The sequence below is a fragment of the Ignatzschineria sp. PL_is040 genome, from assembly GCF_055813795.1.
Window position 1 is genome coordinate 691,790 of record NZ_JBVPGU010000001.1, and the last position, 57,671, is coordinate 749,460.

A 57,671-nucleotide genomic window follows, 5' to 3' on the forward strand; every position below is an offset into this window, starting at 1 on the left:
ACATCTATTTTGTATCTATGAGTCCGCTATGAGCCAATATCGTCAGCCACATAACTCTCGTTCTGAGCGTACCAATGAGCTTCCCTTTGAACGTCGTGCCGCACAAAAAGCAGCAACGAAACGAAGCTCCCTCAAAGAAGCTTCTCTTAAAGGGGCTTCTCTTAAAGAGCGATTTCGCTACGCCCAAGAACGAGCGATGGATCTCTCCCCCTCTCATCGAGAGAGCAGAAGGGAGGAGAAGCGTCACGCTACAAATCAAAATGCCCCATATGATCAGGAGATCTTCAATAGCCTCAATAGTGCTTTTAGCCGCGGTATTGAAGGCGCTAAAGCGACCTTTAATCGCCTAGTTGATCATACAAAAGCATTTATTGCCGGCATCGGTGTGGAGATTGCGCGCATCTTTATCCCTTCAAGTGATGGAATCACCCCGGGATTTGGTCTGCTCGGTAGCTATCTTGGACTGATTATGCTCTTCCCTTCCCGCCCTAATCGTTTTGCATTAGGGGTGGGAATCATTGCCGCAATCATTATGATCTTAAGTGGCTACTGGCCGATCTCTCTTCTGATCGGTGGGATTGTTGCGGCTATCTCCGGCATTCGTGATCGAGATATCAATAATCGTGCATTTTGGTTCACCATCCCCTTAGCGCTTCTCTTTTTAGCGGGGAGCTTAGCGGATCATCCAGCTGCTGCATTCTCGATCTTCCCTGGAATAACCTCTTCGGCACTAGCTGTAACCCTACTCTTTGGGCTATTAGCACCGAAAAAAATTCGCCGTAAATTTAGTTACTTCTTTATGAGCGAGCGGGAAAAACAAGCCTATATCGAGACAGAGCGAGAGATCGAAGCAGAGCTTGCAGCCCTTCGTCGTGCGGAGAAATTAGAGGCGGAAAAGGCGGCAAAATATGCGCTTTTTGGACGCCACATTGAGCTTCTTGAAAAGATTGAGTTGCTAGTGGACCGCCTTCCTCAAGATATTGCCGATCAAGTGGTCGAGATCGGCTATTCTGCCTCAAAAATCATTAAAGCAATGGAGCGAGATCCCCGCGATGTCTTAGTGGGCGGCCGCTTCTTAAATCGTTATCTTCCGCTGATTCAGGAGAATCTGCAGAAATATCTTACCGTGATGGAATATGCCTCACGCGATAAGCAGATCGAACTTCATCAGGAGATTCTCCGCTCTATGCAGACCTTGCAACAGGCATTTGACACCCTTTCAGATGAGTTGATCGAGAATGATCTCCATGATCTTAAAGTCGATACTACGGTGATTGATAAGTTATTACGAAGCCAAGGCTTTGAGGTTGATCGAGGTTAATTGAGATGAATGGAGATGGATAAGCTTTAACGTAACCAATTATTCTCCGGATCAATCCCTCTCTCCTTGCGCTCGAGCGCGGTCGGTTCAGCGCCCCCTTTCACAATGAATTCCTTAAAGTCAAAGAGATGGGGATCGGCCAGTTGTGAAGGTTTAACATTGGTGAGCGCACGAAAGATCGAATCAATTCTGCCCGGATATTCCGCTTCCCATGCAGCTAACATCTGCTTAGTACTCTGCCGTTGCAATCCATCTTGTGAACCGCAGAGATTACATGGAATAATGGGGAATTGGCGCAACTGCGCATACTTAATCAGATCGCTCTCACTACAGTAAGTCAGTGGACGAATCACAATATTCTCCCCATCATCACTCTCTAATTTAGGGGGCATCGCTTTTAAAACACCGCCAAAAAAGAGATTCATAAAGAGCGTTTCCACAATATCATCGCGGTGATGACCGAGCGCGATCTTATTAAAGCCCTTCTCTTTCGCATATTGATAGAGTACACCCCGGCGCAGCCGAGAGCAGAGGCTACAAGTGGTCTTCCCTTCAGGAATTAAACGTTGCACCACTGAATAGGTATCCTGCTCTAAAATTTCAAAAGGGACATTGATAGAGCGGAGATAATTGGGCAAAATCTCCTCCGGAAACCCTGGTTGCTTCTGATCGAGATTGACAGCAAAGAGCTCAAAGTTAACCGGTGCCTGCTTCTGTAGCTTTAAAAGAAGATCTAAGAGTGCATAAGAATCCTTTCCTCCAGAGAGGCAGACCATCACGCGATCACCCTCTTCAATCATCTGATAATCCATAATCGCGCGCCCCACATTACGACGGAGACGTTTTTCTAACTTTTTTTCAGAAACGGATAGATTCACCGGCTTCACCCTTTTACTATGATTTTAATCGCCCGTCATTGTATAGCCAATCCTCGATAATTTCCATTACTGATAATAGAGAGATCGCCCCTTGCCGGCATGAGATTAATAAAAGCATGCAGAGGTGCTCTCCAGCAATTCAACAACTTTTGTTTGTTAATGTATATTCTCTAAGATAGTTTTTGGAACCGCGGGAGAGAACGATTTCGTTCTTTTCACTCCTGCATGCCCGCAGGTCGGCATCCCTGATGCCGAGAAAGTTTTCTGGTAATCAGTGATTGCCAACTGCCGGCGCGCAGTTTATGGAAGAGCGCGATAGTGAGATCCGGCAGCGTTCAGCCTCTTTTGTTTAATAGATTCAACCCATAAGAAAATCTGTTGAGTCGCGGGAACCTACCATCTCGCTCTTATCACGACCGTATGCCCGCAGGCCGGCATCCTTGATGCCGAGAAATAGTATCGATATGGAGTAATATTTATCGGTGATTCAGATCGCCAACTTGCCGGCATGCAATTCGTGGAAGCGTGCAGAAGTAATCTCCGGCAACTCAACAAACTTTTTTCTATCAATAAATAGTCATAACAGATGATCGAAGATCGCCAACTGCCGGCGTGAGATTTCTGGAAAAGCGCGATAGTGAGATCCGGCAGCGTTCAGCTTCTGTTTTAATTGATATCTTCTAAGAATATCCTCTAAGACAATTTCTGGAGGGGCGGGAGAGAACGATTTCATTCTTATCACGACCGTATGCCCGCAGGCCGGCATCCTTGATGCCGAGAAAGTTTTCTGGTAATCAGTGATTGCCAACTGCCGGCACGCAGTTTATGGAAAAACGCGATAGTGAGGACCGGCAGCGTTCAGCCTCTTTTGTTTAATAGATTCAACCCATAAGAAAATCTGTTGAGTCGCGGGAACCTACCATCTCGCTCTTATCACGACCGTATGCCCGCAGGCCGGCATCCTTGATGCCGAGAAAGTTTTCTGGTAATCAGTGATTGCCAACTGCCGGCGCAAGATTTATGGAAGAGCGCAATAGTGAGATCCGGCAGCGTTCAGCCTCTTTTGTTTAATAGATTCAACCCATAAGAAAATCTGTTGAGTCGCGGGAACCTACCATCTCGCTCTTATCACGACCGTATGCCCGCAGGCCGGCATCCCTGATGCCGAGAAAGTAGTATCGATATGGAGTAATATTTATCGGTGATTGAGATCGCCAACTTTCCGGCATGCAATTCGTGGAAGCGTGCAGAAGTAATCTCCGGCAACTCAACAAACTTTTTTCTATCAATAAATAGTCATAACAGGTGATCGAAGATCGCCAACTGCCGGCGTGAGATTTCTGGAAAAGCGCGATAGTGAGGACCGGCAGCGTTCAGCTTCTTTTGTTATAAAGTTTTAACAAGTGGAAGAGTCATCTGCTCTTACTAGAGCGGCACCACATTTTTTACAATGGTATTGTGCTTCGCCTCGTAAGAGTCGATTATGCCGAATTGTAGTTAACTGATGAGTTTGACACCCACAATGATAAGAGAACTTTTGATATTGCCGCGTACGACTATTCTCTGTTGGGAATTGATGCGTTCTATTTGCCGGTACTGCCAAGATCTCCTCCATCATCCAGCGCCATTCAGCACCATGTGGAGCTACATCGCCGGCTAAAGCATAGACTAAGAGATGAGCATATTCATGAGGCACCACCTCATCAATAAAGGCTTGACCATTTTCAGCTAAAAGTATTGGATTAAAACGGAGCTCCCAACGCTGAAGATGCGCAGTTCCGGCACTTTTGCCACGAAGATGAAACGAGATTTTGGGATAGAGATCTTTAGTAGCGATTGCCGAACGAGGCGCAATCCGCGCACGAAAGGAGCTTGCCATACAGCGCGATTGAGAAGCGCTATGTAATTTGCCAATCCGTTTTTGTAACTGCTTAAACTCTTTGGGGGTCAATCGCTCCGAAAGAGCGGCCATTGCAGTTGCTTCGACCGATTCTACCTTCTCTAATAGAGAACGCAATAACGACTCTCCCTCTGAAGAAGCCTCAAATAGTAGGGATTGACCAACAACTTCTATCTTCTCTCTCATTATTTCTGCTATTGAATGATTCCTTCTCGACAAAGCTTAAGGATCGGTAAACTCTCGTGTTAAATCGAAGACCGTCAAATTCTCCTTCTCTGCACGGCTATACTCTTTACGGAACTTGCCATCTTTTAGAAGAATAGTACGATCACCATAACGGATCGCATGCTCCATATTGTGAGTAATCATAACACAGGTGAGCGATTGATCCCGCACTAACTTATCCGCTAATGCCATCACATTTTCTGCAATTTTAGGATCGAGCGCGGCTGTAATCTCATCGAGCAGTAAGATCTTAGAATCTGCCACAATCGACATCACTAAACTTAATGCTTGGCGCTGACCGCCGGAGAGATTGGTGACTGTCTCATTGAGACGATTTTCTAAATTCATATCAAGAAGCGCTAACTTCTCTTGAAAGAAATGGCGTCGCTCACGATTATTAAAGAGAGAGAAACCACGGCGTCCACCACGCTTATAGGAGAAAGCCATATTCTCTAAGATGGTCATATTCTCCATCGTCCCGACGCGAGGATCTTGCATCACAATAGAGACCCATTTTGCCCGCTCCTGCTGAGAACTCTTGGTAACATCAATACCATCGATTAAAATTTTGCCCTTCTCCGGCTTCATAAAACCAGAAATGGTATTGAAAACCGTCGATTTACCGGCACCATTTCCACCGATAATGACAACAAACTCCCCCTTTTTAACCTCAAGAGAGAGATCTTCTAAGATTGTTCGCTCAAGTTGTGTTCCCTTGCCCACAACGAGCTTAATACCTTCTAATTTTAGCATCGACGTTTTCCTCCCGGCATCGCCATAATGATAATAATCAGAAGGCCGGCGATCAGGTTAAAGTCGTAACTCTTCAAATTGAGGAATTCAGCATGGAGCGCAAGACCTGTGACAATACGGTAGACGATCGAACCGACAATGCAGCTCAATAATTTAATCCACATTGAACGAAAAGGAAGGATTCGCTCCCCAATGATTACGGCGGCAAACCCGGCGATAATGGTACCAATACCGGCAGAGATATCGGTAAATCCTTGTTGCTGACTAAAGAGCGCGCCTCCCATCGCAATGAGCGCATTTCCCATCGCAACGCCTAAAATCACCATCCATTTAACATTAACCCCACCATTGAGGCAGAGACGTTTATTTTGCCCAACAGCACGGATCGAGAGCCCTAAATCGGTATTGAGAAGATAACTAAAGAGCGCGATCAAAATAATCGCAATCCCACCTAAAACCACTAAATTATTGGTAATAAAGATGGTCGGTGACATCAATAGAGAGATATTAGGTGTGCCATTCATCACATGGAGATTGATAGAATAGAGCATAAATGCAACTAAGATTCCGGCGAGAAGATCGGTCACCTTAAAAAAGCTATTTAAGATCCCCGTTAATGCGCCGGCAAGTGCGCCACCAATCAAAGCAAAGACCAAAGAAAGAAAGGGATCGACCCCTGCTTTAATCAAAATAGAAGAGATGGCAGCTCCCAATACGAAGCTACCATCACAAGTTAGATCTGGAAAGTCGATAATTCTAAAAGTGAGGTAGATCCCCATCCCGACAATTCCATAAATGAGCCCGAGTTCCAGGCTCATAATCAATTCACTTAAACTCATCCTATATCCTAATTTTGTTGAACGGCTTCCGCTTTTCCATCTTTAATGATGACAGCTGCCGCCTCAACAACCTCTTTAGGAAGTGTTAAGCCAAGCTTATTAGCGGTATCCATATTAATAACGAGCTCCATCTTATCAGGAAATCCGACGGGAATTGTATTAATATCTTGACCATCTAAAATATCGGCAATCATCTCTGCGGTATCGACTCCTAACTGATATTGATTAGGACCTAACGCCGCTAAAGGACCTGAAAGAACAGCATCTGTATCCGCAACAAATACAGGTTTACCCGCTTTAATGCCGGCGATAACAATACTCTCTAAAGCTGCTAGCGCAGTATTATCACCATAGATAAAGATCGCATCTGTCTGATTTGCAAGACGCGTTGCCGCCTGAGGGACATCTGCCGTACGATTGACCGATTGTGTCACGACCTCTAAGCCAAAGTCTGGCGCTGCTTCTTCAAGATCTTTCAATTGGGTAATGGAATTCGCTTCACCGGGATTGTAGATAAAACCGATCTTCTTCATCTCGGGTAAAACTTCTTTAAACATCGCTAATTGCGGAGCGACTTCAACATAGTTCGACATGCCGGTCACATTATTGTTACCATTTTCGAGTGCCGGCACTAAGCTTGCACCGACAGGATCGGTAATCGAACTAAAGACCATCTTAGTCTTCCCTTCCATCGCTGGCTTTACCAAGCTCTGTGCTGAAGGGGTCCCAATTCCCACCGTAACATCAGCATTTTGGGCAACAAACTTTGTGGAAATCTGTGCCGCTAACGCCACGTTTGCTTGAGCAGATTCGACGATAAAGTCGAGATTCTCCCCTTCAATATATCCTCGCTCCTTAAGACCGTCACGAATTCCTTTTGCTGTCGCATCAAGTGCCGGATGTTCTACAATTTGATTGACATAGACCTTCTTCATCTCATCTGCAAATGAGATTCCCGTTGCCAATGTGGCACTTAATAGCACTGCAAGTAACTTTTTCATGATCGCTCCTAATGATTATTTTGCTTTCGCCTGTTTTACGCTGCTTTTCAGATCGTTTTTGAAGCTTATTGAGCTGCTTTGACAGTCCAGCTTCTCATCCTCTGTACTACTGTGGTGATACAGTATTACAATTCCGAAATGGTGTCAATCTTTTTCAATTTTATCGCTTGTTCTATTTCAAATAATCTTTGACCTAAATTCCTAGATCTAAATTCCTAGATCTAAATTTTCAATCTCTCATAATTTATTAAAAAATTTGAACAACATAAAAAAATGCCGAGACTAAGCTCGGCATCATTGACTGTTGATCTATTGATTCAACTATATCGATAATACAGATCAGTAATATAGATCAATAATAAATAGAGATCTCATCGAAGTTTCTGATCTTTTTGATCCCCTCTTAGATCTTCTCCTCTTCCTTCATTCGCCCTAATACAAGACGATAACCATCATTCTTCTCTTCATTAATAAAGCGCGCTACGCGACCAATCGTTGTTAAGCTAGCTGAAGTTAAGGCATGAATTTCTCGATAGGAGAGATCTTCTCGCTCAAGCAATTGACATACTTTCCATCTTTCAACCACTGAGGAGAGCTCTTTGGGGGTTAAGAGATCCTTTAAAAAACATAACATCTCATCGGTATCTTTTAACTTCAAAAAAGCGTCACATAACGATTTATCAAAATCGATCTCTTCTAGACGCCGCTCTAATACTGCAAGATGCTCTTTACTCATAACGCTCCCTCACTTCTTGTTATATCAGTACACTTATGGCTATCCTCTTGTTGATACCCCTAATTTGTACCTTAATTTGTTCTCTAAACATAGCCCTCGATAGGGCTTTTGTCAGATGCTTATTTTTATTCTTAAGTAGATAGTTTACAAGAATACTTTACGCGAATTACTGTTTTATGAATAATTTTATTATCGATGTTGCCAATATCCCTATTAAGAGCCCTATTAAGAATCATATTAAGATTCCCGCTGAGTTCCTATTGAGAACCTATTGAGACCCTATTAAGAATAGAAGGTATTACGACTATAAGGATTTCGCCTCATCCTCGCCCTTTTTCTGATCACTCATCTCTTCGATCACCGGTGCTGCCGCAAGCGATTGCTCTTTTTGTGTTAATTTAACAATTCGATCATCTTCCACCGGATGAGTTGCCTGATAGAGTGCCATCTCAAGCTCACTATTGTAATGCTTAATCTGCTCAATACTCCAGGAGAAATAACGCGCCATAAAACGCACCACCTCAACTTGATATTGCATCATTTGTGCGATATCAAAATAGAGCATTCCGGTTCGACGAATAAAGAAATCACTCGGTCTTAAAAGGGATTCAGACTCTAAAGCATAACGAAGTTGTAGATAGAGTGGTAGCGGTAACCCTTGCATCTCTTCAGGGGAAGCTGTTTTAGCTATATTGAAGAGTAGATCGATATTACTTCCATAGATCAGTGCTAATTGACGCGCCTCCTCTTCTGTTAAATTGGCAGCGATGCCTGCTTCAACTGCTTTTTCAATAAATTGCGCAAACCCTTCACTCCCTCCCACATCACCGCCGGAGATCGGTAGCGTCATCGTTTGGCATGCACCAAATGTTTTCCCCTTTTCGCTTCCCAATTTTGCCACAATCTCATCAACAACTGATTCCGCTAATTCCCGATATCCTGTCAATTTACCCGTTGTGACTGTCACTAATCCATCTCCCGTAATCTTCAGAAGACTCTTCTGCCCTTTCTTCCCAGTATTATGCTTATCGATCACAATCGAAGTGACACCTGCCCAGGAAGACTCGATCGATTCCGTTGTAAGATTGAGTGCCGGTAAAAATTGATTAATCAGCGTTAAAAGGCGTGCTTGATCCGTCGTTGAGACCGCCGGTGTTTCGCGCTTGCCTTCATAAAGGGAGCTACTGACCCCAACATAGGTCTTATCACCGCGCGGGATAGCACATACCATCTGCTTATTATCTTCGGTATCAAAAAAGAGAGCATCTTCAAGGGGGAAATCTTTCTGATCAAAGACAAGATGCGCGCCTTTGATATAACGTACTTCCATCCCATCAACAATCGCCTCTGGAGAGAAATCGTAAGCCCATGCGCCTGTGGCATTAAGAACAATATCCCCTTCAACAAGGTAGGTATTTTGGGTCATTCGATCTTTGACGACAACGGCTTCAACATAGCCATTAGGATCATAATTAAAGGATTGTGCTTCAAGATAATTGAAGCAATGAGCCCCCATCTCCACTGCTCTTTTGATAATCTCCAACGTTAAGCGCGCATCATCGGTACGATACTCAACATATTCAGCAGCGCCGCGTAAGCCTTCCGCTTTCAGTTGGGGAATCTTCTTTAAGACCTCATCACGACGATAGATCTGTCGGCGCTCATCTTTCTGCACGCCGGCAAGATAGTCATACACTTTCAATCCGATCGATGTTGTTAATCGCCCAAAGCTTCCGCCTCGATAAAACGGAATGAGCATCTTCTCTCGTCGAATCACATGTGGGGCATTCTCATAGAGTGTCGCGCGCTCTTTCCCCGTCTGCATCACATTCTTAATTTGGAACTTCTTCAGATAGCGTAAGCCACCATGAATCATCTTTGTCGAGCGACCACTTGCACCGGAGGCAAAATCTTCTCGCTCTAGCAGTGCAACCTTCATCCCTCTTGAAGCAGCATCAAGCGCAATACCGGCACCGGTAATCCCCCCTCCCATAATGACAAGATCATAATGCTCCTGTTTTAAAAGTTGAATATTTTGTCGTCGATCACGTGCGTTCAGCGTCATGAAGATTCCTTTCTCTTTGATCCTAAAATTGATAGGTTGATAGTAACTATCAGGACAATCTGTTAGATAACGTCCTATTAGATACAACCTATTTAGATAATGATATTCATCAGCAAACTCAAAATGAGTTTACTAACAGCTAGCTATTTTACACTGTATAAAGAACACTTTATAAGAAAATAGAGTCAATAAGATGATCTAACCGCAAATCTTTCTCAATTTAAGTACGATAAACAACAAAATCTCCCTTAAATTGGGTGGTTATGATACTAGCGCTCTCAAGATGGCTCTCTAATGTTATTCTTCCTTTGCCATAACGACGAAACATCTTAGCAAATCGTGCCCAAGCTTCATCGCTCGATGCTTTACAGATCGCAACAGCATCCTCTTTCATTGGTGCCGGATAATGAATATGGGCATCTTGAATAACGATATGGATCTTTTCGCTAATTCCTAGCTCTCTCAACTTGAGATGGAGCCAGCTCCAAGCGACTAGGAGTGATGCCGTATAGAGGCTTCCCCCAAAACCTGTTCCCATATGGTTTCGATTAGGACTCAATGGCACAGCAAAGGTCAATCGATTCTCCTCCCATGAAAGTGGCTCAAGCGCTAATGATTGGCTGATAGGAATTTCTCGTGCCAACCACGTTGTCAGATAATGACAAATATCTTCATCACCGCTTTCGCTCTTCTCTTTTAAATTAGTAGATTCGCTTGAGTCATTAGAATCTAACGCTACCAATAACGTCTTTTGCTCTTTTTCCATATTGAATCCTCCTCAATCTTAACGATTCATACCGATCATACTGATCGATAATCGATGTAATACACTTGCGCTAATTCAGCATGTTGAATTTTAACTTCAATCTCAATTTGAAACTTGAATTGAATTATAACAAACAGAAGCTGAACGTTGCCGGATCTTACTATCGTGTTCTTTCAAAAATCACGCGCCGGCAGTTTGATCTCCCATCACCGATAAATAGCATTATTTTAACAATATTCTTCACGGTATCATTGAGCTGATCTGCGGGCATGCAGTAGTAATAAGAATGAAATGGTCCGTTCCCGCCCCTCCAGAAATTGTCTTAGAGGATATTCTTAGAAGATATCAATTAAAACAGAAGCTGAACGCTGCCGGATCTTACTATCGCACAGTTCCAGAAACTGCATGCCGGCAGAGGGAAATCGCTCGATTACCAAAGACTTTCCTGGCATCAAGGATGCCAACCTGCGGGCATGCAGGAGTAATAAGAGTGAAATGGTCCGTTCCCGCCCCTCCAGAAATCGTCTTAGAGGATATTGTCTTAGAGGATGTTCTTAGAAGATATCAATTAAAACAGAAGCTGAACGCTGCCGGATCTCACCATCGTGTTCTTTCAAAAATTACGCGCCGGCAATAAATAATCTCTCAATTACCGATAATCATCATCTCAATCATGGGTTTAAGTAGTTCTGATTCCTCGGCATCATCGATGCCGACCTGCGGGCATGCAGTAGAGATAAGAGCGAAATAGTGCTCTCCCGCGGCTCCGCTGATCTTCTTAGAGGTTGATATATAGGTTCTGATAACTTCCTCTTATCAGACCCTTTTTAAGATTCTTTATCGTAGCTATTAATAAATACCATAAGATTTTACCCGTTATATATGTTTTAATATCTTCAGTCGCTCCAGAAGGCTCATAGATAAAGGACTTCAAACGGAGCAATCTTTAAATCTCACCAAAATTAAAGATTAAATAAATTAAAGATTAAATTAAAGATACAAAAGTTGAAGAATGTTTATTAGAGATAAGCTTTCAGATAAACAACCAACTGATTAAACTGATTAGATAATTAAGCAATATTTTAAATAGTAAGGAGATTGATTATGGCTATCGAAACCATTAAAGAGATGTTACCAGCGTATGCTAAAGATATGCGTCTTAACTTTTCAACTGTTTTAACAGAAGCAGGTGCGCCAGGTCTGACTGAGAAACAGATCGCTGCTGTTGCTGTTTCTGTAGCGCTAAGCACCAAATGTAAAGTGTTAATCGATGCAATGGAAAAATTTGCACAAGACTTCTTAACAGAAGAAGAGTTCCAAGGTGCGCAGATCGCAACAAGCATCATGAGCATGAATAACATCTACTATCGCTTTACCCATCTTGTATCAAACGATGAGTATACAAAATTACCAGCACGTCTTCGCATGAACCAAATGGCAAACCCAGGTCTTGATAAAGCAACTTTTGAACTTGCTTCTATCGCTGTATCAGCTGTCAATGGTTGTGGAATGTGTGTCGATTCACATGAGAAAAACTTACGTCAATTAGGCGTTTCTTCTCAAGGAATTCAGTCAGCGGTACGTATTGCAGCAGTTCTCTTCTCTGTAAGCGTTTCTTTGGCTGATAAGTAGATATCGATTCTCTCTGAATCCTTGGATCTGATTTCCTAAGTCGAGATCCAATATCTACTGAGCTCTTTGGTTCCCCTCCAAAGGGCTCTTTTTTTATCACTCAATTCCAACAGCTTCCCCGTTTTTTCTAACAAATCCTGTATACTAATCTGTGAATAATGAGAGCTAGATCCACTTTGTAGATCAACGACTACAGAATCATCTAGACTAAAAAATAGAGAACTCAATGAGGATATCAATATATGTTAAATTACTGGCAAAATGTGGGAGAGAATGCTCGTAGCGCCTCCGAAAAGCTCCGTATGGCGGACTCTGGAAAGAAGAATCAATTTTTAGAGAGACTCTATGAAGCAATTTTAGCGCATCGAGAGGAGATCAAGCTTGAAAATAGTAAAGATCTTACCAATGCAAAAGAGCAAAATTTTGATGCTGCCTTTATCGATCGTTTAGCACTTGATGATACACGTATTGAAGCGATGGCAAATGGTGTTAAGGAGATGATTCTCCTCCCTGATCCTATTGGTGAAATCAGCGATATTAAAGTTCGCCCCTCAGGAATTCAGGTCGGCAAGATGCGAATGCCACTCGGCGTTATCGCCATCATCTATGAATCACGCCCTAATGTTACGATTGATGCTGCAGCACTCTGCCTAAAATCGGGAAATGCAGCCGTTCTTCGCGGTGGGAGTGAAGCTTTTCATACCAATCAATACTTAGCAACACTACTCACGATTGCGCTCGAAAAGGCGGGACTGCCGAAAGATTCGATTCAAATTATCAATACAACCGATCGCGCGATTGTTGATCTGATGGTCACCTCACCACAATATATCGATGTGGTGATTCCTCGTGGCGGTAAAGCACTGGTGGAACGGATCAATCACCAAGCAACGGTTCCTGTTATTAAACATCTCGATGGTGTCTGTCATACCTATGTCGATAGTGAAGCGGATATCAACAAAGCTTATCACGTTGTCGATAATGCAAAGACTCAACGTTTTGCCCCCTGTAACACGATGGAGACGCTCTTAATTCATGAGGGAATCTTAAAGAAATTTTTACCCGAGATGGCAACGATCTTAGTTGAGAAAGGGGTAGAACTGAGAACTTGTGAAAAAGCTTTAGCACTTCTTAAAGCGGAGAATATTCCGGCAATTATTGCTGCAGAAGAGGATTGGCATGCTGAATATCTCGCCCCAATCTTGGCGGTAAAAGTGGTCAAAAGTATGGAGGAAGCTATTGAACATATTAGCCATTATGGCTCCCACCATACCGATGTGATCTTGACGGAGAACTACTCTAAAGCGATGCATTTCCTCCGCGCGGTTGATTCCGCTTGTGTCATGATCAACGCCTCATCCCGATTCTGTGATGGCTTTGAATTTGGTTTAGGCGCAGAGATTGGAATCTCTACCGATAAGCTCCATGTTCGCGGTCCTGTAGGGCTTGAGGGCTTAACCTCACAAAAATATATCGTGCTCGGCCATGGTGAAGGACGTCAATAGATCATCAATAGAGGGGCAATAGAGAATTAAACCGTTGATCCTCACTATAAGATGGTAGAAAATAGAGAAGTGTAAAAAGTGTCAAGATCGTAAAGATTGTAAAGAAACCAACGTCGATGCAAAGATATCGCTTAAAAATAATATCTTTGCCCCTTTTGTAGCTATAATATGCCACCTTCAGGGAATAACTGATAAAATAGAGTGGTATTTTGACTAGGAGTATAAAAAGATGACTGAACAAGCAACGCTCGAGAAGATCAAGAGCCAAGTAACTGAAAACCCTGTAGTAATCTACATGAAAGGAAGCCCACAATTCCCAATGTGTGGTTTCTCTAGTCGTGCAGCACAGGCACTTGCAGATACAGGTCTTCCCTTCTCATTTGTAAATGTGATGGATGATCCACAAATTTTTGAACATCTACCGAAATATGCAGATTGGCCAACCTTCCCACAAATCTATATTGGTGGGGAGTTGATCGGCGGATGTGACATCATTTTAGAGCTTGCAGAGCGTAATGATCTCAAGCAGATGATGAATGAAGCGATCGAAAACCAAAAGGCATGATTGGTCGATCACTGATATAAGCGCTTGAGATCAATCAGATGAGATTAATCAAATAAGATCACAAAATACTTATATCGGAACGATCCAGATTCGTACAACTTATGCTAGTACTGTTCACGACGAGTGACTACTAGCGCAATTCATTAATTACAAAAAACCCATGCCCAAAATGGGTTTTTTGCTAATTAATTTAAGGAGATAACTCATGAACGTTTTTGAGATTAAACACCCTCTTGTTGCCCATAAAATCGGAAAGATGCGCAAAAAAGAGATCTCAACAAAAGATTTTAGAGAATTAGCCTCTGAAATCGCGCAACTTCTCGCCTATGAAGCAACTAAAGATCTTGAAACTGAACCCCGCACCGTTGAAGGTTGGGCGGGTGATGTTGAGGTTGAGCAGATTAAAGGAAAGAAAGTTACCATCGTTCCGATTTTAAGAGCCGGCATCGGTATGCAACAGGGCGTTTTAGAGTTGATCCCCGGCGCACGTGTCTCTGTCGTTGGCTTTGAACGTGACCCTGAAACCCTCGAGGCGGTTGCTTACTATCAAAAGCTCACCACTCATCTTGAGGATCGTACAGCACTTATTATCGACCCGATGTTAGCAACCGGCGGCACAGCCATCGCGACTATCGATCTTCTCAAAAATGCCGGCTGTAAGAAGATTAAAGCGCTCTTTTTAGTCGCTGCGCCTGAAGGTATTGAGAAATTACACGCAAAACATCCAGATGTTGATATCTACACTGCATCGATCGATCAAGGCTTAAATGAAGATGCCTACATCCTTCCAGGCTTAGGCGATGCCGGTGATAAGATTTTCGGTACGGTTGAAGGCTAATAATTACCGATAGTTATGGTAGAATCGGGGCGTAATACTTGATCTAAATCAAGTAGAATATTAAGCGTAATCGATTGATAGATCGCCGATCTATTGACCGAATAGGACTAATGATCACTACTCGCTATCGATATTACGCTTCATCTATTATTTAGGAAATGAACTTGATATGACCCTATTGTTACGAAATAAGCGATCAATCTGTACGCTACTCTTCACCTCTCTGCTTGCCCTTCCTCTTTGGGGAAATGGAACAGAGATCACAGAGGAGCAAGCATTCATCAATGGAAAACAGGCAATTGTTAAGAAAGATTGGCAAGCCTATCAACAATATCGCGATCACCTTCAAAACTCCTCTCTTCTCCCCTACTTAGAGTTTTATTACTACCAAGAGCGGATCGATGAGAGCGATCCTCAAGAGGTTCTCGATTTTACCGATCGCTATGCAAAAGAACCCTTTGCCAATACCTTAAAGATCAATCTTTTCCAAAATCGAGAGAAGAAGGAGAATTACCAATTTATTCTCGATCATGCACAATTGGCAGATACATTGAGCTTACGATGCTACCTCTACAATGCGCAGCAGAAGAGTGCGCAATTTAATTTCGCTGAATTTCAGAAAGATTGGGAAAAGCAGCTACAGCTTCCTAATAGTTGCTTGCCAGCAGAGCGCTATTGGTTGCAAAATAACCAAAATGCCGAGCTTGTTGAAAATAAGATCGAGGCACTACTCCTAGCGGGAAGAGTCTCTAAAGCAGAGAGTCTTATTACAACGCTTCCTGAAGAGAAGCAGAACTATTTTCAATACTTTGCCGATCTTCTTAAAGACCCTAGCTCTATTATGGTCCAAAAGAGCTACTATCCCGATAGTCAGAAGCTCTATAACAGAGTATTACAGAAGTGGTCGAGTCAAGACTCCTTAAAAGCAGAAGCAGGATTACAGTTAGCGAAAGAGAAATCGCTCCTGACTGATGCTGACTATATCAAATTACGCAACCGTATCGCCGTCTTCCAAGCAGGGCGCGCTGATGCTGTAGCACCTCTTGATAAGATCCTTGCCATCCCTGTCGATGAGCGAGATGATCAATTGATTCAATGGGGTTTTCGTTTAGCGGCTAAAGAGGGGAATTATCCCATTGCACTTGCCCTTCTCTCCCATCTCTCTCCTGAAGCGCAAAAAGAGGATATCTGGCGCTACTGGTTAGGAAGAACCTACATGGAGATTGGCGATCATGAACAAGCTAAATATTATTATAAACTGATTCAGAATCAGCCCTCTTTCTACGGCTTTTTAGCCGCAGATGCTCTAGAACACAATTATGATGGCATCAATGCAATTGCTAAAAATAAGAAGGTAAAGAGCGATACGCCCCTTCCACAACGCTTTATAGTGGGATTACTGCTTGCTAAAGCCAATGAAGAGTACTTTAGTCGCGCTAAATGGCAAGAGGCACTACGCAATAGCACACAAGCAGAACAAGAGGCAGGAAGTATCGCCGCCTTTGATGCTGGTTTTTATAACTTAAGTCTCCAAGCGGCAACTAGAGCTCGTGCTGAAGGTGGCATCTACTACCGTTATCCAACTGCTTATCTCCCAATTATTGAGAAATATAGCGATCAACTGGTCACAGAGCCGATTGTCTTAGGTCTCATTCGTCAAGAGAGTCTCTTTCATGAGCGAGCAAAATCACCGGCGAGTGCCTATGGCTTGATGCAACTGCTGATTCCGACAGCTGAGCGTGTCTCCCTCTCTCTCAATGAAAAAGAGCGAGAATCCCTCTATGATCCTGAGGCGAATATCCGTTACGGCATCACCTATCTCCATCAATTGAAAGAGAATGTAGGAAGCTGTATTCCCTATATGTTAGCGAGCTATAATGCCGGACCTCACAATGTGAAAAAGTGGCTTCCTAACGAGGATGAGCAACTCGATATGGCGCTCTGGATCGAAACAATCCCCTTCTATGAGACTCGTGGATATGTGAAGAATGTCTTAAGCAATGCAGTGATCTACCATGCACTCAATCGTGATCCTAAGCGTCTTTCGGAATATCTTAGCTGTACCACCACAGAGGGTGAGCCTCCCACAACTCTAGAGAAAGGAAGTTAAGAAAAGATGCTCTATAAACTGCTCTTGATCATTCTGGTCATTTTAGGTTTTTTTCTCTTTCTGCGTTGGAAGATGATGCCCAAAAAGGTTGTGGAGGTCGATCGTCCTGTTCCCGCTTCATGGTATCAAGCGATTCCCAATCTCTTCACCCCGGCGGAGCAGCTCTTTCTCTCCTCTTTAGAAGTCGCCCTTTCCGGCGTACCGGTAAAGATCTTTGGTAAGGTGCGAATTGCCGATATTATCAAGGTGAGACCCGGGCTTGAACGGAGCGATTATGCCGGCGCATTTAGTAAAATTCGTTCAAAACATGTCGATTTTGTCTTAGTGCATCCTTTAACAACAGCGCCTCTTCTTGTAATTGAGCTTGATGATAGCACCCATGATCAATATGAGCGCAAAGTGCGTGATGCTTTTGTCGATGAAGCGCTCTATCAAGCACAGATTCCCATTCTGCATGTTCCCCTTCGTAAACGTTATATCGAGCATAATCTCCGCGCACAGATTATCGAGATCTTAAGACAGCATCACGATTATCGTTTTCAGGAGATGTAAAATCGAAAACGCCTTAACATTAGATTCACAAAAAAGGGAGTTACACTACTTCTATGTTCTCCATTGCCGGGATAATACCCTCTATGCCGGCTATACCAAAGATCTTACCAGAAGATTAGCAGAACATAATCTTGGGAAAGGGGCCAAATATACCCGCCCGATGTCGCGTCGTCCTGCCACAATGATCTTCGCGAAACGCTATCTTAGCCGAAGTGCGGCAATGAAAGCGGAGTATGCCTTTAAGCAACTTCCTCGTCGAGAAAAAGAGCTCTACCTTAAAACAGAACCACTGTCCTGCACCCTTCCTAATGTTCATATCGATTATTCTCAAGTAGATTAAGATTACATCCATCGCAAAAAATCTGGTACTATATCGCTGTATTTCTTCAATCCATCCTGTAAAATACTCTATTCCAACCGTGGTATCTCCCGGGACAAGGCAATAGAGGATTTTATTGATGAAAGCAGAGATTATAGTCAGTGGTTCAGAACTTCTTTTAGGTCAATCAATCGATACAAATGGCCCCTGGATTGCGCGTCAATTGAGTGAAATCGGGATCGATTGCCATTTTAAATCCACCGTAGGGGATAATCTTAACAATATGGCCACAACGATTGCACGAGCCTTTAGTCGTGCCGATATTATTCTCTGCACAGGCGGATTAGGACCCACGCAAGATGATATCACTCGTGAAGCTGTTGCTAAGGCGCTCGATCTTCCACTCATCTATGATGAGACACTTGCTGAAGTCATTCGGGAGAAGTTTCGCCAACGCAATAGAACAATGTCTGATAATAACTTACGCCAAGCTTTCTACCCTGAAGGTGCTGACATCTTAGAGGCCTTTCCCGGCACTGCCCCCGGCATCCATCTTCAATATGAAGGAAAACATCTCTTTCTAATGCCCGGCGTTCCTGCTGAGATGAAGGTGATGATGGAGCAAGATGTGATTCCCTATCTTTTAACGCTTCTACCTGATGTCGAACGGATCTACACAAAGACGCTTCGTTGTTGGGGGAAAGGGGAATCCGATATCTCTGCACTGTTATCGGAGATTAATGATGAGCTCGATCATCTCCCCAATCCTAAGCTCTCCTTTCTTGCCTCTGGTATTGAAGGCATTCAGGTTCGTTTCTCTGCTAAAACTCATTCCGAATCTGCGGCGATGGCTTTAATTGAGCCCTTTGCTCAACGTGCTAAAATGCTTCTTGGAGATCTCTGTTTTGGCGAAGATCAGATGAGTATGGAATCAGTTGTTGCCGATCTTCTTAATGAAAAACAGCTCACTTTAGGGTTATATGAATCTTTTAGTGAAGGGATGATCTCTAGTCGCCTCAATGAGAAGAGTGATCGAGAGCACTACTTCAAAGGCGCTTGGATCGAGAGTCGCTATCAAGATCTCTCTGTCGAGGCATATAAAACCAAGCTCTACTATATTCAATCCTTAAGTCACGCCGATTTGGTGGCGACCGTTCATGGTGAAAAAGTGGGACAAAATATGAAGTTAACGCTACTACTTCAACATCATGATCGACTTCATGAAAAAGAGATGGTAATCCCCTACTTCAATCATCAAGCAACTGTGAGTTTCTCAGTGATCAATCTCCTCAATATGGTACGGCTCTATCTTCTAGATGCTCTAGATCAACAGCAATAACCACGGCATCCAAGGTGCCAATCTGCGGGCATGCAGGAGTAATAAGAATGAAGTAGCCGGTTCCCGCAGTTCTACGAATTCTCTCAAGAATCATAAAAATGATTAATTGAAACAACAGAGGCTGTTGCGTTGCCGGATCTTACTATCGCGTTCTTCCCCAAATTGCGTGCCGGCAAAGGGCATCAGAGATACCGACCTGCGGGCATGCACCGGTTAAAAGAACGAAATAGTCGGCTCCCGCAGTTCCACGAATTCTCTTAAGAATCATAAAAATGATTAGTTGAAACAACAGAGGCTGTTGCGTTGCCGGGTCTTACTATCGCGTTCTTCCAGAAATCTTGCGCCGGCAATAGGCATCAGAGATACCAACCTGCGGGCATGCAGTAGTGATAAGAGCGAAATAGTCAGCTCCCGCAGTTCCACGAATTCTCTCAAGAATCATAAAAATGATTAGTTGAAACAACAGAGGCTGTTGCGTTGCCGGATCTTACTATCGCGTGCTTTCAGAAATCACGTGCCGGCAATGGGCATCAGAAATATCGACCTGCGGGCATGCACCGGTTAAAAGAACGAAATAGTCGGTTCCCGCGGCTCCATCAATTCTCTTAAGAATGACAGGTCAAAACAGAAGAGGTTGATGAGGTACCGGAGATCACCATCGCATTCTTCCGAAAATCACGCGCCGGCAATGGGCATCAGAGATACCGACCTGCGGGCATGCACCGGTTAAAAGAACGAAATAGTCGGCTCCCGCAGTTCCACGAATTCTCTTAAGAATCATAAAAATGATTAGTTGAAACAACAAAGGCTGTTGCATTGCCGGGTCTTACTATCTCATTCTTCCAGAAATCTTACGCCGGCAATAGGCATTAGAGATGCAGACCTGCGGGCATGCACCGGTTAAAAGAGCGAAATAGTCAGCTCCCGCAGTTCCACGAATTCTCTTAAGAATCATAAAAATGATTAATTGAAACAACAGAGGCTGTTGCGTTGCCGGGTCTTACTATCGCGTTCTTCCCCAAATTGCGTGCCGGCAATAGGCATCAGAGATACCGACCTGCGGGCATGCACCTGTTAAAAGAACGAAATGGTTGGCTCCCGCGGCTCCACGAACCTTCTTATTGAAAAGATTAAAACTAACTGAAGCTGAACGTTGCCGGAGATCACCATCGCATTCTTCCGAAAATCACGCGCCGGCAATGGGCATCAGAGATACCGACCTGCGGGCATGCACCGGTTAAAAGAGCGAAATAGTCGGTTCCCGCGGCTCCACGAACCTTCTTATTGAAAAGATTAAAACTAACTGAAGCTGAACGTTGCCGAAGATCACCATCGCATTCTTCCGAAAATCACGCGCCGGCAATGGGCGATCGCCTATCACCGGCAAATAGGATCAATCCCCTCGACTATTGAGAATTCGCTATAATAGAGATTCCTAATAAAAACCTCATTGAAAAGAGTGATAGATGAAGAAAAAGATTAGAGTGGTTGCCGCCATTATTTGGGATGAGCGAAGAGAGAGAATCCTTTTAAGTCGCCGAAAAGCAGAACAAGATTTTGCCGGTCTCTGGGAATTCCCCGGCGGAAAAGTCGAAGAGAGTGAACCGGATCAAGCCGCTTTAGTGCGAGAACTCAAAGAAGAGATCACGATTGAAGCAACACTTTTTGAGGAGGCGCTCTCCTTTCAATACCATTATCCCGATAAAACGATCGACTTTGTCATCTTTGAAGTCTTTAGCTTTACAGGGATACCTCAAGGCGCCGAATCACAAGAGATCGCTTGGGTTGAACAAGATCAATTGAGCGAACGACAATTTCCGGCCGCCAATAAAATGATGATCGACTATCTGCAAGAAAAATCAGACCATAAGCTCGAATAAAATGACGCAAAAAAATGCCGAGTATTATAACCTCGGCATTCTTGTTTCATGCTTTTCTCTTGATGATTGAGATGACAACCTTAAACAGTCATGATCATAATTTGAGCGCTAATGGGATAATCGCCTCTAATGTTAAACCTGGTTTTGCAATCTTATTGACGCGTTTTTTCGCTTCAGTTTGACTATAACCAAGACTCACTAACGCTTCAATCGCATCTGTGATAATCGCATCACCATCAGAGATTAACGTTCCACTGCTAGCAGCAATCAGATCATCGGTAATATCAAGTGGCGCTAAGGCTTTAATCTTATCCCGAAGCTCTACAATCAGTCGCTCTGCCGTCTTCTTACCCACTCCAGGAACCTTTGTTAAACTATTGAGATCCTCGGTCTGAATCACACGATAGAGCTCCTCTGCAGAGAGTCCAGAGAGAATAAGAATCGCACTCTTAGGACCAATACCCGAGACACGAATCAAGAGTCGAAATGCTTCTCGCTCTTTAGGGCTACTAAAACCATAAAGAAGAGAGGCATCTTCCCGCACAACATGATGAATCGTAAGCTGAACGTTCTCCCCTTCGCTCGGTAATTGTGCAAAGCTACTCATCGGTAGCTCCACTTCATAACCCACACCACCTACATCGATCAAAGCCTGATTTGGCAGACGCTTCTCTGCCAAAATACCGGTTAAACGACCAATCATACTAATCCCCCTAACTTTGAATGAAATGCATGTGTTAATGCTGCGGCCAAAGCATCTGCCGCATCTGCTTGTGGCTTGCGATTTAACTTTAAAAGGCTCTGAACCATATGTTGCACCTGCTCTTTAGCCGCATGCCCACGCCCCACAACCGTCTGCTTAATACGGGTTGCCGCATATTCCGCGACGATTAATTCTGCCATCGCCGCAGCACACATCACAACACCACGAGCTTGCCCTAATTTAAGGGCCGATTGTGGATTTTTGTGTAAAAAAACCTCTTCAATCGAGAGGACTTCAGGACGATAGAGCGCAATCAACTGATCGACACCTTGAAAAATCGTTAAGAGGCGATTGGCCATCGGTTCATCTGTCTTCATTCGAATACAGCCAGAATCCACATATTGTGGCCTTCTACCGCTAGCATCAATCACCCCATAACCGGTAATTCTAGAACCTGGATCGATTCCTAATATAATCATATAATCCTGTAAGAATTATGAGTAAGCAATCATTGGAAGAGTTGCTCTAAAATCTCATCAGAGATATCCGCATTAGAGTAGACCTTCTGAACATCATCGAGGTTTTCTAACGCTTCCACCATCGCCATCACTTTCTTCGCAGCTTCAAGATCGATCGTGACGTTATTATCAGCATATTGTGTGACTTCTGAATCTTCCGGCTCTAAACCTGCTTCAACCATCGCATTATGTACATCGACATAGCTCTGCGGTGTGGTTAAGACCTCAATAGAACCATCTTCATCAACAATCACATCTTCTGCACCGGCATTAATCGCCGCTTCCATAATCGCATCTTCATCTGAATTTTCAGGATAGGAGAGAACGCCCAATTCTCTAAACTGGAAAGCAACAGAACCATCCGTTCCTAAATTGCCACCATATTTCGTGAAAGCATGACGCACTTCCCCAGCGGTACGATTACGATTATTAGAGAGGCAATCGACCATCACGGCAACGCCGCCGGCACCATAACCTTCATAACGGATCTCTTCATCAGGAGGACCATCGGTAATACCAAGACCACGATTCACGGCCCGCTCAATCGTATCTTTTGGCATATTTGCAGCATAAGCGCGATCAATCGCAAGGCGGAGACGTGGATTACTCTCTGGATCGCCATTTCCTGATGTTCTGACTGCAATTGTGATCTCACGGATCAATTTGGTAAAAATTTTACCGCGTTTTTTATCTTGAGCACCTTTACGATGCTGTATATTTGCCCATTTACTGTGACCTGCCATATATCTACCTTATTGTGACAAGATTGATAAAAGAAAAGAGTAATAACGAATTCATAAAGAGAGCATTTTACCATAAAAGATGATAAACAAATGAACGATTAACAGATAGAGGATCAACTAACTTTCGATTAATCAATAGAAAAACAATAGAAAAGTAAATTAAAGAGCCGATAAAAACTCTTTGCATATCGCTTCTCGCAGCACTTCTCACATTGTTTCTAATAACGGTTTCTCTCTTATGATTTATTCTTATAAACTTCTCTTATAATCTCTGTGATCATCATAAAAGGAAAGATGAAAATCACTCTCTTCTCCCGCTATTATCTGTTAAGCTATAATGCGCAACAGTTAGCTCGCAATTGTCTGACAAGATTGCCGTAAATTGGTTAGGTTCTATCCTATTTCCCTTAGCTCTTACCGATAGCGTCTCTAAAATTATGCTCCAAACACTGACTTGGGTTCTCCTTCCGCTGCTCATTGGCTTTGCCATTCCCCTTAAGAAGCGCGCATTGATTAAGCTTGTCGATCATCTTCTGATCGCGCTGATCTACATTATTCTCTTTATCATGGGGTTAAATCTAGCAGCGATCCCCGATCTGTGGCAACAATTGCAATCGATCTTTGGTAAGACACTACTCTTTATTGTCTTAATCTTAGGGTTAAATATGATCACCCTAATCTTTCTCGATAAGCAGCTTCCCTTTCCACTGAAACCGAGTTCTGTCAAAAAAGAGTCGACCTGGAAGGCGCTTCTAGGCTCATCTAAGCTTATTGGTGCCATTATTTTAGGTCTTATTGTAGGTTTAATCGCCAACCAATATATCTATCTTCCCGAGCATTTAGCAGAGATTGCCCTCATGATACTGCTTGCCTGTGTGGGTCTACAGCTTCGAGCAAGTGGGGTTCATCTTAAAGCCGTGCTTTTAAACCGTTATGGACTTATTCTGAGCTTCTTCTTTATTCTCTCCTCCTTTGCCGGAGGGATAATTGCTGCACTCATTTTACAGATGCCGATCACACAAGGATTGGCCATTAGCTCTGGATTTGGTTGGTATTCACTCTCCACCATTATTCTCCAAGATGCCCATGGTCCGATCTTAGGATCAATCGCCTTCTTTAATGATCTTTTCCGCGAATTTTTCGCTTTTATGGTGATTCCGCTACTGATGGCACGCTATCCATTAACCGCTGTTGGATCGGGCGGCGCAACCTCTCTCGATTTTGTTTTACCGGTCATTCAAAGAACGGGAGGCGCACAAGTTGTCCCTATCGCGATTAGTTTCGGCTTTATCACCAATATCTTAGCGCCGATCTTTTTAGTCTTTTTTGCAAATCTCTAATCACTTATAAAAGGTTTTAACAGACCCTAAGACGATTTCTGGAATCGCGGGAACCAACTATTTCGCTCTTATCACTCCTGCATGCCCCGCTTGGTCGGCATCTCTAATGTCAGGAAAAATAGCGTTAAAATGATGATATTTGTTGGTGATAAGAGATCACCAACTGCCGGCGCGTGAGCTTTGAAAGAACGCGATGGTGAAATCCGGCAGCGTTCAGCTTTTGTTGTCTTAATAAATCATTCTTAAGAAAGTTCGTGGAGCCGCGGGAACTAACTATTTCATTCTTTTAACCACTGCATGCCCGCAGGTCGGCATCTCTGATGCCCTTTGCCGGCACGCAATTTGGGGAAGAATGAGATAGTAAGACCCGGCAACGCAACAGCCTCTATTGTTTCAACTAATCATTTTTATGATTCTTAAGAGAATTCGTGGAACTGCGGGAACCAACTATTTCGCTCTTATCACTCCTGCATGCCCGCAGGTCGGCATCAATGATGCCGAGAGAAATCAGATCTACCAAAAACCATGATCGAGATGATGATCGGTAATCGAGAGATTACCTCTTGCCGGCACAAGATTTCTGCAAGAACGCAATGGTGATCTCCGGCAGCGTTCAGCTTTTGTTGTCTTAATGAATCATTCTTAAGAAAGTTCGTGGAGCCGTGGGAGCCAACCATTTCGCTCTTATCACGCCTGCATGCCCGCTTGGTCGGCATCAATGATGCCGAGAGAAATCAGATCTACCAAAAACCATGATCGAGATGATGATCAGTAATCGAGAGATTACCTCTTGCCGGCACAAGATTTCTGCAAGAACGCGATGGTGAGATCCGGCAGCGTTCAGCCCTTTTATATCAATCAGATGAGTGTTAATCGATGAATTTAAGAACGGCGATTACGAATCAAATAATCAAGATCATTCGGGAGATTCTCTCGGCGTTGATCCTTCGATGAATCCTGCTCCTTAAATAGATGATCAATCTCTAGATGGTCAATCTCCTCTTTATCCGGCGCTGAGAACTCTTTAGATTTAAAAGAATTCTCTTCTCTCTTCTTGATTAACTGCTGCCGTAAAATAACGAACATTGATCCAAAGAATACTTTAATCATGATTAAGAAGAACAGATAGATCACCGCAACAACTATCACCGCTTCCGGCACAATAGGCATCGATAGATCGAGAACAAAAGCGACCAATCCCCCCATCTTTAATAATCCTAACGTTGCACTACCGGCAAGAAGTGCAATCAGTAGCGCTTCAATACTCTTTAAAACAGCTATCGGTAACGCCTCCTCCTCTTCAATAGCAGAGATTCGACTAAGAATCTGATAGGCAAAGAAAAAGACTCCCCAAATCGTTAAAATTAACTGCCCATTACTTGCCCCTTTTGTGCTTCCATAGAGCGATGATGACCAAGGAAGTAGGAGAAGTGCAAAGAGAATAAGAGGATAACTCCCAACGAGTGAAACAATCAGACGAAGCGGTAGAAAGAACGCTGCAAGCTTTCGATGTCGCGAGACACCAAAGAGAAGGAGCGATAAGAACGCGCCGGCAATCGCAGCAATAAAGGTAGATCCTAATACGATCTCAATCGTCGCCAGTGTCCCCTCATAAAGAGGGGATGACATCTGCTCGATCCATCTTTGCGTAGTGCCCAAACTAACCATCTTTTCTCTCCATTTACTTCCCCCTTAACCGCACTTTTAACTCCACAAGTCAAAGCCCGATCTCTGACCTAACAATCAAAAAAAGCAGTATCAACATCTCACGATACCGATACTGCTCTATTATGCCATGATCAAAAATGCATTAACTTATTTTGTGATCCTGATTCTAATCTTCTCTTAAACCTTACTCTGCGCCGGCAACCTCTGCACTAAGGGGTTTAGGAATTAAGAAGGAGACTAAAAGGGCCACAACCGTAATGATAAGACCTAATAACATCCCATTACCATATCCCTGTAGAAGATCACTACTCAATACCAACATTGCCGGTAAGAGCGCAAAACTTAAGCCTGCACCAATATGGAATGCCGCAGCATTCATCCCCGGCAAAAAGCCCGGATTATCTTCTGGTGAAAGAACAACGCCTAAACCATTGAGCATAATGTTCGCTGTTCCGGCATACATCACCCCGATCAGTAGCGTTCCTAAAATCAGAATGGTCAGAGAGCCTAAGCCAAAGAGCATCAAGATCAAAATTCCTATGATGCTCCCGATCAAACCGAAACGAAGAATGCGATTATAACCCCAAATAGGCGCTAATTTCCCCATGAAAGGTCCAACTAACCAACCGATTAAGGCGTAAGGTGCAAGAAGATAGATCGCTGTCTTATTCGCAGTAAAGTCAAAACCGATCTCTCCATTTTGCGCAAAAGAGACCACTAAGCCATTGACAACGGCAAAGATACCGGTCATCGTCAGAACCGTGGTTAAAAGCAGTGCCCAAGTTGAGCGCTCTTTAAGATGCTCCACCGTAACAAGTGGCTCACTAATACGCTTCTCAATCTGAATAAAGAAGAGAAAAGAGAGAATCGCAATAACAATAGAAATTGCGACAATCCACCAGTTGGCATGTGTGATCTTCCCTGCTTCATTAAAGGCAACTAAGAATCCAGCCAAGGTAATGACCAAAAAGAGAACGCCAAACCAATCCATCTTCTGCCCTGCGGAAGGTTTTGTCTCTCTCACACCTTTGAGAATAAAGGGGAGCGTGATAAGACCAACAGCAGCAATAAACCAGAATACCGGGCGGAAACCAAAGTGAGTGGCAATAAATCCACCTAAGAAAGCATCAATCCCGGCGATTCCACCATTGACAGCGGTAATAATCCCCATCAACATCCCGTAACGTTTTGGATCATTCACTTCAGCATGGAGCATCAACAGACAGAGCGGAACAACAGGTCCTGAAAAGCCTTGAATAATGCGTGATACGAAGTAGAGCTCGATATTAGGCGTAATGGCTGAAAGGACCCCACCGATCGTTGTCACAAAGATCAAAATAAAGAGGATCTTACGGCGACCGACAATATCACTTAAGCGTGGAATAAAGATAGAAAAGAGCGCCGCTGACATAAAGAAGGCTGTTTGTGAAAGGCCTATCGTTGCCTCTGATGTATCAAGCGCGCCGGCAATCGTCACTAATACCGGGTTGAGCATGGTTGCATTGAGCTGAAAAGCCATACAGGCCATCAAGAGCGCAACCATAAGAGGAACCACACTCCGTGGTTCCGTCACCTCGGCAGATTTTGTAATATCATTCTGCGTCATAATCCACCTCGCCGATATGCTCTAATGCTTCGACTATGAGATCCCAAAAGTAAGCGTGATTTAATTTCACTGCAACCTGCGTATGGCAATCTTCACTCGGTGGCATACGGAAATCAGCAACCGTCATCCCCAGAGTTAATGTTCCCGTTAACTCAATATCGACCGGCACCTTCTGTGTCGTCATCACCGCTGGATCGATCACATAAGCAACCGCACAGGGATCATGAACCGGTGGATAGATAAATCCTTGCGCTTTTTCATAAAGCACACCAAAGTGTTCCAATAGTTCCACCACAAATTTTGCCGGCTTTGTGCCAATCTGTGCAATTTTCTCAATCACATCGGGAGTTGCTAAAGCTTGATGCGTTAAATCGAGGCCTACCATCGTTAAAGGCCATTTTTCATTAAAGACAATATGGGCAGCTTCTGGGTCAATCTTGATATTAAATTCAGCAACGGCGCTCCAGTTTCCAACATGATAGCCACCGCCCATTAAAACAACCTCTTTCACAAGCGAGGCGATCTTGGGCTCTTTACGGACTGCCATCGCAATATTGGTCAAGCCACCAGTTGGAACTAATGTTACTGTCTTTGGTGGATGGCTGAGAATAGTCTCAATAATGAGGTCGACCGCATGACGCGAATCGAGTTCAAGATCAGGTTCTGGCAATGTTGGGCCATCTAAACCCGATTCCCCATGAACATCAGGAGCAATCTCAATTTCACGCACTAATGGTCTTGAACAACCTGCGGCAAATGGAACGCCGACAATATTAGCAACCTTTGCCAATCCTAAAGCATTACGGGTCACCTTCTCTAATGTCTGATTTCCCACAACGGTCGTGACCGCTAAGAGTTCGATATTGGGATTCCCATGCGCTAAAAGAAGTGCAATGGCATCATCATGCCCAGGATCACAATCTAAAATGATTTTCTTGACCATATTCATTACCTCATATTGTCCTATTCAAAAGTGACTACACTACTGACTACACTACAATTTTAGAGCGCTATGATGACATTGTCATTAAAGCTTCTCATTCAATTGCCAGCCCGACTGTGAAAAGAGTGCATTATACAGTGGTTAGCGCTCTCTTTACCTAAAGATATTGACTACATTTTGACCTTTCGCAAAGAATAACACAACACTTTCTCCCTCCACTTCTTAGATTTTAGCACTCAATGTTGCTGCAAATGCTACTCATCGTCGAGATACGCTAAAGATAAGTTAGAAGAGAAGTGGTATTAAAAGTTGTACTTCAGAGGAATACCATATAATATATAAATTCATATATTATTTACCCATTAGCCTATAAACCCAAATAAGAATCCAAATAACTCATCAGAAAAATCTGATAAATAGAGGAGCTTCATATGAAAAAGAATATTGGAACACTCGATGCAACTATTCGTATCATCGTTGGCATCATCATCTTAAGTTTAGTCTTTATTGGTCCTAAATCACTTTGGGGCTTAATCGGTTTAGTTCCACTTTTAACAGGAATTATCCGCTACTGCCCACTCTACCCTGTTCTAGGTATCAATACTTGTAAGAAATAACAGCTGTAAAAAGGAATAGTCGCTCTAATCCCCCATCAGAGCGACTATCTTTTATATAAAGTAAAGTATCACACCTCTTTAAAAGCCTTTGAGAGTTAGATCTACGTTCCCTTAAGCTATGCATTGCCAATCCCTATACTACTTTGCAACGCTCTAACTGATCCCTCTTATAAGGCTCTTTTTTATTTCTATTTTATTCTTATTTTATTATTTGCTTGTAGATCGCTTATTGCCGGCATGCAATTGATGGAAGTATGCAGTAGTGATCTCCGGCAATTCAACAGCTTCTGTTTTCATGCATACCCTCTAAGATGATTTCTGGAGCCGCGGGAACCGACTATTTCGCTCTTTTTACCCCCGCATGCCCGCAGAATGGCATCAATGATGCCAAGAGAAATCAGATCTACTGAAAACCATGATTGGGATGAGTATCGGTAATCGAGAGATTGCCGCTTGCCGGCGCGTGATTTTTGAAAGAACGCGATGGTGAGATCCGGCAGCGTTCAACCTCTTTTATTTCAATATCTTCAATCACTAAAGTAACGACATTTACCTTTAGTACCGATAATAAAAAATCGCACCTAATGTGCGATTTTAAAATACTTTATGCTTTCAATAATCTCTGGAGCATTACGCCTCTTTAAGTGCGCTCAAGGCTGCGTCTAAAATAGGGATCGTTGCATCGATCTCCTTCTCTGTCACAATAAGCGCTGGGAAATAACGAACAACATTCCCCCCTGCGGAGACTAAAAGTAGCTTACGTGCTAAAGCCTCTTTGACTAGATCCCCTGCTGATAGAGAATCATCGAGCTTAAACCCTAAAAGTAATCCTTTTCCACGAATCTCAACAATCTCTGGATGCTTCTTCTGTAATGATTCTAAAGCACTATGGGCATATTCTCCCATCGTTTTCACATGAGAGAGCATCTCTTCTGAAGTGATCTCATCTAATACCGTTGCGGCAACACTACAGACAAAAGGATTGCCACCATAAGTTGAGCCGTGATCGCCCGGTACTAAGATCTCATTTGCTTTCCCTTTTGTGATACAAGCTCCGATCGGCACTCCACCCCCTAATGCTTTTGCTAATGTCACAACATCTGCTTTTAAAGGAAGCTGATCAGAATAGAGAACTGTCCCGGTACGCGACATTCCACATTGAATCTCATCGAAGATCACTAATGCTTGATGCTCTTCTGCTAAACGCGCAATCTCTGCAATAAAAGATTCCGTTGCTGAGGTTAATCCCCCTTCCCCTTGGATCGGCTCCAAAATAATGGCACAGACATCACTATTAAAATGTGCTTTTAACATGTCTATATCATTAAACTCAATCTCTACCGTATTAGGAATCAAAGGGCGATAATCTGCTTGATACTTCTCCTGACCCGTAACGGCTAAAGTCCCTGTCGTACGCCCATGAAAGGAGTTTTTCATATAGAGAATCACATTTTTAGAAGGAGAGAGCTGCTTTCCATATTTTCGTGCAATTTTAAGTGCTAGCTCATTTGCTTCTGCACCACTATTGCAGAAGAAGACACGATCATAACCGGTTGCGGCAAGTAACTTTTCTGCTGCGCGATTTTGCGCCTCATTGTAGTAGAGGTTAGAGACATGAAGTAGCGTCTCCGCCTGCTTTTGAATTGTTTCAACCATTTTAGGGTGCGCATGACCTAACGCATTGACCGCAATACCGGAGACAAAATCGAGATATCGATCCCCCTTATCATCAATCAATGTTAACCCTTCACCCTTTACAAAATTGACCGGAAACCGATTATATACATTAAGTAGCATCTCTTATCCTTTTGGTTTTACGCTATTATATTTTACAGTTGATCGACCTCTCATCATCTCTTACTATCGCTCATAGATTGAGAGAGATCCTATCGACATATTCTATTGTTCACTATTATTGACGATTATTGACGATTATTGATTTTAAACTCTATTTATGACTCTGCTTATGACTCGCATATGACCTAAGGAGCGTTAATCTTTATAGATCATCGTTCCGCAACCCTCTTCTGTGAAGAGTTCTAATAAGATCGAATGACGAATCTGCCCATTTAAGATAATGACATGATGAACACCACGCTCAATCGCCTCAAGACAGGTATTGACCTTCGGAATCATCCCACCGCTGATAATCCCCTGATCAATATAAGATTTTGCTGTTGTGACCGACATATCGGCAATGAGAGAACTCTTATCTTCAAAGTCACGATAGACACCATTGACATCGGTTAAGAAGATTAAGCGATACGCTTCGACAGCGGCGGCAACTTCTCCGGCCACATAATCGGCATTGATATTGAAGGTCTCGCCGGCAGGGCCAATCCCGATCGATGAGATCACAGGAATATAATCTTGCTCTACCAAAATATCGATCAAGGCACGATCAACAGATTCGATCTCACCAACATAGCCGATATCGATCTTTTCACCCTCTTTCTCAATATATTTCTTACGCGCCGTTAACATCCCGCCATCTTTACCACTTAAGCCTACAGCTTTTGCACCTAAGCGATTAAGATCTGCCACAATGCCCTTATTGATCTTCGCCGATAGCACCATCTCCGCTATCTCAACCGTTTCAGCATCGCTAACGCGATTGCCCTCTACAAAATGGCTCTCTTTGTTGACCCGTTTTAGCATGGCATTAATTTCAGGACCACCACCATGAATAATGATGGGACGTAATCCGACATACTTCATCAGAACGATATCCTTCATAAACTCATCGCGCACCTTTTCATCCACCATGGCGGCACCCCCATACTTGATCACTACCGTTTTATCCGCATATTTACGAATAAATGGTAATGCCTCCACCAAGATATGGGCCTTATCGTGATTGGTAATCATCCTCTATCCTTATTACTTTCTTCTTGTTTTCTTCTTGCTTTCTTATAAACCTAGATCCCAATGACTACGAGCATGTTTACAAATAAGAAAGTGATCAATCTATAAACAGGCTCGTACTCCATTCATCCTACAACAGAGTTAAGTGCGATAATCGGCATTGATCTTGATGTAATCGTAGGAGAGATCGCATCCCCAAGCAGTTGCCGTACTCCCCCCATTCATCAGATCAACAAAGATGGTGATCGTCTCCTCTTTTAAGAGGGCATCAAGTTCAGACTCATCAAATTTTGCACCAAACCCATCTGCAACAATCTGCACCGATTTGCCAGCAGCTTCGATAAAGACCTGCACCTTTGAGATATCATATTCTGCCGTTGCATTTCCTACCGCACAGATAATTCTTCCCCAGTTGCCATCTTCACCAAAGATCGCTGTCTTCACAAGACTTGAGGTCACAACTGATTTGGCAACGCTCTGCGCATCTGCTAAAGAGCGAGCATGCTCAACACGAACTTCTAGAAGTTTAGTCGCCCCTTCCCCATCTCGTGCAATCTTCTTCGCTAATAACTGATTAACGGTATCTAATCCCCGCTTAAATTTGAGGTAGGCATCTCCGCTCGCTTCAATTTTGGTGTGATTAGCAAGGCCATTGGCAAAGATAAATGCAGAGTCATTCGTACTAGTATCGCCATCAACAGAGACCATATTGTAAGAGGTATTCACACTCGCGGAGAAAGCCTTTTGTAACATCTCTTTTGAGATATTAGCATCTGTTGTTAAGACGGCAATCATCGTCGCCATATTGGGATGAATCATACCCGAACCTTTCGCCATCCCCGAGATAGTGACGATCTCACCTTCTAACTCAAAGTAGACTGCCACCTCTTTAGAGACAAGATCAGTCGTCATGATCGCTTCTGCGGCTTCATTCCCTCCTTCACGACTAAGTGCCTTAGGAACTTCGACTAATCCTTTACGAATAATCTCCATCGGCAACTGTTGACCGATCACACCGGTAGAAGCGACAAAGATCGACTCGGTATCGACATCCATCTCTTTAGCAACTATTTCACACATCTCCAATGCATTTTCCACACCCTCTTCACCGGTACAAGCATTGGCATTTCCACTATTGATAATCAGACCGCGATGCGTCTCATTTGCTAAAAAGCCGGCACAAAGATCGACCGGTGCTGCACGAAACTTATTTTGGGTCAATGTTGCGGCTGCAACTGCCGGCGTTTCACTCCAGATAAAAGCGAGATCTTTCTTCCCACTCTCCTTAATTCCTGCCGTAATACCGGCGGCTTGAAATCCCGGGGTTGAGGTAATCGTCCCGTCTTTCAAAATTGTAATCATGATTCTTCACTCCTAATATTGAGAATCTTACTTCCCTAAAACTTCGACCTAATCTAAAACAAGGTCTAAAAGATAATTATTCAATCTATAAGCATCCAATGTTCACTCAATATTTATTCAATATTTATTCCATACTCATTCCATAAATATTAGAACCCTATCCTAAAACATTAAGTTACAAACAGCTCAATAGATTAGATTGATCTGACTATCGATCTTAAGGTCGATATAAAATAGCAACAACTATAACAAATATCGTTTTAAATACAGTATTTTAAATAGAGTGTTTTAAATATAGCTTCAAATATAGCTTCAAATATTGAATGATGCTTTCACTGACATCCTCTGACTTTCACTCTCTAAAGTGGCGTTAAATATACATAGAGAGTATCTTTAATCCCTCATCTTCTGGACGTTTAAACATAATATTCATACTCTGAACCGCCTGCCCTGCAGCGCCTTTGATAAGGTTATCAATAGCCGAGATCACGATCACTTTTCGTCGCTTTTCATCGACTCGCAGAGCAATATCACAAAAGTTGGTACCGCGTACATGGCTCAATTCTGGCAACCCTTTACGCACACGCATAAAAGGTTCATCGCGATAGAACGCTTCATAGAGTTTGTAAGCATCCGCCTCGCTAAAGCTTTTATCATCAGCAAAATCGAGATAGATCGTTGAAAGAATCCCTCGATTAAGTGGTAAAAGATGGGGAGTAAAGAGAACAGCAACGCCCTGAGGATCATCCTGCAACTTTGCTAACTCTTTCTCCATCTCTGGTGTATGGCGATGATTAAGAAGCCCATAAGGCTTGAAGTTCTCATTCACTTCACAAAAGAGAGAGGTTGTTTTAGCATCTCTGCCGGCACCTGTTGTTCCTGTTTTAGAATCGATAATAAGATCAGGCTTCACCCACTGATTGGCAATAAGGGGGGCAGCACCTAAAATCGCTGATGTTGGAAAACAGCCAGGAGAAGCGACAATCGGCGCATCAACAATTCTCTTTCGGTGTAACTCCGGCATTCCATAAACGGCAAGATGGCTAATATCTGTTGCCTGATGCGTCACCTTATACCAAGACTCATACTGCTTGATATCTTCAAAGCGGAAATCTGCACCAAGATCGATCACCTTAACACCAGCGGCATAGGCCTCTTTTGTTAATCCTTGCGATAAACCATGAGGCAAAGCCATAAAGAGAAGATCGATCTCATCTAGTCGCGCCATAAAATCACGATCTTTCAGAAGCGTATGATCTAAGCGCCCTTCATAGTTAGGATAGACTTCAGCAATATTCATATCAGCGTAAGATTTTGAAGAGAGAAGCCTTATCTCTACCTCGGGATGCTGCTCTAATAACCACAATAGCTGCTGGCCGGCATAACCCGTCACCCCGATAATTCCAACCCTGATCATTTCCTCTCCTAATTGATGTTGTCGATCCTTCGATCTGCTTTAACTTGATGCACATAACTTAAGGCATATAACTTGATGCCTATAATTTATACGATGATAGCTCTATAATTATTTTCATAGATGCTCATTTTTCATAGCCCTTTTTCATAGATCCTTTTCGTAGCATCATTAGACAGCTTCACTGAGCCTGAGCATTATTCTTCTTATCCTTCAATGTAGCAGGTGTTATTCTCTTTGAAAAGAGGCGATCTCTTTTAATTTTAGCCATCATCTCTTTTGACGATAACTTGATATAATCTCCCAAATAATGCGCCACTTCATGGTAAAATCACTCCCACTGTTGAATTAGGGATCGCGCTTGGGAGAATTCTCTCTTTAGGTCAATTATCGATCCCGTTATCGCTCAATTGCACAAAGGAATTAAAAAGCAATCGTATGAAGAAGCTACTCTTAGTGAAAACCTCCTCCATGGGAGATCTTATCCATACTTTTCCGGCATTAACCGATCTTTCAAGAGCGTGCCCCCATCAATATGAGATCACTTGGGTGGTAGAGGAGTCCTTTGTCGATATTGCCAAAATGCATCCTATGACAAAAGAGGTGATTGTTTTTGGCAGTCGCCGTTGGAAAAAGCATCCTTTAAAACGAGAAACATGGCAAGAGTTCACCGCATTCAAAAGTGCCTTACGCCAGTATCAGTGGGATCTAATCGTCGATTGCCAAGGTCTGATTAAGAGCGCTATTATCACCAAAATCGCCGCTCAAAAAGGGAGTATCCCCACTTACAGCTACGCAAAAGAATCAATCCGCGATCCTTTTGCTGCCCGTTTTTATCAACATGGGATTACCGTTGAGAAGGGATTAACAGCGATTGAACGGAATCGTCAACTCTTTGCGGGGATCTTCCATTACACAATCGATACACCAGTTGATTTTGGAATCCAACATTGGCAGACGCGATCACCATTAACGCCTGATCGTCCTTTTGCCGCACTCATTCATGGCACGAGCGCCGAAAATAAAGAGTGGTCAGAAGAACGTTGGATCTCCATTGGGAATTGGCTCGATGAGCAGGGGATTACCTCTATTCTCTTTTGGGGAAATGAGCGTGAAAAAGTACGCGCAGAACGATTAGCAGAGGAGATTCCGGGGGCCATCTTAATGCCTAAAGTCTCTATTGCAGAAGCGGGATTAATCCTCTCACAGGCAATGCTCATTATCGCGGTAGATACCGGTTTTGCACATCTTGCCAATACGCAAGATCGCCCACTGATTGGATTATTTTTAGGAAGTGACGCTCACTATGCCGGCGTTATTCCCACCGCAAATAATCCCCATGCCATCAATTTAGGGGGAAAAGGGGAAAATCCAGAAGTGCTAGAGGTGATCCGCGCGATTGAATCATTCCAAATTTTGCCAGAGTACCCGACAGAATAGCGATACGCTTAGATCAGCGAAAAGAGATAGAGAAATCCATTGAGCGCCGCCACACCCACAATCACGCTCAAAAAGACATTGCGCCAACGACCATAACTTGCCAATACCAGCAGGAGCGCTAATATTTTGGCGATAATAGCAGAGAGATCAGGTGCGAAAAAATCGATCTCCATACTATGGATAATTAAGACCGCCATAACACTCAACGGAAGAGCGTAATTGAGATAACGCAATAGATGGGAATCGAGAATACGCTTAGGAACAAATGTTGGAAATGCGCGTAAAATGAAGGTGATCACCCCCATCGCAATAATCGCGACTATCAGGGCGCTTATCGTCATATTTCCCATTAGAGAGCCTCCCTTTTTGATTGAAGTGCTGCACGTAGAAGAATGAAGAGAACCGCAAAGAGTAGTGTTAAGATCAAGACATATTTAGGAGCAACCACCAACATCACAAGGTAGAGACCCACAGCAATCAATGAGGGCCACCAGATCCGTTTACTTCGCATCTGTTCAAACCATAAAATGACAAAGAGTGCCGGCAATGCAAATTCTAAATTAGGAACCCATTGCGCTAACTCTTCACCTGCAATAATTCCCACGATGGTCGCGGCAACCCAATAGCCGTGAACTAAAAGAGAAATTTTTGGAAAGAGCTCTCGTTGCTCCTCTTTTGTGAGACTCGTCATAACCGAAAAACACTCATCTGTTAAACAGAAGAGGCAGTATGCGCGTTTTAGAGGATTTTTAGGGAGAATATCCACTAAGGGGAGTGCATAGAAAACATGACGTAAATTGATCACCAAAGTATTGGCGCTCATATTGAGAAGCCCGGCACCCGTGGAGATCAAAGGAATTGCCGCATATTGTGCAGCCCCAGAGAAGACGACAATAGAGATCAGGATCGACATCCACCAAGGAATCCCGGCAACACTCGCTAAAACACCAAATGCCATCCCTGCCGGCGCATATCCCATCGCAACAGGTGAGGTCACCTTTAATGCTCGCTTCCAGCTAAAAGCTTGCGAGTCTCTCTCTTCAACCACCAATTTTTAAACTCCTTCCTTATCCTGAAAAATAGCTCTAGAGATCATGAAACTCACAGAGCTCATAGAGAGGGATCGCTTCCCTCTTTTATAGTTTTTCTAAATTGTTTTTCGAGATCATTGCTAGATTGTTTCTAGATCGTTTCTATATTATTTTTCTAACTATATTTCTAAATTATTTCTAAATTGTTTTTTAAGGTTTTCCCCTTCAATGACTCTCTACGATCTCTGCTGATGAGCGCTCTGCTGCAACTGCAACGGATCGAGATAGTACTCTAGATGGCCTACCAGATGCTCTGTGACCTCTGACAACGAAATTGTAGGAACAAAATCGATCATCTGAATCACCTCAAGCCCCTGATATCCACACGGATTGATCCCGGAAAATGGTGTCAAATCCATCGCGACATTAAGGCTCAATCCATGATAGACCGAGCCCTTTCGAATACGTAATCCTAATGCGGCAATCTTTTTTCCATCCACATAGACGCCTGGCGCTGAGACATCTCCGCTCCCTTCAATCCCATAATCAGCTAAAGTTGCGATCACGGCATTCTCTAGCGCACGGATCAATGAGCGAACACCACAACCTCGCTTCTTAAAGTCGATCAAAGTATAGACTACAAGCTGCCCGGGACCATGATAGGTGACCTGCCCACCACGATCGACCTGAACAATAGGAATCATCGCCGGATTTAAAATATGTTCCGGCTTTCCATTTTGCCCTTGTGTATAGACAGGAGGATGCTCCACAACCCATAATTCATCGGGGGTCTCCTCCACTCTATTCTCTGTAAATTGCTTCATCTCCTCATAGACATTTTGATAAGGAGCAAGCCCTAAATAGCGCACAATCATTAAATAACCATCTTCTCACTGATGACAAATAAATTTATTGTACCTGAAATTGGGGCATCTGCGCAGATTCTCTTTTTCTCCCACCAATAAAGAGATAGATCACCGGCACGACAATTAAAGTTAGGAGTGTTCCAATACTCATCCCCCCAACGATAACCCAACCGATCGCTGATCTCGACTCAGCGCCTGCCCCGACAGAGAGCGCAAGTGGCACTGAACCCAAAACCATCGCGCCAGTTGTCATTAAGATCGGACGAAGTCGTAACGTTGCCGCTTCAACAATCGCTTCTCTCTTTGAGATACCGGTTGCTCGAATCTGATTGGCAAACTCAACAATTAAAATCCCATGCTTTGTAATCAAGCCAACCAGTGTGACAAGACCGATCTGACTATAGATATTGATCGATCCACCGGAGAGATAGAGCGCACCTAAAGCTCCAAATCCCGCTAAAGGAACAGAGAGAAGAATAATAAAAGGGTCGATCCATGACTCAAATTGTGCCGCTAGCACAAGATAGATAAAGAGTAGTGCCATAACGAAGATAAAGATCATCGAAGAACCTGACTCTAAAAATTCTCTTGATGAACCTTGATAATCGAGCATAGCATCAGGGATCACTTCACGGATAATCTCTTCTACGAGTGCAATGCCCTCTCCTTGCGATACTCCTGATTGCAAGTTGGCAGAGATCGTCACAGAACGGAGCTTATTAAAGTGACGTAAATTTTGGGGCGCGATAGTCTCTGTTACTGTCACTATATTGGACAATGGCACCATCTCCCCATATTTTGAACGGACATAGATCCCTTCTAAATCTTTAGGCTGACTCCGTTTTTGTGGATCAACCTGTACCATCACATCGTACTGCTCAGAGCCCTCTTTAAAACGTGTTACATTGCGCCCCCCTAAAGCAGATTCTAACGTTCTTCCAACAACAGAGACATCAATCCCTAGAAGCGCTAACTTCTCACGATCAACTGCTACCTCTAATTGTGGAGTATTCATTCGAAGATCATTATCAGGAGAGATCAAGAGATCATTTTCGCGCATGCGCTCCATAATCTCTGTGACCTGCTGATCGAGCTTTTTAAAACTCTCATTAGAGCGAATGACAATCTGTACATCTTTAGAATCGCCTCGCTGTCCTAAAGATTGGGGATTACTGGCAAAAACGCGCAAACCGAGAGCAATATCTTGAAAACCTCGATTGAGTCGCGAGGTGATCTCCATCTGTGATTCCTCTCGATCATCCCAATCCGGTAGAGTGACAAAGCCTAAAGCCCCCATTGAGATTCCTGAGATCGCATAGACCACCGTCCCATCATCTAAGTTATCGAGAAGATACTCCTCCACTTCAGAGAAGTAACGATCGGTAAAATCGACTGTTGCGCCTTCCGGCGTAATCGCTGCCACACGAATCATCCCTCGATCTTCTGTCGGCGAAAGTTCCTGCGGTAACATTTGATAGAAGAGATAAGCGCCCCCTAAGCAGGCCACCATTCCCACTAAAACAAGATAGCGAAATTGCAGGCAGAGACGGAGAATACGCCCATAAAATTGGGTCATCCCCTCTAATAGAGACTCGATCCATTGTGAGATGGATGCAAAAAAGCGCCCAATAACCCCCTTCTTCTGACTACTACTTTCTGGTTTGAGAAGACGGGAACACATCATCGGGGAGAGGGTTAACGCCGTAAACCCTGAAATTAAGACGGTAATGGAGAGCGTTACGGCAAACTCCACAAAAAGTTGCCCGATACGTCCTTGAGTAAAGGTCAGTGGCAAGAAGACCGCCGCAAGTGTAATCGTCATTGCAATAATGGCAAAACCGATCTCATTTGATCCTTTAAAAGCAGCCTCGATGGGTGATAATCCTTCGGCAATATGGCGATGAATATTTTCTAACATCACAATAGCATCATCGACGACCAGCCCGATCGCTAGAACAAAGGCTAGGAGCGTTAAGGTGTTGATCGAATAGTTAAGAAGATACATCGCAAAGAGCGTTCCGATCAGAGAGATCGGTACCGTTACCATCGGTATCAGTGTTGCACGCCAATCTCGCAAAAAGAGGAAGATAATCACACCAACGAATAGAAGTGCCTCTACAATCGTATTGTAAACGGAGCTTAATGACTTATTGATAAAGACCGATGAGTCAGAGGTAATAGCGATAGAGACATCTCCCGGGAGAGATTCTTCAAGTTGGGGCAAAAGAGCACGGATATCGGCTGATAATGTTAAAGGATTGGCAACTGACTGCTTAATAACCGCAACCCCTACCCCTGGCTTTCCATTAAGGCGCGGACGAGAAGTTTCATCAACACCACCTAACTCCACTAATGCCACATCACTTAACCGGACAATCGGACGATTCTCCTCTGCGGCATTATCGGCAACTTTTATAATGATATTACGAAACTCTTCTACTTGGTTAAGATCAGTTCGGGCAACAATTGAGAACTCTTGGGTCGAACTCTTAATGGTTCCTGCCGGAATCTCCACATTCTGCGCGCGAAGTGCAGCTTCCACATCACTAACAGTCACATCGAGAATCGCTAATTTTTGTGGATCGATCCAGACACGCATCACCGGTTCTCGCCCACCCCAAAGTGTTACATTGGCAACCCCTTCCAATAACTCAATCTGCGGTTGGACAATCGTTTCGATCATCTTTGTCAATTCAATCGCATTATATTGATCGCTTGAGAGCGCTAAAATCACTACCGGATCGGCATCAGAATCACTCTTTTGAATAATAGGGTCATCCACCTCATCGGGTAGCCCTCGCTTTGCACGAGCAACACGATCTCGCACATCATTGGCCGCTTCCTCAATATTTTTAGTGGGATTGAAGGTAATATTGATCGAGGAGAATCCTCGGCGGGAATCAGATTGAATAAAGTCGATACCATCAATACTAGTGACCGCATCCTCAATCACTTTTGTGACCTGAGTTTCAACAATCTCAGGACTTGCTCCCTGATAACTCGTTCGAATACTAATTACCGGCACATCAATATCGGGATACTCTCGAATCGAGATGCGATCTAAGCCGATCAAACCTAATAGAATTAAGAGGATGTTGATAACAATCGCAAAAACAGGACGTTTAATGGAGGTATCAGATAACTTCATTCTCTTACTCTCCTGCTGTTGCCGGCTGAACGGATCTTGTTTCGGGTGCTGTTTCGGATGATTTTTCCACCCCAAACTCGTCGACTTCTGAGACCTTAAGCTCTGCATCACCTAACTGCTGAAAAGTCGCTCCCGAGGCATCCTTCATCTTTGCGCCCTCTTTTAGACGAATCTGCCCCGCTTTAACAACAACATCATCCGGCTGCAATCCTGAAAGAATCTCTACATTAAAAGCGGAACGTTCACCAATCTCTACTGGTACCAATTCAGCGATATAGACTCCCGCCTCATCGCTTGCTTTCGCGCGATAGACAAATTGAGAGCCTTCAGAGGCAAAGATCGACTCTTCCGGAATAATAATCACTTTGTAATTGAGAGGAACGAGAAGATTGAGTCGCGCAAAGGAACCGGCAATCAAGGTTTGATCTTCATTATGAAAGCTCGCTAATACCGTTAAAGAACGGCCTTTCTGCTCAATTTCTGGGCTTACGGCATAGACTTCCCCTGTAAAGAGTCGGTTGGGATAATTATCCACCGTAAAATGAACATTTTGTCCCTTCTCTACCACATGGGCGACACGCTCAGGAATATTAAACTCGAGACGAAGTAGATCAATATTTAAAAGTCGGACAAGATCGGCCCCCGCTTGGACATAATCCCCTACCTCAACACTCTTTAAGCCCACCGTACCACTAAAGGGGGCATAGATAAAACGGCGTTCATATTTAGCTCGTGAGATCTCCTCATTAGCGACCGCTTGCTCATACTCTGCTTGCGCAATATCTCGAGCTTGAGCAGTCGACCCACCGCGAGCGGCCAGTAATCGATCTAAATTCTGTTTAGCCAATTGACGTTTCGCTTCTCGCTCCTTCAGTTCAGCAGCTTCAATCGCTGAATCAAGCTCAATAAGAAGATCACCCTCTTCAACATTCTCTCCCTCTTTAAAAGCGATTTTAACAATACGCCCTGCGGCTTCAGGGCGAATCATTGCTTCTTGATAAGGATAGAGAACACCCACTGCGTAGATCTCTTCATACTTATCTTCTAATAAAACCTCAGTTAACTCGACATGAGTCACTTTTGCCCATGCAGAAGTAGGTAATATGAGTAAGAGAGTACTCCATAATAATGCAACGACAACCGATCTATATGCGCTTAACATCTACAAGTTCCCATCTAATTAAGTGGTATTGAATTGGTTCATCTTAAAATTGATCCTATAAGAATCCAGGATTCATCTAGATCAATAATATTTGTAATATTTTTAAGATTTTTAAGATTTATAAAATTTATAAGATTTGATAATGATGATTTCTAACTTAGTATAAACTCATCTAAACCAGAAGTAGACACAATGAACCTTAAGAGAATCTTAAACTCCTCTCTTTAAGAGCATTCTTTATCCAATAAAAAAGGTTGAGGAAGGGAGAAAGATATTGATCAATAACCTGACCTAATAATTTTACCCAAAAAATCTTAACCAACAATCTTAACCAATAGGATAAACAGGATAATTACTGACTTGCGATTGCGCCTCTTACAATGTTTCCCTTACGATTACTGCCCTCGCGATTACTGATCTTGCGATTACTTATTCTGCGATTGCTGATGTCACGATTATTAATCTTATAATGGCTAGTCTGATGATTGATGATCTTGAATATTTTGGCTTATTAAGGTCTCTTCATGCACCCATTCGCGCCAAAGGGCAACAAGTAATGCCATCACAACAGGCCCAATAAAGAGTCCGATAATCCCCATTGTCTTGACACCCCCTACTAACCCTAAAATCGTTGGTAAGAAAGGAAGCTTAACGGATCCACCCACTAATCGAGGACGAATCGTCTTATCGACAATAAAGAGCTGCATTCCCCCCCAACAGAAGAGGATAATTCCATGTGTATACTCTCCGGTTCCGGCTAAATAGAGGGAGACCATCGTCATCGAGAGAGGAGCACCTCCTGGAATGAGAGCGAAAATACCAGTAATAATTCCCAATGTGACCGGCATAGGTGCGCCAACAAAGTAGTAGACAATACCAAAAACAATCCCCTCTCCGATAGCAATAATCACCATTCCAGAAACAGTTGAACTCACTAAAGTGGGGACAATTCGAGAAATTCTTTTCCATCTACCGGGGAAAACACGCTCTCCTACCTTATCAAGCTGCCGGCTAAAACGTCGACCATCTTTATAGCAGAAGAAGAGAATAATCATCATAAATAAGATCGTAAAGCCTAAAGCACTAAAGCTCTTTGTAACAGACCGGGTAACGGTTGCGAGATACCCTAATTTGGCCAAACCGATCTCAGCAAAGAAATCATGAATTCCATTAGGCGTTCCGAGATAAGTCATCCAGTAGGTATTGATCTGATCACCATAAGGAAGATTTAAGACCCAATTGGGCGTTGGAATGCCAAAAGTATTCGCTTCAATTAACCAAGCGCGCAGAAGGATCACCTCACCGTAGAGATAATGGACCAGCCAAAAGAAGGGAATGATGATCACTAAAACAATAAAAGCGGTCGCAAGGGAGGCCGAGATCATCGTATTTCCCCTGCAAAACCGCACTAAATCTGAGTAAGGACGCCATGTCACAAAAGTGATAATCATCGCGCCCAATGCTGGAACTAAAAAGCCATGGAAGAAGACAACACCCAGCACTAAAATTAAGATAATAATCCACTTCGCCACTGGGTTTGCTGTCAATGCTTGCATAATTCTTCTTCCTGCTATCTATTGATGAGTATTGATAGAATTCGCCTAGACACTACGCCTTATCGGCACAACGATTTAAGCGCTCTATTAAGCTCTTCGATGAAGCTCATATAACTCATATAACTCATATAACTCATATAACTCATATAACTCATATAACTCATATAAAAATATATGAACTCTCTTAAAACTCTCTTAATTAAATATGCTCAACGCTGATCACTTCATATTCGCGATCACCGCCAGGTGTTTTAATCACAATCAGATCATCAACCTCTTTTCCGATCAATGCTCTTGCAATAGGGGAGGCGATCGAAAGCTTATTCTTCTTCACATCTGCTTCATGTTCACCTACGATCTGGTAAGTCACCTCTTTATCTTCTGAAAGATCGAAAAGCGTTACCGTCACACCGAAGATTATTTTACCACTATTAGGGATCTCTGTAATATCAATTACCTGTGCATTTGCCAATCTTGCTTCAAAATCGGCAATACGCCCTTCGATAAAACTCTGCTCTTCTCTTGCTGCATGGTATTCCGCATTCTCTTTGAGGTCACCATGCTCTCTTGCTGTTGCAATCGCTTCAATAACTCGAGGTCTTTGCACTTGTTTAAGTTCATCTAATTCACGACGAAGCGCTTCTGCGCCCGCTTTAGTCATGGGGTATTTATTCATTCAGTAACATCCTTTATTTTTTATTCTTATCTAAATAATTCCAAATCCAATTGATAGCTCATGTTCAGCTATCAATTGAACTATGAACTATTTTGGGATTAACTTACCACCAGCCTACATTCTCCATATCTTTCCAAGGAGCCGCCGGTGCTTTTGGCTCACCTTTTTGAAGTAACTCGATCGAGATATCATCTGGCGTTCTAAAGAAAGCCATCCAACCATCTCTTGGAGGAACATTGATTTCGATGCCGGCATCCATAGCACGCTGACACACTTCATAGATATCATCAACCTCAAAGGCTAAGTGTCCAAAAGCACGACCAATGCCATACTCCTCTTTAGAATCCCAGTTGTAGGTCAATTCAATCTCAACATCCTGCCCTTCACAAGCTAAGTAAACGAGTGTGCATTCCCACTGCGGATACTCTTTTCGACGAGTCTCTTTCAACCCTAAAATTTCAGTGAAAAACTTGATCGACTGCTCTAGATCCGTTACTCGAATCATTGTGTGTAAAAATCGCATAATATTTTCTCCTAAAAAAGATAACGGGTATGATCTATAGTCTCATACCCGTCCATTACAACATACTATTATGACATATGTGGTACGGGATTTCTCCTATCCACATATCTCTGCGATAGAAGTTTACTCTTTTTTCTCTGCAGCTTCACTCTCTACAGCTTCTTGTTCAATCGCTTCTTTTTCCACAAGCTCTGCATCTTCTGTTTCAACAGCCTTCACTTCTGGCTCTCCTACTTCTGCATCAGTTGCGCTCTCTTCAGCGACGATATCTTCAGCGGGATCATTAGCAGCAACTTCGATACCGCTCTTCGCTAACATGAAGTCTACAGTGTTGATCACCTCTTCATCTGTTAAACGTGGGTCGCCCCCTTTCGCTGGCATCAAGTTACGACCTTTAATCGCACTTGTGTGAAGTCCATCAAGACCTCTTTCACTAAATCTTGATGCCCAAGCAGAGTTATCCCCTGTTAACGGTGCATCATTAAGCCCTGTATCATGACAGCTTGCACAGAGTGCGGCATATACATCTTGAGGAGCTTTAGCCTTTACGACATCCGATACTAAATTCCCTGTATTGACACGCCCATAGGGTGTTAAACGCTCCGCTACGAGCTCTCTATCATTAAATGGTTTACCGTTAATATCAGTATTGTTACTAATAAATTTTACAAATGAGATCACTAATACCACGACAATTGTCAATAATGATAGCGATGCTAATATAGTTAGTAACGAAAATGTAAACTTATCTGACTGCTGATTTTGCACGATCTGCTCCTAGAAAATACAAGCCATTTTTATAATTTGAATGATTCAATACCCGTCAATGATAAATCAACTTGTTATCTTTTACTAGTGTACTAAATCAAAGAAACGCGCTTTTTATTTTGCAACAATTACTTGCGCGGCTCTAATGAGTCGGTCATTTAATAGATAACCATTTTGTGCGACCGTAATGATCTGATTACTCTCATATCCATCATGAGGAATCATTGAGATTGCCTGATGAAGTTCTGGATTGAGTTTCTCCCCTTCTGGTCTGATCTGTTTGACACCATATTTTTCACAAACCCCAAGGAGCATCTTATACATCAATTGTGATCCCTCTCTGAAACGTTTCAACTCTTCAGATGAGTTCTCATCAACCGCCTTCATCTCTAATTCCATCGCATCAATAATAGGAAGAAGGTCTTTTACAAACTTATCGAGTGCATATTTATGTGCATTAGCGACATCAATCTCTGCACGTCTTGTAATATTTTGTGCTTCGGCTACCGCACGGATATATTGATCATATAGCGCTTCTTTTTCCGCTTTTAATGTCTCAATCTCATCAGCGACATCAGTCGCATTTTCATCTTGAGCCTCTTCGAGGATCTCATCTTCTACAATCATCTCTTCTCTATTTTCTTGAGCTTCTGTCTCAGTTAATTTCTCTTTTGTCATGACTATCTCCCATTTATCTATTGAATAATGTACAACATTATACAATGAAAATGTTGCGAATATTGCTCTCTCGTCCCAAACATCTCAACTAAAGTGATTTACAACACCTAAAGTTCAAACCCTAACATCTAAAAAACCTAACGTTTTAAAATCTTAATAAAAACTAATTAGAACCATTAAGGCTCACTAAAGCTTATTAAAGCTTATTAAAGTTCATCGAGATCATCATCGAGAAGTAGATCATCGAAACTGTCGAGATCAAACTCTTTAGCAAGCTTCTTCTGAAGCGCTCGCTCTTCTCGAATCGCCTCAATACTTCTCCACGCTTGGGATTTACTACCCTTTACATCACTTACATCAGGAACATCTTCTTCAATGATATCCTCATCATCTAATAAATCATCATCATAATCGTTAGACATCGCTAAACTCCTTCTTAAACAGCAAATATTATTTTCTCTGCATGCTTATATAATATTTAAAAATAAATGCAAGACTTTTCTAATAATTTTCTTCTCTACCGACCCAACGACTCCCATCTTTCCGATCGAGTCGACCAATATCAACCACGATTCAAGCAAGGTGAGATTGCATAAAACACTCCCTCTAAATGACTTCCCATCTCCATCTACAACCTATCAACAAGATCGGCTCACAACATCATTTTGCAGCATTTTTACTGAATATGATCCCACTGCAATCTTAAGGCGAGAGAGATGAAAGAGATCTTTTAGAGTCTCTCTTTAAAATGTAAAAATTAGATGCTCAACTCATACTCATTAAACTGTCCCTAATATGAGGATTCTATCCTCAAAGACAAGCATCTGAATAAAAAAGAGTCACTACAATAAAAGAAGATACGAGATTAACAAAATGAAGTTCTTAAAAAGCAAGCATCAGCACATCGCTATAAAACTATAAAGAATCGTCAATTCCAGATACAATGCATTCACTTTCCCCTTTTAATTATCGCTAGATTCTCTCTAGAAGCCTCTTTAAATGAGATTCAAACGAGCTTTAAACGCCACCTAAATGCGATTTACTTCAAGAGTGGCTCTATTAAAAACATAAAAGAGCCTTCCAATGACCTATCGACCACTCTATCGAGTCGTCACCAATTATTTATCGATGATATCGCTGACTAAAAAGGGGTTATTGCATTAAGTTCACAAATTAAATTTACACTCAAATCAAACAGCAGAAAGGAGCTATTTAGATATGATTTCAGGATTTGTTCTCACAGAGAATCGCTTGCACCAAATCTCAATCCAGGGTCAAGATGACTTTAGAGACGAGATGATCTGGATCGATCTCGTCGATCCCACAGAGGAGGAGCGCACCCTTGTTGAGGAACATTTTAAACTTGAACTTCCAGAGAAAGCTGAAATCAAAGATATCGAGGCTTCCGCTCGTTTCTATGAGGATGAAGATGGGCTACATGTTCACAGCTTCTTTCTGAATGATTTTGATAATAGTGCGCGCAACATCACGGTGGCATTCTCAATTAAGAACAATCGCCTCTTTACAATCCATGAAGAGGATCTCTCCGCATTTAGACTCTATCGCCTTCGCGCAAGACAGGTTCAACTAGAGCTAACAAATGGCAGAGTTGATGTGATGAATATCCTCATTGGACTACATGAAACAGCAATTGAGCATGTTGCCGATGTTTTAGAGCGAATCTATGCCGAACTTGAAAATACAAGCCCTTATGTTTTAGCGCTCGATGAGAAAGATGATAATAAAAAAGAGAAGAAGGGAGAAAAACGTCGCCGCCTAGAATCTCAAGATGATGAGAGCGATAAAGAGCCAACAATGGAAGAGGTTCTTCAAAATATTGCCCTTCAAGAAGATATGAATGGTAAAGCACGCCTCTCTCTGATGGATACGCGTCGCTCATTCTCCTTCCTAATGAGGACCCAACTACTCAGCGAACAACAAAAAAATGATGTCAGGGAGATTTTACAGGATCTCGAGTCATTAACAGGACACACCACCTTCCTCTTCGACAAAGTGAACTTCCTGCTCGATGCAGCTACCGGAAAGATCTCTCTTGAACAGAGTCGAATTATCAAGATCTTCTCAATTGCATCTGTTGTCTTTCTCCCACCAACACTTATTGCAAGTATCTACGGAATGAACTTCCCGATGCCGGAACTCAATTACGCGATTAGCTACCCCCTCTCTATCGGTGCAATGATTCTCTCTGGGATCGCCCCCTACCTTCTCTTTAAACGCAAAGGTTGGCTCTAACGGAAAAAAAGAGAGAGAATTACCAGAATCTAAAAACTGCTGGGAATCTCTCTCTTTCTATTGACTTAAAAAACCACTATTGCTGAGTGTTAGAGCCATCTTCTGATGGGTGACCAACGGGAACCACTTCTCCTTGCTCTACAATCATATCTAAGACATGCTTTGCAGCGCCATCCTCTGATTGATACTCTTTTAAGCGAAGACGATACTCATAATTCTCAACCGGCGTAAATCCTTCAATCTCCCCAGTATATATCTCCCACTCACTATTTTTATCTTCTCTTACCTGCAAACACCCTGCTTCTTGTTCTTCACAAGGCGTACGTTCTGCAGAGATATAGTAGAAAACTCGCTCGTAAGGCTTTGCTTTAATATCAAGATACTCACCTTGATCTAATTCAACAGGAAGATAGTGAGAGCTCTTTTCACCCGGCACCGTTCCCACTAAATAGAGAGAATCTCCCTCTCTGACCATTTTGGGTGTAGAGATCATAAATTGTGAGATCCGTTCATCAAGCTTTTGTAGTTCAGGATCACACGCCATCATCGTTGAAGCTAAAGCGGCCCCTGCTCGCCCCTCTTTCACTCTAAAGGCACCATTATCTTTAAGATAAACCTGCCCCATCAATGTATTGCAACCACCGTGTACTGAGAAGTGATGCGCCTCTTGATCTAACACCACCTTTACATCATGCTCTTTCGATAGTGGTGTAATATTCAATGTCTCTGTTGCCATCCCCACCATTGCAATACTACTTCCTAGTAATCCAGCAACGGCGATTTGACTCCATCTCTCTCTCCATCTACTCAATTTCATTACCTTTCCTCTTATTTAATAAAAGAATTAAAAGATCACTCCAACATCGAAGGGATGTAAAAAGCACCATTATTCGATTGTATCATGATTGTCTGACCATCAATCAAGTGATCAAATAAGATTAAAACCCTCTATCCTGCGCTATTATTAAACAAACGCTAAAATAAAGATGACAAATGAATTTTATTTCGTATAATAGCAATCCTTGTTTAAGAGGAAGCTCAAAGACAAGTATAGCGGAGTGGTAGTTCAGCTGGTTAGAATACCTGCCTGTCACGCAGGGGGTCGCGGGTTCGAATCCCGTCCATTCCGCCACTAATTTAAAATATGAAGTTATTAATTTTATGTTTTACAATTCATTATTTACAACTCAAACTGCAATAAATTATTGTAAAGAGTTGCATCTTTCTTAAAGAGTGATTAGAATAATCCTTTGTGAAAGAAGTTATAAATAGATTTGTAAAAATAGCGGTTAAGATCACACGACTAAATCGTATCACTAAAAGAGTAACTTTATATCACAATCTATCTAGTTACAATAGGTAACTAAATAGATACAATCTAACACGGAGTGGTAGTTCAGCTGGTTAGAATACCTGCCTGTCACGCAGGGGGTCGCGGGTTCGAATCCCGTCCATTCCGCCATATTTTAAGTTGTTAAATATGATCTATATTCTCTTTGAATCTGATCTATTTAACAAAGCTATTAAGAGTAGCAATTCTAATCTCGGAGTGGTAGTTCAGCTGGTTAGAATACCTGCCTGTCACGCAGGGGGTCGCGGGTTCGAATCCCGTCCATTCCGCCATTATTAGAGAGCCTAGATCGAAAAATCTAGGCTTTTTTATTATCTGCGATAAACTTGATACTGATCTGATGATATTCTTAAATCTTATTCCCGCTCAAGAGGAGAAGTTTTATGAAGCCCTTCCCTGCTTCTCTTACCGTAGAGACCTTATGCCTATCGATACAAAATCGACAGTACCAACAACAGATGCCTCTATTTCTTAAAATATCTAAAATATCTAAAATTTCATCTAAAACTTTATCTAAAGTTATTTTGGTCGCAGCATTTCTACTCATCAGCCACTCCATTGCTCATGCATGGCATACGATCGCCTCTCCTAGCAATAATGAACAGACGGTCATTTTTGGGAGCTATGCCAATGGATGTATCGATGGCGCAATCATGATTCCCACCACAGGATTGAGCTATCAACAGGTAAGACCTAGTCGTAATCGGCACTATGGTGCGCCAGAAATGGCAGATTTTATCGCAAAAATCGATCGCTGGGCATTGAGCGAGAATCAGATTCTCATCTTTGGCGATATCTCTCAGCCAAGAGGCGGTCCTGCTAACTTTGGTCATGCAAGCCATCAAACTGGGCTAGATATTGATATCTGGTTTGAAGATCGTAATGAACCGCTTCCAGAATCGCTAATTGAAAAGCTGGTAACACCCTCCGTCGTCAACCCTAAAAAAGGGGAGCTCAATCAACATTGGCGCCCCTTCTATCGCGATCTACTCTACTACAGTGCAACCAACCCCCAAACAGAACGAATCTTTATCAATCCCGTTATTAAAGTGGCGCTCTGCCAAAGTGAAGAAGATCGAAGTTGGCTACAAAAATTACGTCCTTGGTTTGGCCATGACTCTCACTTTCATATCCGCCTACAATGCCCTAAAGACAGCGAACATTGTATTCCTCAAGCACCGATACCTGTAGGTGATGGCTGTAATCAAGATCTACAAAACTGGGTCAATGATCAGATCAACTGGCATCTTAATCCACCTAAAAAGTCAGCACCTATCGATAAGCCACCCAAAGTTTTGCCGATCGAATGCCAAGTGATCAAAAACAAGTAGAAGAAGCGTAGCAAAAGACTTCGCCTCTTTTAAGAAGGAATCGGCTTAATCCTGCTTCAGAGCATTCATAGTAGTTGCTTTATAGCCTTATTTTCGGTAACTTTACCCTTCTCAACGCTCTTTCAATGAGTTTATCAAATAAGGACATGGTAGATTGTGACTAATAAAAAAGCTTCTATTATCGCTATTATTGCGGTTGTAATTATCTTTATGATCTATGATCGCTTCAAACCTCTTTCAGAAGAGAAGATTATTGCAAAACAGGGTGTTGCTACACTCTATCTTGATAATAGCTATAAAAATATCGACTCTACCCAAGCACCCGCCGGCACACTTTTAGCACAATACTCTAATCGCCATGATCTCACCGTCATAGTAACAGGAAGTCACCTCACAGCTGAGGAGGCGAAGGATTCGTTAGAGAATTATAGCGAAAAGTTGATTAAGGGAGCGCCAGAGGGAACATCGGTCGAGCTACTTGAAGTTATTCCCCAATTAGATGAGATCTATTACACCATCACTGCCCCAGAGAAACTCTATACCTGGCAGCGTTTAAAACGGGATGGCGATCAACTCACCGTTATAGCTGTTACCGCTGAAGAGGAGAACCCTAAGGTTGATCCTTTAGTGATTCTCAAAGAAGCACAATTTGGAGCTCATTAAACTCAATCATGAGTGAGCTTTAGATAGCAAATATCAATTATGCTCACATCAGATTCAATAGAGAGATTCATATCACCATTCAAATATCATGCAAATATCATTCAAATGTATAAGGGGGAGCTTCTATTAGCTCCCCTTTTCTGCTGATCATATCTGAGGCTTAATAATCACCAAGAGTTACCAAGCTATCAAGAACCATCAATAAAAATAGCAATAACTCATAAGCCTCATTCGCACTGATCACTCAACCATTAATATCCCCAAGCGCCCCAAGCGAAAGGTCCATCAAAGAACATACCATTATCCCATGCTGCATCGGCATTTGCCCAAGCGGCCATCTGCTCTGCCTGCATCTGATTCTCTTCACGATAATCTTTCCATGCCATGTTATAACACGATTGGAAGAGTGGATTATTAACAGCCGCAACATATTTTGCTTCAAAAACTTTACGCTCAGCGGCAGTTAAATGAGCGGCATTAGGCATCTCTTTCATCAGCTCTGCTGCTTGTGGGCTACATTGGGAAGCTAATGCGACCTGGGTATCTAACATCTGTGCTGCTTGCTCCTTTGCTTCCGCCGCCTTCTCTGCTGGCGTTACGGCACATGCCGCAAGAAACATCACTGCACAAGATAACAGAGCGACTCTCATCATCGATTTCATATCTAATATCCTTCTATTTCCAGTTATTATAAAAGAGCCTAAAAAAAGCTCGCTTCACTCATCTAGAGACTTAAGTGTAAAGGCTTAAGTACCTAAGTTATTAACTATTAATTGTGAATTGTTACTTTGTTAGTTGTTAGTTGTTAGTTGTTAATTGTTAACTATCAATACCTCAACCACTTATCATTTAAGTAGAAGTGGATCAATCCTTTAACTTTCTCCTTAACTTTAACATTATTTTACCATCACAACGAGAGGGAAATAGGATTGAGAAAAAATAGTAACCACTCAAACAAAAAGGCAGCTCTCTTTAAAAGAGCTGCCCTCTCTTTTGAATTATCAACCGATCGCTATAAGACCGGTTACTTCATTAATTCAAAAAATAGCGTGGAGAGTATCTATTGATCGATCTCAACGAGAAGATCATCAGCTTCAACCACGTCACCTTTTGTCACGAGCACACGTTCGATCGCACCTGATGCTTCTGCGCGAATGGTTGTCTCCATCTTCATCGCTTCTAGCGTTACAATCGCATCTCCCTCCTTAACAATATCACCTACCTTAACGTGAACCGTGCCAACAACGCCCGGCATCATCGCCGCAACATGGTAAGGATTTCCCTTCTCACGCTTCTCTCGTAAAGGTAGATCAGACGTTAACTCATTTTTAGGAATCGAGAATGCTCTAATCTCACCATTGAGTTCGAAGAAGACATTGCAATGACCCGTAGCATCCGGAAGAGAGATCGCTAATAACTTGATTAAGAGATCCTTTCCTTGCTCTAGAGAAACGGTGTGATAGGTATCCTTCTCAGGTCCATAGAAGAAGATCTTAGAAGGGATATTAGAGACATTGCCATACTTCTCTTGATGTGCTTTAAACTCCTTAAATACCGCAGGATACATAAGGTAAGAAGCTAAATCAGTCTCTGAAACTTCATAACCTAAAGCAGCTTCTAAGTTCTCTTTTTCAGCCACAAGATCAACCGGCGGAAGATGCGCACCCGGACGCCCCTCAATCGGTTTCTCATCTTTTAAGACTTTCTTTGTAATATCTTCTGGGAAGCCCCCCTCAGGGATTCCTAATTCCCCCTTCAAAAGCCCTACCACAGATTGAGGGAATGCAATCTCACGTTGCGGATCTAAGACATCTTCAGCTTTAATATCTTGAGTGACCATCATTAGTGCCATATCACCCACAACTTTAGAGCTAGGCGTTACCTTCACAATATCCCCTAAGAGCTGATTAACTTCGGCATAAGCTTTAGAGACCTCATTCCAACGTGGCTCTAGCCCCATTGATCGCGCCTGCTCTCTTAAGTTAGTATATTGTCCACCCGGCATCTCATGGTTATAAACATCTGAAGTACCAGATCGTAGCGTCGATTCAAAAGGCGCATAGATTGAACGTACACCTTCCCAATAGGTAGAGATCTGATGCATCGCATCAACATCAATTCTTGATTCGCGCTCACTCCCTTTTAATGCATGGATAATCGATCCCATCGGAGGCTGACTCGTTAAACCTGAAAGGCTATCCATCGCCGTATCAACAGCATCCACTCCCGCTTCAACAGCAGCTAAAACAGAAGCTGCTGACATCCCTGATGTATCATGCGTATGGAAATGAATTGGTAGTTCAATCTCCTCTTTCAATGCTTTAACTAATGCTTTCGCCGCTTCAGGACGACAAACACCCGCCATATCTTTAATACCGATAATATGCGCACCCGCTTTCTCTAACGCTTTTGCTAACTTCACATAATAGTTGAGATGATATTTAGGTCGTTTTGCATCGAAGAGATCCGCCGTGTAACAGATCGTTCCCTCAACTAACTTTCCTGACTCTAAGACGCTATCGATCGAAACGCGCATATTATCCACAATATTGAGTGAGTCGAAGATACGGAAGAGATCAATCCCTTTCTCAGCCGCTTGCTTCACAAAATATTGAATGACATTATCGGGATAACTGGTATAACCAACACCATTGACACCCCTTAAGAGCATCTGGAAGAGCGTTCCTGGAATCATCTCTCTTAGACGAACTAATCGCTCCCAAGGATCTTCATTTAAAAAGCGCATCGACACATCAAATGTTGCGCCACCCCAACACTCTAAAGAGAAGAGTTCGGGCATTAACTCGGCATAGTAAGGGGCAATATCCCAAAGATCTTGAGAACGCATTCTTGTGGCAAAGAGCGATTGATGCGCATCACGCATTGTTGTGTCGGTAATTAGAACCTCTTTCTGCTCACGCATCCAATCAGAAAATCCTTTAGGTCCCAACTCTAAAAGAAGATCACGTGAGCCTTTAACAGGTGCGCGCTCTCCTCGCTCTAACTGCGGTAATATCGGCTTGATAAAATGTTTAGGGATTGCTCTTCCTTCCAATTCAGGATGACCATTAACTGCCACATCTCCTAAGAATTTCAGAATAGAGTTTGATCGATCTTGACGCTCTTTCAGATCAAAAAGCTCTGGATTTTGATCAATAAATTTCGTTGTATAATCACCCGCAATAAATTTTGGGTGATTGATCACATTTTCAACAAAGGAGAGGTTAGTAGAGACGCCTCTAATGCGGAATTCACGCAATGCTCGATCCATACGCTCAATCGCTTCAAGATCATTATTCCCCCAAGTGGTCACCTTCACTAAGAGCGAATCATAGTAGGGTGAAATAACGGCACCCGAGTAAGCTGTTCCCCCATCAAGACGAATACCAAACCCAGCAGGAGAGCGATAAGCAATAATCGTTCCTGTTCCTGGGAGAAAGTTATTTGCGGGATCTTCCGTTGTAACACGACATTGTAAAGCACTTCCCTTTAACTTAATCTCCGCTTGTGGCGGAACGACCATCTCTGATGAGCCGATTCTCGCCCCTTCTGCGACCTGAATTTGCGCTTTTACAAGATCAACCCCCGTCACCTCTTCTGTAACGGTGTGCTCTACCTGAATACGGGGATTAACCTCAATAAAGTAGAATTGCTCGGTATCGGCATCCATCAAGAACTCAACTGTTCCGGCATTACTATATTGAACAGCGCGCCCCAATTTCAATGCGCTCTCACAGATCTCCTCTCGCTTCTCTTGCGAGAGATAAGGTGCCGGCGCACGCTCAACAACCTTCTGATGACGTCTCTGTACAGAACAATCTCGCTCCCAAAGGTGGACAATATTGCCATGCTGATCCCCAAGAAGCTGAACTTCAACGTGGCGCGCGCGTTCAATTAACTTCTCAAAATAGACCTCATCATTGCCGAAAGCGGCTAAAGACTCCCCTCTTGCTTCACGCACAGAATCCATCAGTGTCGATTCATCATAGATTGCACGCATACCACGACCGCCACCGCCCCAGCTCGCTTTGAGCATGACCGGATAACCAATCTCTTTTGCTATACGCTTGATCGACTCTTCATCTCGAGGGAGTGCTTCAGACGCCGGCATTACCGGAACACCTGCTGAAATCGCGGCATTTCGCGCAGCAACTTTATTACCTAAAGTATTTAATACATCATATGAAGGACCTATAAAGATAATTCCATTTTCCCGGCAAGCTTTCGCAAAGTCAGGATTCTCCGCTAAGAAGCCATAACCAGGATGGATTGCATCGGTATTGGTCTCTTTTGCGATACGGATAATATCATCAATATCAAGATAAGCCTCTAAGGGTAATTTCCCACGGCCTACTACGTAACTCTCATCAGCATTAAATCGATGTGCAGATCGACGATCCTGCTCCGCATAAATTCCAACGGTCTTAATCCCTAACTCCGCAGCAGCACGAATAATACGAATAGCTATCTCGGAACGGTTCGCGACTAGAATCTTTTTAATCTTTCTATCTGATGATGATTCGACAGACATAGGTCTTCCTCCATTTTTAGTACGTCACTTTAATATTTTTATATCGCCTCTTTTAGGCGAGCGTTATTTCGTTTCATCTTTTAAACTACACAAACACTACAACAATACATCAAACATTACCGCTTTCATAATATTTTATCCCGATTGATAAATAAATTAACGGAGAGATAAGGATAAAGTGAATCAATTATTAATTAAAATTAGATAATTTTATAAGATTATATTGCAATATAGCCTCCAAAAAAGTCGAGATATATCAAAAATAGAGGATCTGCCGAATAATCCCTTCTTTTAGTTCTAAAGAGCATTGACCACCTCTTTAGAGGACAATATAGATACCTATAAAGATATCTATAAAGATGCAATAAGGTCATCATGCCGGAAGAGAGATAACACTACTCATTAAATTACTGATTAAAACTATTTAATTAAAGCGATTAATCATCAATAGTTATCAGGAGTCATCAATAATCACATCATAGAGGCGCTATTTTGGTAAATATTTCCCATCATTTATCACTTCGTGTAAAATTTTATATTGGAGCTTTGAGTGGAGCTTTAAGTTTACATTCGACATTTAGGCTCAATATTTAGGTTCAATATTTATATATTGAGAGGCTTATTATTGAGATAGAAGTCTAAATAGTCGATACTCACTCTATATTTATAGATAGATTTATAGATTAAATAA

At 42.7% G+C, this 57,671-nt stretch carries 54 protein-coding genes and 3 tRNA genes; 21 read left to right on the forward strand and 36 right to left on the reverse strand.

Features of this window, described 5'->3' with window-relative positions:
• Positions 1-28 precede the first annotated feature (28 nt).
• On the forward strand, positions 29-1,321 hold the full coding sequence (locus AC0SAP_RS02885; protein ID WP_473382846.1) for a 5-bromo-4-chloroindolyl phosphate hydrolysis family protein: 1,293 nt from the start codon (positions 29-31) through the stop codon (positions 1,319-1,321).
• Positions 1,322-1,347: 26 nt separating this feature from the next.
• On the opposite strand, the gene ttcA is transcribed toward AC0SAP_RS02885, so the two are convergent.
• The 8 genes from ttcA to AC0SAP_RS02925 all read right to left on the reverse strand — a co-directional run bounded on the left by ttcA (position 1,348) and on the right by AC0SAP_RS02925 (position 10,484).
• Positions 1,348-2,199 (reverse strand): tRNA 2-thiocytidine(32) synthetase TtcA, encoded by an 852-nt coding sequence (ttcA, locus tag AC0SAP_RS02890; protein ID WP_286480347.1) that lies wholly within the window; start codon positions 2,197-2,199, stop codon positions 1,348-1,350.
• A 1,396-nt stretch (positions 2,200-3,595) separates the two neighbouring features.
• On the reverse strand, positions 3,596-4,078 hold the full coding sequence (locus AC0SAP_RS02895) for a SprT family zinc-dependent metalloprotease (RefSeq protein WP_473382998.1): 483 nt from the start codon (positions 4,076-4,078) through the stop codon (positions 3,596-3,598).
• Positions 4,079-4,321: 243 nt separating this feature from the next.
• Positions 4,322-5,077 carry an ABC transporter ATP-binding protein gene (locus tag AC0SAP_RS02900; RefSeq protein WP_286480359.1) on the reverse strand — a complete coding sequence of 252 codons (756 nt, stop codon included), beginning with the start codon at positions 5,075-5,077 and terminating at the stop codon, positions 4,322-4,324.
• Positions 5,071-5,895 carry an ABC transporter permease gene (locus tag AC0SAP_RS02905; protein ID WP_286480363.1) on the reverse strand — a complete coding sequence of 275 codons (825 nt, stop codon included), beginning with the start codon at positions 5,893-5,895 and terminating at the stop codon, positions 5,071-5,073. The genes AC0SAP_RS02900 and AC0SAP_RS02905 overlap by 7 nt, the downstream gene beginning before the upstream one ends.
• Before the next feature lie 29 nt (positions 5,896-5,924).
• Complete coding sequence (locus AC0SAP_RS02910) at positions 5,925-6,917, reverse strand: ABC transporter substrate-binding protein (RefSeq protein ID WP_473382848.1); 993 nt, start codon at positions 6,915-6,917, stop codon at positions 5,925-5,927.
• A gap of 403 nt (positions 6,918-7,320) precedes the next feature.
• Positions 7,321-7,653, reverse strand: a complete 333-nt coding sequence (locus AC0SAP_RS02915; RefSeq protein ID WP_473382850.1) for a YerC/YecD family TrpR-related protein — start codon at positions 7,651-7,653, stop codon at positions 7,321-7,323.
• Positions 7,654-7,957: 304 nt separating this feature from the next.
• Positions 7,958-9,718, reverse strand: a complete 1,761-nt coding sequence (locus AC0SAP_RS02920; RefSeq protein ID WP_473382851.1) for a glycerol-3-phosphate dehydrogenase/oxidase — start codon at positions 9,716-9,718, stop codon at positions 7,958-7,960.
• A 220-nt stretch (positions 9,719-9,938) separates the two neighbouring features.
• The gene (locus tag AC0SAP_RS02925; protein WP_473382853.1) at positions 9,939-10,484 is read right to left on the reverse strand and encodes a YiiD C-terminal domain-containing protein; all 546 of its coding nucleotides are present in this window, start codon (positions 10,482-10,484) and stop codon (positions 9,939-9,941) included.
• Between the two features lie 286 nt (positions 10,485-10,770).
• Between AC0SAP_RS02925 and AC0SAP_RS02930 the strand changes: the two genes are divergently transcribed.
• The 9 genes from AC0SAP_RS02930 to AC0SAP_RS02970 all read left to right on the forward strand — a co-directional run bounded on the left by AC0SAP_RS02930 (position 10,771) and on the right by AC0SAP_RS02970 (position 19,344).
• Complete coding sequence (locus AC0SAP_RS02930) at positions 10,771-11,121, forward strand: hypothetical protein (RefSeq protein ID WP_473382854.1); 351 nt, start codon at positions 10,771-10,773, stop codon at positions 11,119-11,121.
• A 467-nt stretch (positions 11,122-11,588) separates the two neighbouring features.
• Positions 11,589-12,116 (forward strand): carboxymuconolactone decarboxylase family protein, encoded by a 528-nt coding sequence (locus tag AC0SAP_RS02935; protein WP_473382855.1) that lies wholly within the window; start codon positions 11,589-11,591, stop codon positions 12,114-12,116.
• A gap of 242 nt (positions 12,117-12,358) precedes the next feature.
• Positions 12,359-13,621, forward strand: a complete 1,263-nt coding sequence (locus AC0SAP_RS02940; protein WP_473382857.1) for a glutamate-5-semialdehyde dehydrogenase — start codon at positions 12,359-12,361, stop codon at positions 13,619-13,621.
• Between the two features lie 229 nt (positions 13,622-13,850).
• Positions 13,851-14,186 carry a Grx4 family monothiol glutaredoxin gene (grxD, locus tag AC0SAP_RS02945; protein WP_094567008.1) on the forward strand — a complete coding sequence of 112 codons (336 nt, stop codon included), beginning with the start codon at positions 13,851-13,853 and terminating at the stop codon, positions 14,184-14,186.
• Positions 14,187-14,391: 205 nt separating this feature from the next.
• A complete protein-coding gene (gene upp / locus AC0SAP_RS02950; RefSeq protein ID WP_109202384.1) occupies positions 14,392-15,024 on the forward strand; it encodes a uracil phosphoribosyltransferase in 633 nt (210 codons plus the stop codon).
• 169 nt (positions 15,025-15,193) lie between these two features.
• Positions 15,194-17,134: a lytic transglycosylase domain-containing protein gene (locus tag AC0SAP_RS02955; protein ID WP_473382858.1), complete on the forward strand. Its 1,941-nt coding sequence runs from the start codon at positions 15,194-15,196 to the stop codon at positions 17,132-17,134.
• A gap of 6 nt (positions 17,135-17,140) precedes the next feature.
• Positions 17,141-17,686: a DUF2726 domain-containing protein gene (locus AC0SAP_RS02960; RefSeq protein ID WP_473382859.1), complete on the forward strand. Its 546-nt coding sequence runs from the start codon at positions 17,141-17,143 to the stop codon at positions 17,684-17,686.
• A gap of 1 nt (position 17,687) precedes the next feature.
• A complete protein-coding gene (locus AC0SAP_RS02965; RefSeq protein ID WP_473383000.1) occupies positions 17,688-18,026 on the forward strand; it encodes a GIY-YIG nuclease family protein in 339 nt (112 codons plus the stop codon).
• A 118-nt stretch (positions 18,027-18,144) separates the two neighbouring features.
• On the forward strand, positions 18,145-19,344 hold the full coding sequence (locus tag AC0SAP_RS02970; protein WP_473382861.1) for a CinA family nicotinamide mononucleotide deamidase-related protein: 1,200 nt from the start codon (positions 18,145-18,147) through the stop codon (positions 19,342-19,344).
• 142 nt (positions 19,345-19,486) lie between these two features.
• Here AC0SAP_RS02970 and AC0SAP_RS02975 read toward each other — a convergent pair whose 3' ends face one another.
• The 4 genes from AC0SAP_RS02975 to AC0SAP_RS02990 all read right to left on the reverse strand — a co-directional run bounded on the left by AC0SAP_RS02975 (position 19,487) and on the right by AC0SAP_RS02990 (position 20,299).
• The gene (locus AC0SAP_RS02975) at positions 19,487-19,612 is read right to left on the reverse strand and encodes a hypothetical protein (protein ID WP_473382862.1); all 126 of its coding nucleotides are present in this window, start codon (positions 19,610-19,612) and stop codon (positions 19,487-19,489) included.
• Between the two features lie 48 nt (positions 19,613-19,660).
• On the reverse strand, positions 19,661-19,786 hold the full coding sequence (locus tag AC0SAP_RS02980; RefSeq protein ID WP_473382863.1) for a hypothetical protein: 126 nt from the start codon (positions 19,784-19,786) through the stop codon (positions 19,661-19,663).
• 210 nt (positions 19,787-19,996) lie between these two features.
• Positions 19,997-20,125 (reverse strand): hypothetical protein, encoded by a 129-nt coding sequence (locus AC0SAP_RS02985; protein WP_473382865.1) that lies wholly within the window; start codon positions 20,123-20,125, stop codon positions 19,997-19,999.
• A gap of 48 nt (positions 20,126-20,173) precedes the next feature.
• Positions 20,174-20,299: a hypothetical protein gene (locus AC0SAP_RS02990; RefSeq protein ID WP_473382866.1), complete on the reverse strand. Its 126-nt coding sequence runs from the start codon at positions 20,297-20,299 to the stop codon at positions 20,174-20,176.
• Positions 20,300-20,810: 511 nt separating this feature from the next.
• Between AC0SAP_RS02990 and mutT the strand changes: the two genes are divergently transcribed.
• Complete coding sequence (gene mutT / locus AC0SAP_RS02995) at positions 20,811-21,224, forward strand: 8-oxo-dGTP diphosphatase MutT (protein ID WP_473382868.1); 414 nt, start codon at positions 20,811-20,813, stop codon at positions 21,222-21,224.
• A 94-nt stretch (positions 21,225-21,318) separates the two neighbouring features.
• On the opposite strand, the gene ruvA is transcribed toward mutT, so the two are convergent.
• From ruvA to AC0SAP_RS03010, 3 genes are read right to left on the reverse strand one after another with little or no spacing between them, the layout of a single operon-like run.
• A complete protein-coding gene (gene ruvA, locus AC0SAP_RS03000; protein WP_473382869.1) occupies positions 21,319-21,927 on the reverse strand; it encodes a Holliday junction branch migration protein RuvA in 609 nt (202 codons plus the stop codon).
• Positions 21,924-22,406, reverse strand: a complete 483-nt coding sequence (gene ruvC / locus AC0SAP_RS03005) for a crossover junction endodeoxyribonuclease RuvC (RefSeq protein ID WP_109235804.1) — start codon at positions 22,404-22,406, stop codon at positions 21,924-21,926. The genes ruvA and ruvC overlap by 4 nt, the downstream gene beginning before the upstream one ends.
• 29 nt (positions 22,407-22,435) lie before the next feature.
• A complete protein-coding gene (locus tag AC0SAP_RS03010) occupies positions 22,436-23,188 on the reverse strand; it encodes a YebC/PmpR family DNA-binding transcriptional regulator (protein ID WP_286480452.1) in 753 nt (250 codons plus the stop codon).
• Positions 23,189-23,625: 437 nt separating this feature from the next.
• Here AC0SAP_RS03010 and AC0SAP_RS03015 point away from each other — a divergent pair, with 437 nt between their 5' ends.
• Positions 23,626-24,528, forward strand: coding sequence for a LysO family transporter (locus AC0SAP_RS03015; protein ID WP_473382871.1), 903 nt, complete (start codon positions 23,626-23,628; stop codon positions 24,526-24,528).
• A gap of 882 nt (positions 24,529-25,410) precedes the next feature.
• Here the strand turns inward: AC0SAP_RS03015 and AC0SAP_RS03020 are convergent.
• The 3 genes from AC0SAP_RS03020 to uriH form a co-directional block, all read right to left on the reverse strand.
• On the reverse strand, positions 25,411-26,196 hold the full coding sequence (locus tag AC0SAP_RS03020; protein ID WP_473382873.1) for a large conductance mechanosensitive channel protein MscL: 786 nt from the start codon (positions 26,194-26,196) through the stop codon (positions 25,411-25,413).
• 184 nt (positions 26,197-26,380) lie between these two features.
• Positions 26,381-27,802 (reverse strand): uridine transporter UriT, encoded by a 1,422-nt coding sequence (gene uriT, locus AC0SAP_RS03025; RefSeq protein WP_473382874.1) that lies wholly within the window; start codon positions 27,800-27,802, stop codon positions 26,381-26,383.
• Positions 27,789-28,745 carry a uridine-preferring nucleoside hydrolase UriH gene (uriH, locus tag AC0SAP_RS03030; RefSeq protein ID WP_473382876.1) on the reverse strand — a complete coding sequence of 319 codons (957 nt, stop codon included), beginning with the start codon at positions 28,743-28,745 and terminating at the stop codon, positions 27,789-27,791. Before uriH ends, uriT begins: the two co-directional genes overlap by 14 nt.
• Positions 28,746-29,176: 431 nt before the next feature.
• Between uriH and AC0SAP_RS03035 the strand changes: the two genes are divergently transcribed.
• Positions 29,177-29,362 carry a YgaP family membrane protein gene (locus AC0SAP_RS03035; RefSeq protein ID WP_094566995.1) on the forward strand — a complete coding sequence of 62 codons (186 nt, stop codon included), beginning with the start codon at positions 29,177-29,179 and terminating at the stop codon, positions 29,360-29,362.
• 630 nt (positions 29,363-29,992) lie between these two features.
• On the opposite strand, the gene AC0SAP_RS03040 is transcribed toward AC0SAP_RS03035, so the two are convergent.
• From AC0SAP_RS03040 to argC, 4 genes are all read right to left on the reverse strand, one after another.
• On the reverse strand, positions 29,993-31,159 hold the full coding sequence (locus AC0SAP_RS03040; RefSeq protein WP_473382878.1) for an aspartate aminotransferase family protein: 1,167 nt from the start codon (positions 31,157-31,159) through the stop codon (positions 29,993-29,995).
• Between the two features lie 195 nt (positions 31,160-31,354).
• Positions 31,355-32,230: an acetylglutamate kinase gene (gene argB / locus AC0SAP_RS03045; protein WP_473382879.1), complete on the reverse strand. Its 876-nt coding sequence runs from the start codon at positions 32,228-32,230 to the stop codon at positions 31,355-31,357.
• A gap of 138 nt (positions 32,231-32,368) precedes the next feature.
• Positions 32,369-33,589, reverse strand: coding sequence for a bifunctional glutamate N-acetyltransferase/amino-acid acetyltransferase ArgJ (argJ, locus tag AC0SAP_RS03050; RefSeq protein ID WP_473382881.1), 1,221 nt, complete (start codon positions 33,587-33,589; stop codon positions 32,369-32,371).
• 370 nt (positions 33,590-33,959) lie between these two features.
• Positions 33,960-35,006 carry an N-acetyl-gamma-glutamyl-phosphate reductase gene (gene argC / locus AC0SAP_RS03055; protein WP_473382882.1) on the reverse strand — a complete coding sequence of 349 codons (1,047 nt, stop codon included), beginning with the start codon at positions 35,004-35,006 and terminating at the stop codon, positions 33,960-33,962.
• A gap of 435 nt (positions 35,007-35,441) precedes the next feature.
• Here argC and waaC point away from each other — a divergent pair, with 435 nt between their 5' ends.
• Complete coding sequence (waaC, locus tag AC0SAP_RS03060) at positions 35,442-36,443, forward strand: lipopolysaccharide heptosyltransferase I (RefSeq protein ID WP_473382883.1); 1,002 nt, start codon at positions 35,442-35,444, stop codon at positions 36,441-36,443.
• 8 nt (positions 36,444-36,451) lie between these two features.
• On the opposite strand, the gene AC0SAP_RS03065 is transcribed toward waaC, so the two are convergent.
• The 11 genes from AC0SAP_RS03065 to AC0SAP_RS03115 form a co-directional block, all read right to left on the reverse strand.
• Positions 36,452-36,793: an AzlD domain-containing protein gene (locus AC0SAP_RS03065; protein WP_286480494.1), complete on the reverse strand. Its 342-nt coding sequence runs from the start codon at positions 36,791-36,793 to the stop codon at positions 36,452-36,454.
• Positions 36,793-37,491: an AzlC family ABC transporter permease gene (locus AC0SAP_RS03070; RefSeq protein ID WP_286480496.1), complete on the reverse strand. Its 699-nt coding sequence runs from the start codon at positions 37,489-37,491 to the stop codon at positions 36,793-36,795. Before AC0SAP_RS03070 ends, AC0SAP_RS03065 begins: the two co-directional genes overlap by 1 nt.
• 219 nt (positions 37,492-37,710) lie before the next feature.
• Positions 37,711-38,349 (reverse strand): lipoyl(octanoyl) transferase LipB, encoded by a 639-nt coding sequence (gene lipB, locus AC0SAP_RS03075; protein ID WP_094566989.1) that lies wholly within the window; start codon positions 38,347-38,349, stop codon positions 37,711-37,713.
• A gap of 34 nt (positions 38,350-38,383) precedes the next feature.
• Positions 38,384-41,488, reverse strand: a complete 3,105-nt coding sequence (locus AC0SAP_RS03080) for an efflux RND transporter permease subunit (protein ID WP_286480499.1) — start codon at positions 41,486-41,488, stop codon at positions 38,384-38,386.
• Between the two features lie 4 nt (positions 41,489-41,492).
• A complete protein-coding gene (locus AC0SAP_RS03085) occupies positions 41,493-42,650 on the reverse strand; it encodes an efflux RND transporter periplasmic adaptor subunit (RefSeq protein WP_473382885.1) in 1,158 nt (385 codons plus the stop codon).
• A gap of 473 nt (positions 42,651-43,123) precedes the next feature.
• The gene (locus AC0SAP_RS03090) at positions 43,124-44,206 is read right to left on the reverse strand and encodes an AI-2E family transporter (RefSeq protein WP_109235816.1); all 1,083 of its coding nucleotides are present in this window, start codon (positions 44,204-44,206) and stop codon (positions 43,124-43,126) included.
• A 199-nt stretch (positions 44,207-44,405) separates the two neighbouring features.
• Positions 44,406-44,882, reverse strand: coding sequence for a transcription elongation factor GreA (gene greA / locus AC0SAP_RS03095; RefSeq protein ID WP_094566985.1), 477 nt, complete (start codon positions 44,880-44,882; stop codon positions 44,406-44,408).
• Between the two features lie 103 nt (positions 44,883-44,985).
• Positions 44,986-45,405, reverse strand: a complete 420-nt coding sequence (locus AC0SAP_RS03100) for a VOC family protein (RefSeq protein ID WP_094566984.1) — start codon at positions 45,403-45,405, stop codon at positions 44,986-44,988.
• Positions 45,406-45,528: 123 nt separating this feature from the next.
• A complete protein-coding gene (locus AC0SAP_RS03105) occupies positions 45,529-46,173 on the reverse strand; it encodes a c-type cytochrome (RefSeq protein WP_158214333.1) in 645 nt (214 codons plus the stop codon).
• A 114-nt stretch (positions 46,174-46,287) separates the two neighbouring features.
• The gene (gene grpE, locus AC0SAP_RS03110; protein WP_473382887.1) at positions 46,288-46,851 is read right to left on the reverse strand and encodes a nucleotide exchange factor GrpE; all 564 of its coding nucleotides are present in this window, start codon (positions 46,849-46,851) and stop codon (positions 46,288-46,290) included.
• Between the two features lie 206 nt (positions 46,852-47,057).
• Entirely contained in the window at positions 47,058-47,273 is a 216-nt protein-coding gene (locus AC0SAP_RS03115) for a PA3496 family putative envelope integrity protein (protein WP_094566981.1), read from the reverse strand.
• A 796-nt stretch (positions 47,274-48,069) separates the two neighbouring features.
• Between AC0SAP_RS03115 and corA the strand changes: the two genes are divergently transcribed.
• Entirely contained in the window at positions 48,070-49,104 is a 1,035-nt protein-coding gene (gene corA / locus AC0SAP_RS03120; protein WP_286480539.1) for a magnesium/cobalt transporter CorA, read from the forward strand.
• A 76-nt stretch (positions 49,105-49,180) separates the two neighbouring features.
• Here the strand turns inward: corA and AC0SAP_RS03125 are convergent, their stop codons facing one another.
• Positions 49,181-49,921, reverse strand: coding sequence for a DUF4377 domain-containing protein (locus AC0SAP_RS03125; protein ID WP_473382888.1), 741 nt, complete (start codon positions 49,919-49,921; stop codon positions 49,181-49,183).
• Positions 49,922-50,159: 238 nt separating this feature from the next.
• Between AC0SAP_RS03125 and AC0SAP_RS03130 the strand changes: the two genes are divergently transcribed.
• The 6 genes from AC0SAP_RS03130 to AC0SAP_RS03155 all read left to right on the forward strand — a co-directional run bounded on the left by AC0SAP_RS03130 (position 50,160) and on the right by AC0SAP_RS03155 (position 52,449).
• A tRNA-Asp gene (locus tag AC0SAP_RS03130) sits at positions 50,160-50,236 on the forward strand.
• A 253-nt stretch (positions 50,237-50,489) separates the two neighbouring features.
• Positions 50,490-50,566, forward strand: a tRNA-Asp gene (locus AC0SAP_RS03135).
• An 84-nt stretch (positions 50,567-50,650) separates the two neighbouring features.
• Positions 50,651-50,727, forward strand: a tRNA-Asp gene (locus tag AC0SAP_RS03140).
• A gap of 68 nt (positions 50,728-50,795) precedes the next feature.
• Positions 50,796-50,930 carry a hypothetical protein gene (locus tag AC0SAP_RS03145; protein ID WP_286480547.1) on the forward strand — a complete coding sequence of 45 codons (135 nt, stop codon included), beginning with the start codon at positions 50,796-50,798 and terminating at the stop codon, positions 50,928-50,930.
• Between the two features lie 49 nt (positions 50,931-50,979).
• The gene (gene mepA, locus AC0SAP_RS03150; RefSeq protein ID WP_473382890.1) at positions 50,980-51,786 is read left to right on the forward strand and encodes a penicillin-insensitive murein endopeptidase; all 807 of its coding nucleotides are present in this window, start codon (positions 50,980-50,982) and stop codon (positions 51,784-51,786) included.
• A gap of 156 nt (positions 51,787-51,942) precedes the next feature.
• On the forward strand, positions 51,943-52,449 hold the full coding sequence (locus AC0SAP_RS03155; protein ID WP_473382891.1) for a hypothetical protein: 507 nt from the start codon (positions 51,943-51,945) through the stop codon (positions 52,447-52,449).
• 251 nt (positions 52,450-52,700) lie between these two features.
• Here the strand turns inward: AC0SAP_RS03155 and AC0SAP_RS03160 are convergent, their stop codons facing one another.
• Both AC0SAP_RS03160 and AC0SAP_RS03165 read right to left on the reverse strand, forming a co-directional pair.
• Positions 52,701-53,111 carry a hypothetical protein gene (locus AC0SAP_RS03160; protein ID WP_473382893.1) on the reverse strand — a complete coding sequence of 137 codons (411 nt, stop codon included), beginning with the start codon at positions 53,109-53,111 and terminating at the stop codon, positions 52,701-52,703.
• 398 nt (positions 53,112-53,509) lie between these two features.
• Positions 53,510-56,980: a pyruvate carboxylase gene (locus AC0SAP_RS03165; RefSeq protein ID WP_473382895.1), complete on the reverse strand. Its 3,471-nt coding sequence runs from the start codon at positions 56,978-56,980 to the stop codon at positions 53,510-53,512.
• Between the last annotated feature and the right edge of the window lie 691 nt (positions 56,981-57,671).

Coding starts and splice junctions, on each gene's coding strand:
- AC0SAP_RS02885 (WP_473382846.1), top strand. CDS start 29: ATGAGCCAATATCGTCAGCCACATAACTCTCGTTCTGAGCGTACCAAT.
- AC0SAP_RS02895 (WP_473382998.1), bottom strand. CDS start 4,078: ATGGCAAGCTCCTTTCGTGCGCGGATTGCGCCTCGTTCGGCAATCGCT.
- AC0SAP_RS02900 (WP_286480359.1), bottom strand. CDS start 5,077: ATGCTAAAATTAGAAGGTATTAAGCTCGTTGTGGGCAAGGGAACACAA.
- AC0SAP_RS02905 (WP_286480363.1), bottom strand. CDS start 5,895: ATGAGCCTGGAACTCGGGCTCATTTATGGAATTGTCGGGATGGGGATC.
- AC0SAP_RS02910 (WP_473382848.1), bottom strand. CDS start 6,917: ATGAAAAAGTTACTTGCAGTGCTATTAAGTGCCACATTGGCAACGGGA.
- AC0SAP_RS02915 (WP_473382850.1), bottom strand. CDS start 7,653: ATGAGTAAAGAGCATCTTGCAGTATTAGAGCGGCGTCTAGAAGAGATC.
- AC0SAP_RS02920 (WP_473382851.1), bottom strand. CDS start 9,718: ATGACGCTGAACGCACGTGATCGACGACAAAATATTCAACTTTTAAAA.
- AC0SAP_RS02925 (WP_473382853.1), bottom strand. CDS start 10,484: ATGGAAAAAGAGCAAAAGACGTTATTGGTAGCGTTAGATTCTAATGAC.
- AC0SAP_RS02930 (WP_473382854.1), top strand. CDS start 10,771: ATGAAATGGTCCGTTCCCGCCCCTCCAGAAATTGTCTTAGAGGATATT.
- AC0SAP_RS02935 (WP_473382855.1), top strand. CDS start 11,589: ATGGCTATCGAAACCATTAAAGAGATGTTACCAGCGTATGCTAAAGAT.
- AC0SAP_RS02940 (WP_473382857.1), top strand. CDS start 12,359: ATGTTAAATTACTGGCAAAATGTGGGAGAGAATGCTCGTAGCGCCTCC.
- grxD (WP_094567008.1), top strand. CDS start 13,851: ATGACTGAACAAGCAACGCTCGAGAAGATCAAGAGCCAAGTAACTGAA.
- upp (WP_109202384.1), top strand. CDS start 14,392: ATGAACGTTTTTGAGATTAAACACCCTCTTGTTGCCCATAAAATCGGA.
- AC0SAP_RS02955 (WP_473382858.1), top strand. CDS start 15,194: ATGACCCTATTGTTACGAAATAAGCGATCAATCTGTACGCTACTCTTC.
- AC0SAP_RS02960 (WP_473382859.1), top strand. CDS start 17,141: ATGCTCTATAAACTGCTCTTGATCATTCTGGTCATTTTAGGTTTTTTT.
- AC0SAP_RS02970 (WP_473382861.1), top strand. CDS start 18,145: ATGAAAGCAGAGATTATAGTCAGTGGTTCAGAACTTCTTTTAGGTCAA.
- AC0SAP_RS02975 (WP_473382862.1), bottom strand. CDS start 19,612: ATGATTCTTAAGAGAATTCGTGGAACTGCGGGAGCCGACTATTTCGTT.
- AC0SAP_RS02980 (WP_473382863.1), bottom strand. CDS start 19,786: ATGATTCTTGAGAGAATTCGTGGAACTGCGGGAGCTGACTATTTCGCT.
- AC0SAP_RS02985 (WP_473382865.1), bottom strand. CDS start 20,125: ATGATTCTTAAGAGAATTCGTGGAACTGCGGGAGCCGACTATTTCGTT.
- AC0SAP_RS02990 (WP_473382866.1), bottom strand. CDS start 20,299: ATGATTCTTAAGAGAATTCGTGGAACTGCGGGAGCTGACTATTTCGCT.
- mutT (WP_473382868.1), top strand. CDS start 20,811: ATGAAGAAAAAGATTAGAGTGGTTGCCGCCATTATTTGGGATGAGCGA.
- ruvA (WP_473382869.1), bottom strand. CDS start 21,927: ATGATTGGTCGTTTAACCGGTATTTTGGCAGAGAAGCGTCTGCCAAAT.
- ruvC (WP_109235804.1), bottom strand. CDS start 22,406: ATGATTATATTAGGAATCGATCCAGGTTCTAGAATTACCGGTTATGGG.
- AC0SAP_RS03010 (WP_286480452.1), bottom strand. CDS start 23,188: ATGGCAGGTCACAGTAAATGGGCAAATATACAGCATCGTAAAGGTGCT.
- AC0SAP_RS03015 (WP_473382871.1), top strand. CDS start 23,626: ATGCTCCAAACACTGACTTGGGTTCTCCTTCCGCTGCTCATTGGCTTT.
- AC0SAP_RS03020 (WP_473382873.1), bottom strand. CDS start 26,196: ATGGTTAGTTTGGGCACTACGCAAAGATGGATCGAGCAGATGTCATCC.
- uriT (WP_473382874.1), bottom strand. CDS start 27,802: ATGACGCAGAATGATATTACAAAATCTGCCGAGGTGACGGAACCACGG.
- uriH (WP_473382876.1), bottom strand. CDS start 28,745: ATGGTCAAGAAAATCATTTTAGATTGTGATCCTGGGCATGATGATGCC.
- AC0SAP_RS03035 (WP_094566995.1), top strand. CDS start 29,177: ATGAAAAAGAATATTGGAACACTCGATGCAACTATTCGTATCATCGTT.
- AC0SAP_RS03040 (WP_473382878.1), bottom strand. CDS start 31,159: ATGCTACTTAATGTATATAATCGGTTTCCGGTCAATTTTGTAAAGGGT.
- argB (WP_473382879.1), bottom strand. CDS start 32,230: ATGATTACCAATCACGATAAGGCCCATATCTTGGTGGAGGCATTACCA.
- argJ (WP_473382881.1), bottom strand. CDS start 33,589: ATGATTACAATTTTGAAAGACGGGACGATTACCTCAACCCCGGGATTT.
- argC (WP_473382882.1), bottom strand. CDS start 35,006: ATGATCAGGGTTGGAATTATCGGGGTGACGGGTTATGCCGGCCAGCAG.
- waaC (WP_473382883.1), top strand. CDS start 35,442: ATGAAGAAGCTACTCTTAGTGAAAACCTCCTCCATGGGAGATCTTATC.
- AC0SAP_RS03065 (WP_286480494.1), bottom strand. CDS start 36,793: ATGGGAAATATGACGATAAGCGCCCTGATAGTCGCGATTATTGCGATG.
- lipB (WP_094566989.1), bottom strand. CDS start 38,349: ATGATTGTGCGCTATTTAGGGCTTGCTCCTTATCAAAATGTCTATGAG.
- AC0SAP_RS03080 (WP_286480499.1), bottom strand. CDS start 41,488: ATGAAGTTATCTGATACCTCCATTAAACGTCCTGTTTTTGCGATTGTT.
- AC0SAP_RS03085 (WP_473382885.1), bottom strand. CDS start 42,650: ATGTTAAGCGCATATAGATCGGTTGTCGTTGCATTATTATGGAGTACT.
- AC0SAP_RS03090 (WP_109235816.1), bottom strand. CDS start 44,206: ATGCAAGCATTGACAGCAAACCCAGTGGCGAAGTGGATTATTATCTTA.
- greA (WP_094566985.1), bottom strand. CDS start 44,882: ATGAATAAATACCCCATGACTAAAGCGGGCGCAGAAGCGCTTCGTCGT.
- AC0SAP_RS03100 (WP_094566984.1), bottom strand. CDS start 45,405: ATGCGATTTTTACACACAATGATTCGAGTAACGGATCTAGAGCAGTCG.
- grpE (WP_473382887.1), bottom strand. CDS start 46,851: ATGACAAAAGAGAAATTAACTGAGACAGAAGCTCAAGAAAATAGAGAA.
- AC0SAP_RS03115 (WP_094566981.1), bottom strand. CDS start 47,273: ATGTCTAACGATTATGATGATGATTTATTAGATGATGAGGATATCATT.
- corA (WP_286480539.1), top strand. CDS start 48,070: ATGATTTCAGGATTTGTTCTCACAGAGAATCGCTTGCACCAAATCTCA.
- AC0SAP_RS03125 (WP_473382888.1), bottom strand. CDS start 49,921: ATGAAATTGAGTAGATGGAGAGAGAGATGGAGTCAAATCGCCGTTGCT.
- AC0SAP_RS03145 (WP_286480547.1), top strand. CDS start 50,796: ATGATATTCTTAAATCTTATTCCCGCTCAAGAGGAGAAGTTTTATGAA.
- AC0SAP_RS03160 (WP_473382893.1), bottom strand. CDS start 53,111: ATGAAATCGATGATGAGAGTCGCTCTGTTATCTTGTGCAGTGATGTTT.
- AC0SAP_RS03165 (WP_473382895.1), bottom strand. CDS start 56,980: ATGTCTGTCGAATCATCATCAGATAGAAAGATTAAAAAGATTCTAGTC.